A 47,062-nucleotide genomic window follows, 5' to 3' on the forward strand; every position below is an offset into this window, starting at 1 on the left:
CGGGGCAACAAGGATAAAGCCTATTAGCCTGCGGTCGCGCAGCAGCTGTATGAACTCTTTTTTCATCAGATGGAACAGCCTGTGGTCAAAGATCATTTCTTAATCCAGCCTTTTCTTGAACTGCCTGGAGGCCAGCATCATCATCAGGACCCCGAACCCTATCAAAAGAAGCGTGTCAAACCACAGGTATTCTATGCCTATGCCCTTCAAAAATATGCCTCTAAGAATGGTCAGGAAATACCTGGCCGGCACAAAATAGGTAGTCAGCTGTATTATTTTGGGCATGCTCTCTATCGGGAACACGAACCCCGATAAAAGGATGGAAGGCAGCATGGTGGTCATGGCCCCCATTATTATGGCGTTCTCCTGTTTTTTGGCAACGGTGGAAATGAACAGACCCAGGCCCAGAGATCCAAAGATGAAGATTATTGACTCCAGCAGCAGCAAAAACACGCTGCCCCTTATCGGCACTTTGAAGAACAGAACGCTGACAAGCACGCAGAGAAGAACATCGCAGAGCCCGATAAGAACATAAGGCATCATTTTGCCTGCCATTATCTCCATGGGCCTGATAGAGGTGGCTATGAGCTGCTCCATGGTGCCTCGGGTCTTTTCGCTCACGATAGAAAGCGAGGTGATGAGGGCTGACAGTATCATCAGGACCATCGCTATTATGCCGGGGACCAGAAAATTCATGCTTTTCAGCTCCGGGTTGTACCAGATCCTTGGATGGGCCTCTATCGGCAGGAGCTGACCTTTTGGCGTCATCTGGGACCTAGAATAGTATTTGAGCAGGATATCCTTAGAATAGTCCTGCAGAATGGTGTTGACATAGCTGACCGCCATGAGAGAAGTATTGGAATCGGAGCCGTCTACCACTATCTGAAGATCGGCCCCTCTTCCTGAATTGACCCTGCCGGCAAACCCCGGGCCAAAGTTGAGAGCCATCTTGATCTTTCCCGAGAGGAAAAACTTTTCCTCCTCCTTAAAATTGCTGACATAACCGACAAGATCAAAATAACCGGATGAAACGAATTTTCTGGTTATCTGTCTGGTCATGGGGGAATTGTCCAGGTCTCTAACCGCCATGGGGATGTTGCGTATGTCAAAGGTAAGAGCATAGGCGTAAAGCACCAGCATCACCACAGGCAGCGCAAATGTAAGCAGAAGGGTCCTGCGGTCCCTTATAATGTGCAGGAACTCCTTGCGTGCTATGGCCAGGGACCTGCTTCTATAGAGCTTTTGCAGCATCCGTCCTTCCTCCTACCAGAGAAACAAAGACATCCTCGAGGCTGCTTCTGCCGGCTGTCTTCTTCAGCTGCATCGGGCTTCCCCGAGCTATTATCCTTCCGTCGGATATCAGGGCAATATTGTTGCAGTGCTCCGCCTCGTCCATAAAATGGGTGGTAACAAGGACGGTCGTGCCCTTTTCCGAAAGGGTGTAGATCAGATGCCAGAAATTCCTCCTTGATATTGGGTCCACTCCCGAGGTCGGCTCATCCAGAAAAAGGATGTCGGGATCATGCACTGTGGCGCATCCAAGCGCGAGGCGCTGCTTCCATCCTCCCGACAGATTTGAAGCCAGCTCGTCCTGACGGCCTTTAAGCCCGGCCATCTTGATCAATTCTTTCTTTCTTGATGCCCGTACGGCTGCCGGAGTTTGATAAACACCGGCAAAAAAATCAAGGTTCTCCGATACCGTAAGATCTTCGTAGAGAGAGAATTTTTGGGACATATAACCTATTCTCTGGCTGATCTTTTCGCTGTCTTTTGTAATGTCAAACCCGGCAACAGAGCCAGTCCCCGATGTCGGGACAAGTATCCCGCAAAGCATCCGTATCGTGGTCGACTTTCCAGCGCCGTTGGGGCCCAGAAAGCCGAATATCTCTCCTTTTTTCACGGCAAAGCTAATGGCATCCACCGCCGTAAAAGAGCCGAATTTTTTGGTCAGCCTGTCTACCGTTATTGAATATTCCATGTTACTTTTTCAGCATCCACACGAACACATCCTCCAGGCTGGGAGCAATGGCCCGCAGCTGGTGTCCCGATCGTCCGGCAGCCGTCAGCAGGTCCGATATTCTGCTGATATCAGTCTCAGTCCGGCTCGAAGCTATATGCAGCCTGTCGCCAAACACTTCAAGATCGAACTTGCCATAAAGTTCTCTGGCGGTCTGCCTGATATCCGGAGAGACAATCTCTATCACGCTCCTGTTCATGCACTTCTTAATATTGGCAGGAGTATCGCAGACCATCAGCTTTCCCAGGTGCATCAGCGCGGCTCGGGAGCATTTTTCGGCCTCGTCCATGTAAGGAGTGGTCACAAAAACCGTCATTTCCGGCACCAGCGACTTTATGATCTGCCAGAATTCCCTTCTGGACACGGGGTCAACTCCGGTGGTGGGCTCGTCAAGAAAAAGTATCTTGGGCTTATGTATAAGCGTGCAGGCCAGGGCAAGCTTCTGCTTCATCCCGCCAGAGAGGTCCCCCGCCGCCCGGTCTTTGTACCTTTCAAGCCTGCTAAAAGAATAGAGTTCTTTTTTTTTGCTCTGTCTGTCCCGGCCGAATACTCCGTGGATGTCGGCAAAAAAATCCAGATTCTCTTCGACCGTCAGGTCCGGATACAGGCTGAACTTTTGCGACATATAACCAAGCAGGTCCTTTATCTTTTCTCCCTGCTTTTCAATATCAAGTCCAAAGACCTTAGCCCTTCCTTCATCCGGGCTCAGTAGTGCACACAACAGCCTTATAAGGGTGGTTTTGCCTGCGCCGTCAGGCCCCAGAAGGCCGAATATTTCTCCGCTATTTACCTCAAGGCTGAGAGAATCAAGCACAGTGTTCTTTGCGAACTTTTTTGTGAGGCCCTCGGCCTTAATTGCGTACATTATCTCTTGATGACGATCTCGGCATCGGCGGGCATACCGGGCTTAAGCTTGAGTTCGGGATTTGGTATCTTTATCTTCACGGAATAGACCTGATTAACCCTTTCTTCCTTTGTCTGGATGTTCTTTGGCGTAAACTCAGCTTTGTTCGAAATGCGGATCACAACACCTTCGAACTTTTGTCCGGGAAACGAATCCACATGTATCAGAGCCCTGTCTCCCAGATCTATCCTTCCCACCTGAGCTTCCGGAACATACACCTCAAGCTCAAGGACGGTAAGGTCGGCCATGGTTATTATGGTACCGCCCTGGCTTATCAGTTCCCCGGGTTCAACCGCCTTGGTGAGAACTGTTCCGGGTACCGTCGCCATGATCCTGGCGTTGTCCAGCATCACTTGGGACGAATCGAGCATCGCCTTTGCCTGTATGCGGGCCGAACTTGCGTCATCATACTGCTGTTTGCTGGCCATCGCTTCGGCAAAAAGCTTGGCGATCCTTTGGTAGCTGGATTCAGCAAGGTCCGCTCTGGCTTTTGCCGCATCATATTGGGCTTTGATCTCCGGAACATCTATGAGAGCTATAGGGTCCCCGGCTTTTACTAAGGAGCCTTCATCCACATATCTGGCAAGGACCCTGCCGGCTACTTTTGAACCAACCTGAACTTCTATCGCTTCTATGGTTCCGGAAGCTTCTATCTTTCCCCTTAAGCGCAGGTCAGCATACAAGTTCCATCCGTAATAGGACATGGCTGCCGCCGCTATAAGGACAACGGCCAGGATAAGCTTTTTCTTATTTCCATTCATAGCTTTCGACCTCCAGAGGAGTTCCCCACATTCTTATCGAAACGCTGTCCTTTACAGGATATCCCCATATTTTTACGCCGCGTCCCTCGGCCAGTTTTCGGGCTTCTTTGAGCATCTCGTCGGTCCTGCTCCCCGTCAGGTTATACTTTTTACCGGAAGAGTCGATAAAGCCTAAAAAGCCCCCTTCAAGGTCAACATATTTGACCTGACCCTCCAAAACGGAAAGTTTTAGCCCGGTCTCGATCCCTTTCAAGTCCAGGATCCCCGCCGCTTTCAACACCTGGGCTGAAGCCAGTTCCAGATCGAACCGGGCCTCAAGCAGCTCCAGTTCGGACCTGGTAAGGGATGCCTGCGCGTCAAGGATCTCAAGGTTAGTGGCAAGCCCGCTTTTGTAGCGCATGTCAGCCACCGAGTAATTCTCTTTTGCGCTTTCCGCTCCAGCCCTTGCCGTTGACAGCACTTCTTTGGCGGAAACAAAGTTGAGATAGGCCTGTTTTACATCCAGCTCAACCGACCTTCTGGCCAGTTCTTTATTTGCCTCGGCTGCAGCCATGTTGGCCATGGCTTCCTTTATCTTACCCTGCGTGTTAAAGCCGTCAAAAACGGTCCAGGAGGCCGCGCCCAGCACCTGCCAATTGGTCTGGTCATAATTTATGCCGGCATTGGAATAGACCGTGTTCTGCCAGCCGTAATTTGCCTGCGCAAAGACCGAAGGCAGCCAGCCGGCTGCGGCAAGGGTCACATTGTTCTTTGATATATCCACAGAAAGGCCCGTCTGCCTGAAGTCCGGCCTGTACCCGTAGGCTGTTTTTAACAGATCGGCAAAGACCGGCCTGAATTTTGCGGCTTCTTCGGAAAAGTCCGTGTCCGGTATGGAATACTCTGAACCTGAAGCCGCTCCGAGAGCATTGTTGAAAGTTGCGGTTGCAAGTTCAAGGGCGTTCCTGGCCTTGATAAGCCCCTGGGTGGAATTTGCCACAGAGACCCGCGTCCTTAAGATATCGGCTTTTGTGGACATGCCCGCCCTAAGAAGAGCATCCGCCTGGTCAAGGTGGGCATTCGACATTGCAAGCGATTCTTGTGCCAGATCGATCATCTTCCTGGCTTTTATCACCCCGTAATAGGACGATCTCACATTATAGATGACATCCTGCTTTGCCCTGCGCAGGTCCTCTTTTGCGGATTTTGAGGCATTGAGCGCCATTGCAAGCGCGCTTTCCAGTTTTCCAAAGGTAAAAATATTCTGGCTCAGGTTAGCCTGCCATCTTTTGGTGTCCCCCGCTTCGTCAAGACCGAAACTGATGGGGATTCCGCTGATGACCGTCTGCATGGGAGAAGAAAATGATCTGCCGTAGTTTGCCTGAAGCGATACGGACGGCAGATAGCCCGAAAAAGCCTGCGCCACCCTTGCCTGCGATGCTTCGACTTTTCTCTGTGCCACCGCTACGGCCTCGTTCTGTTTAAGCCCAAGGTCAATGCTCTGTTCAAGGGTCAGCGTAGTCTGGGGCAGGGCCGCATTTGCAAGCAGCAATAAAAAGGCAATAACGCTCAGAGATCGCTTCATGGGACCTCCTTCCGGCAAGATAAAAGAGCAGCGGTCTTTTCAGAAGTATTATATATCTGCAGGCATCATGAAGTCAATAAAGTCTTGGCCCGCTCAACGGCCGCCACAGCATCTTTTGCAAAATTCGCGGAAAAAGATCTTGCAAAGTTTTCGGTAACAGGAGCTCCGCCGACCAATACGGGTATATTAATGTTTTCTTTATCAAGGAGCTGTTTTACCGCTTTCATTTGGGGCATTGTTGTAGTCAGCAATGCTGACAGAAGAATAACATCGGCCCTGTTATCGCGCGCGGTCTTTACTATCAGTTCGGAAGAGACATCTTTCCCCAGATCAATGACCTTAAAACCGTGGTTCTCTAAAAGCATCGCAACTATGTTCTTGCCTATGTCATGGATGTCGCCAAGCACGGTCGCAATGACGGCAGTGCCGATGATCTTTACATCTTCCGGCCTTATTTCTTTTTTTACTCTTTCAAAAGCAGTTTTCATCGTCTCTGCTGATGCCATTACTTGCGGAATGAAATATCTTCCGTCATTGAACCTTTTGCCGACTTCTTCCATTGCCGGCAATAAGGCTTTATCGATCACAGCCTGGGGTCTTGTTGTTCCTATTTCTATTTCAACTAAGTCTACAATAACATCTTTATTGCCTTGGACGACCGCATCAAAGATCTTTTCTGTATTCTTCTTTTTGGAGGGAACTGCCTTTTCCGGACTACTGACCACCGTTCCCTGGCTGCTGTATTTCTTTATCCAACTCTTCGCCCCCTTATCTCTGTTCAAAAAGACCGCCTCCGCATCTCTTGCCGCGGAAAGGGGGACCTTGTAGTTCAGGTTTTCAGGATTATAAATTGCTGCATCCAATCCCTTCTTCCGGCACAGCTCAATAAAAGCAGAGTTCAGCGCTTTCCTGTTAGGAAGTCCGTGTGAAACATTGCTTACTCCCAGGCTTGTCATTACTTTCAATTTGGTTTTGCATTGTTCCACCGCGACAAGCGTATCTTTAACATCTTCCTGCTGCGCGCCGGCTGCAAGCACGAGGGTATCAATAAAGATATCTTCTTTTTTAACGCCCGCCTTTACGGCCCTGCTGATTATCTTTTTTGCTATCTTAATTCTTGCGGACGCTTTTGAGGGGATGCCTTTTTCAAGGGTCAGGCCTATCACGGCGGCCCCGTATTTTTTTGCTAAAGGAATTACTGCATCCAGACTTTCATCTTTGCCGTTCACAGAGTTTATCAGCGCTTTACCGCAATAATTTTTTAGCCCTTCCTCGATAACGGCGGGATCCGAGCTGTCAATGCAAACGGGCACCTCGACAGAGGCCTGAACGGCATGGACCGCTCTTTTTATCGCTGCTTTTTCGTCAATATCCGGAACGCCGACATTAACATCGAGAATGTCAGCCCCGGCAGCAACCTGCGAAACCGCGTTCTGCCTGATTATATTTGACTTTCCTTCTCTCAGTTCCTGCTGAAGGTCTTTCCTATTCGTCGGATTGATCCTCTCCCCTATTATCATCAGCCTGCCCGGTTTGAATTCAAACACCTGCGTCCTGCTCGTGAGCCTGGTTGGGGCAAACGGCCGTTTGCCCTTACTCTCTTCTATCCTGGAGTCTTTCAGCGCCTCCACTATCGCCTTTATATGTTCCGGACTTGTCCCGCAGCATCCTCCTATGAACTTCACACCTATTTTTGCAAAGTCCCTGGCGTATGGCGCAAACTTGTCAGGGGTCATCCTGTAGACGGTCTCGTCATTTATTACTTCGGGATTGCCGGCATTGGGCATAATGGAGACAGGAATATCAGTGCTTTTTACCAGCCTTTTGGCTATTTCAATAAGTCCCTGAGGGCCAGAAGAACAATTCGCTCCTATCGCATCTGCGCCGAGCGGACCAAGAACAGCGGCCGCAACCTCGGGAGGCGTTCCCGTATTAGTTTTCCCGTTCTCGGAATATGTCATGTGCACGATCACGGGAAGGCCCGTATTTTGTTTAACCGCTATCAGGGCGGCGCGCGCTTCCTGAAGGTCGCTCATTGTTTCTATGGAGATCAGGTCAGCGCCTGCTTCTTCAAACACTTTTGCCTGCGCCGTGAATTCTTCGTATGCTTCTTCGAACGAAAACCTGCCTGTCGGCTCAAGCAGCTCTCCGCACGGGCCCATCGATGCGGCAACAAGAACTTTTCCCCCGGCAGCCTTCTTGGCAAGCCTGACAGCATCAAAATTAATCTTATGGAACCTATCCTCAAGGCCGTGTGGTTTTAATTTTATCCTCGTTGCGCCGAATGTGTTCGTCTCGATTATATCCGCTCCCGCATCAACATAGTCCTTATGGATCGCCTGGATGATCTCGGGATGCGAAAGATTTAATTCTTCAAAGCACAAACCCGGGTCTTTTACGCGCTTCATTATCTGCGTACCCATGGCACCGTCAAGGATATAGTTCTTATTGTCTTTAAAAATTGTCATTTTGCATCACCAGAGCATCCTCGCTCGGATGCTGATAGTATTCCCTTCTTCTGTCTATTACCTTAAAGCCCAGCTTTTTATATATCTTTTGCGCCGCTATGTTGGACTGCCGCACCTCAAGGAAGAGTTTCTTGAGCCCTTTTTCAGCTGCATCCTTGATAAGCCTTTCTATCAGCTGTGTTCCGACACCCTTTTTTCGATCCCGCGGAGCCACAGCAAGCGTAGTAATATGCCCCTCATCCAAGACATAGCGGAAACCGCTGTAACCAAGTATCCTGCCGCCTTCTCTTGCCGCTACATAATGCCCGTTCTCGCTGGACAATTCGTCAACAAAAGTCTGTCTGTTCCAATGGGAATGGAAAGATCTTTTTTCTATTTTGAGCATCTCTTTAATGTCCTCAAGCTTAACGGTCTCAAAATTCATTTTCCGTACTCCCGGATATTGGGCATGTGCGAGTATGTGGGAACAAGACTCAAAGGATCGTCCTTTTTTCCTGCCTTGAACTGCGCTAGACCTATCAGGGCAGCGTTCCTTGCATAAGGGTATTCATCGCTGCCGCGGGGAATATGCAGTTTTCCCTTGATCTGCCCCAGCAGTTCTTTTACCCTTGCCTTGCGCACAGGCAGGTCCTGTGAAAGCCTTCTTATGCTTTCAGAATCGCTGGAAAAAAGCGCGAAGTTGCTTTCGTCCCTTACCGCATCGCAGACCACCGCTATTATTCCTTCAGCGTTCTTAAGATTGTAGGCCGTGGCTTCAAGAGCGGAGATCCCGCAAATAGGAATATCCAGCACCTGTGCTAGGCTTTTTGCCGCAGCCAGCCCGCCTCGCAGGCCGGAATACGAACCGGGGCCGTCCACAACGGCTATCACATCGATCTCTTTTATGTTTAGGCCGGAATCTTTGAAAAGCATTTCAATGATTGCTGCCACATCTTCGGACCTGGCATTGAGAGCGGAGTATTCGCAAAGCACAGCCGCCTCTCCCGGCCGTTTTTCCTCTATGACCGCAGCTCCGGTCAGTTTTCCTGCGGTGCTAATGCCGAGCACTTTCATCTGTAGTGATCCTTCTTTCATTCTCGGATATGAGTTCAAATCTGACCCTGCGGCAGTTTTCCGGCAGCAGGCCCAGGGCTTTTTCGGCCCACTCTATCAGCACGATCGATCCCTTACCGAACAGGTCAGAAATGCCAAGGTCTTCTATCTGTGAGAGGCTGTCGGTCCTGTATAAGTCGATGTGATAAAAAGGCAGTCCCGAAAGCGTCCTGTATTCGTTAATTATAACAAAGGAGGGGCTGGTAACAAAGCCCTGGATCCCGAGTCCTTCCGCCACGCCCTGGACAAAAGTAGTTTTTCCGCTTCCGAGGTCGCCGAAGAGGGCGACCGTGTCCCCCGCCTTAAGACCTTTTCCCAGTTTGATCCCGAGCTTTCTAGTTTCCTTGGGACTACCAGTGTTCGTAATCGTCTGCAGTTCCTCTCTTGATCTCTCTGAAGCCTGGGAGGGCATCGTCATAAGTGTCCGAAGTTTCGGCCCTTTTTTCATCAAAGAGCTCGGACACTGTCTTTTCAAGTACCGGATGGATAGCCACGGGTGCTATCTCCCTCAGAGGCTCAAGAACAAAGAGGCGCTCGTGCATCATAGGATGCGGAACCGTAAGTTTATCGTCGCTTAGCACGAGGTCCGAATACATAAGAATGTCTATATCCATTGTCCTGGGCCCCCATTCGGAGCCTCTTTCTCTGCCCAGAGTGTCCTCTATGCCCTGTGTTACGGAAAGGAGTTCATACGGGTCCAGTTTTGTGCTGACCGAGACCGCACTGTTTATGTAGGGTGCCTGAGGCACGCCTCCTGCAGCCTCTGTCTCATAGTTGGATGCCCTGCGGTTTACCTTGATACCGGGCGTCTCTTTTAAGATCGTAATAGCCTGTTCAATATATTCTTCTCTGTCGCCCACATTGGATCCCAAACCAAGGAAGACCGTTACCGGAGTTTTAGGTTTGAAGACCTGTTTTTCGGCAATAGGGGCTTTATGTTCGGCTTTCTTCTCCAGAGCCTTTACTTGGGTTTTTTTTGTTAAAGCCTTCTTATTTGCCGTCTTTTTTGCGACTTTCTTTTTGGCAGCTGTCTTTTTGGGCAGCTTCTTTCTTTTTGGCAGGGTCTTTTTTACCTTTACCGCCTTCCTTTTGATTTTTCGGCCTGAGGCGCCTTTAACAGGCTTTTTTTTCTTTTTCATACATCTCTCCTTTTATGCCGGATTTATCGCGGATTTACGGGTGACCGCATCAGCCACGGCCACCGCTTTTGCGGCCTGGTTCATATCGTGAATTCTTATTATATCAACTTTCTTTGAAATGGCAAGTACCGACGCCGCAAGGCTGCTTTCCAGTCTTTTTGAGGGCTCTTCCCCGGTGATCCTGCCTATAAAAGACTTTCTTGAAACACCTATACAGACTGGCCTTCCAAAGCACCTGAACTCGTGGAGTCTTCTCAGGATCTCGAGATTATGGTCAAATGTTTTACCGAACCCGATGCCGGGGTCCAGTATTATGAGGTCCTCTTTCACCCCTGCTTTAAGCGCCATTGCCATGCTCTCCTCGAAGAACAACAGGATCTCGCTTATCAGGTCTTCGTACCGCGGATCGTTCTGCATCACGGAGGGATCGCCTTTTGAATGCATGATTATGAGCGGTACTTTGTGTTTTGCCGCAACCTCTGCCATATCCTTGTCATATCTAAGACCGCTTACATCATTGATCATATTTGCCCCGGCCTTGATCGCCGCCTCGGCAACAGAAGCTTTGCGGGTGTCTATAGAGATTATCGATCTATTTTGGCCGCCTGCCCCTAGCAATTTGATAACCGGAACAACCCTATGGATTTCTTCATCCTCTTGAACCGCGGCCGCCCCCGGCCTTGTTGATTCGCCTCCTACATCTATTATGCGGGCGCCGTCATTTATCATTTGCTGCGCATGGGCAAGCGCGTCTTCTGTACTTACATACTTTCCTCCGTCCGAAAATGAATCGGGAGTAACATTCAATATCCCCATCAAATAGGTCTTCTTGCCGAACTCCAAGCCCAAGATAGAGTTAGGAAGGCTCTCATATATCCTTATAAGGTGCAGGATCTCTTCCCCTAACCGGGGAAGGCCGAATTGCTGGGCCTTTAGCCTTTCGGCGAGGCTTATGTATTGAAATACCGTCCCCAGGAGTATCACATCGGTTCTATCTTCTGAATGGTCTATGGTGCCTTTTGATGTAGCCGCATCTCCTCCGCGCGATAGCATGTCCTGCTTAAGGATATTGGCGGCAACAACTCCAAGGCCTTTGATCTTTATGGCCTTAAAAACCGCCTTGGGAGCCATGATCTCCAGGCCTTCCGCATGCACTCCCACGGAAAGGAGCTCTTTTCTGGCTTCCTGAAGACTTTCTATCGATATGACTCTTGCAAGATGTCCCATATATCGGAAGGTATTATAGCACGGATGCCGCAAAGGCTAGTCGATGCTCAGACGCAGTATCTTTTTCGTGTTCCTGCCGGTCTTTGCCCTTTCGTCCAATCTTAGGCCGGCTACCCAGAGGATCTTTTCCTCATCGCACACTATCGGCACCAGCGCTCTCATATGAACAGGCACTTTTTCGTCTATGAACAGGTCGTGGAGTTTTTTGTGCCCTTTCATCCCAAGGGGAATAAAGCTGTCCCCTTCTTTAAAATTCCTGACGGTCAGGACTCTTCCTTTTAGTTTTGATGCATCAATATATGCTTCGCTTTTTTTGATCCTTGAGAATGCTGGAACCTTATTAACAAAGCTTGCTTTCACCCCGCTGCTGCTCTTGCCGGGGATCTTTATGGTTTCACTGAATTTGCCGGGGACAATATCCTTTGGCATGTCATCAGAGACTGTAAGCCTGCCCCCCTTCACAACGGCAAATAATCCGCCCGGCAGATGTATCTGCCCTTCTTTCAGTTTTAAAATGTCCCGTATGTGCTTATAAGAGACCTCTTTTAGGTTGCCTTTGACTTTCTCGATATACGACCGGACTATCTGTGTTTTGAGCGCCGGATGAAGTTTGGCAAGTTTGGACATCAGTATCTGCCCCCCTCTCCCTTTGGGAGAGGGGCTGGGGGTGAAGGCCTTTTGGGAAATATAATCAAAGTCTTCGGAAAGAATATTAATTGTGTTAATTAAGACTTCTTTGATGTTAGGATTGTACTTCCAAAGAATGGGGATCAACTCGTTTCGGATCTTGTTGCGGAATTGCTTTGTCTCAAGATTGGTTTTATCGACATTATACTCAAGCTCATTATCTTGGCAGTATTCGATCACCTCTGATTTCCACGCATCTATCAAAGGCCTGATAATATTGCCGTTCACAGGCGGAATACCGCAAAAACCTTTTATGCCGGAGCCCCGAACCAGACGCATAAGGAAGGTCTCAATGTTATCGTCTGCCGTATGGGCCAAAGCGATCTTTTTGGCCTTCACTTTGGCAGCGGTCTTTTCAAAGAAATCATATCTTACGATCCTTCCCGCCTCCTCAAGAGATAATTTGTTTTTCTTTGCGTATACGGCAATATCCATCTCCACCATCGAACCTGGGATTTTTAACCTTGAGCAAGTCTTTTTTACCAAAAGCGCATCTCTTCCAGAATCCCCGCCCCTTAGTCTATGGTTGAGGTGACACACATGGAATTTGTTCTTTGGGTAGTTGGTCACAAGAAAATGCAATAAAGCAACAGAATCCGGTCCTCCGGATACTCCAACAATGACCTTCTCTCCGGGACCGATCATGTTTTTTGAAGAAACAGTGCTCAGCGCTTTTTGCGTCAGCATTTAAGCGACCCAGCCTGCAAGTCCAGAGACCAGAGGAATATTGACTTGCCTGCCCAGCAGCACAAGAAAAGCGCACCAGAGGGCGTAAAGCCAGATAAGCCACATTAAAAGCGGAAGGACGATCTCAAAAGGCCGTATATAAACGAGGGACATAATATGATCTGTCCCGGAGCGGACCAAAATTAGGAGCACAAATGAAAAGACCCAGTAAAATAGCGCCTGGGAAGAATGCAGCGCCAAATATTCTTTCTTTCTTTTTTCCGTAAGTATTATGTAGAGAGCCGGAAAGAAGAACGCGTATGAGAACGCTGCATTGATCCGGTCAAAAAATCTGATATCTTCATCCATTTTTTTTCTTGTCCTTGTTCTTGTCCTTGCCCTAACTTGCGGTAGAGATCAAGGACGAGGACAAGGAAAACTTGCTTCGCAAGTTTTGTCGGGGGCCGGAATCGAACCGGCGACCTAGGGCTTATGAGTCCCTCGCTCTAACCGTCTGAGCTACCCCGACACTACACTATCCTGCGCATCAAAAGGCCCGAAGCCAGTTTGGGATAAAAGAACGTAGATTTTTGAGGCATCTTGAGTCCCGCATCTGCGGCTTTGATTATCTGGTCCACTCCGGTGGGCCTCAGCAGGAAGGCCGCGTTATATCTTCCCTTTTTCGCCATGTTAAGCGCCTCAGCCTCATCATGGCTGTACACTATCACTTCGCTGGTTTCTTTATCCTTGTGTTTTGCAAGGATATCGTCAAGAAGAAGCGTGTGCAATATCGAAACATCCAGGTCTTTCTGGTCAAGCCTGCCTCTTTCCTGCATCAGCCTGTCCTTGGCAAAAGCATCCCTCAATTTAAACATGAAGAGCTTGTCCAATTTTTTGCTGTAAAATCCCATCACATGACCTACAGACCTTTCTATGCGTTCGTAGGAATCTATCTCCACGATGAGGAAGTATTTTTTTGCCGCATTCATGATCGAGTCTATGTCCTCATCTCCAAGTTTAAGGATGCGGTGTATGGGAAGCACCGCAAGGCCGCTGCCTGATGTGCCGGTAAAGTACATCATTATATAGTTATGAGGCGCATCGCTTGAGTGGGACGCCCCCATATCCTTTGCAAATGAAAGTGCTGTCTCAAACCTGTGATGCCCGTCAGCAATGTAAACATTCTTTTTCTTCATACCCGCGACCAGCGCGCTTACGGCCGCTTTATCGCTTACACGCTTTAAGCGGTGCAGAACGCCCTGGTCGTCCCTGGCCTCAAATACCAGTACGCTCTGTACCGGCCAGGGCAGCTCTCCGTCATAAAAGCCAAAGACCGGCTCAGTATTGGTCATGGTGGCGCGCAGCAGGGCAAGCCTGTCGTCCTTGGGCTTCTGGTAGGTGTTCTCATGCGGCTTTGCGGAGCGCTCTCTGTCGAATTTTAATAGAGCAAAGAACCCTCTGCGCTGGCGCTTTGTCCCCCGGCAGGTAAACTCCTGCTCCAGCATATAAAGACACGGTTCCTGGTCCTCTTTGAACAGGCCGTCGGCAAGCCCGCTCTTTATGAACTGGGCGGCCCTGGTATACCTGTTGTCCGAAGGATTGTCGCCTTCTTCGTCCCTGCCCAGTATGACCCTTATGATATTGTTCTCGTCCCTGGCATACAGCTTTTCCCTTTCGGCCTCGTCTATAACATCGTAGGGAGGAGCTATCAAAGCAGATATATCCTTGATCTTTTCCTTGTTGTACAGGACCCCTTTGAAAGGAGATATTGTTGCCATATTTCTTATTCCTGAAATTATTATAACAAATCGAGGTGGATATTGCAGATTCAGAATCAGCGGATAGCCTGATCGCCGATCTCTCGCTAATTAGGCATCCCCAATAACACGAACGGGATCTATCTCCAATGACATTAATGCTCAAAAATAGCGCGAATCCCGATTTGTGTCAGTAGGGATATTGGCTCGATTAGAGAGCCTCTTCTCATTTGGGTAATTCGCGATATGCCAATTGGGGATAAATTGGAGCTTTCTAGAAAGCAGAACCATCTTAACGATCATGATCCCATATTGCTTTCCCAACTATTTGCTGAGGTTATTACATACATTGCATTTAAAAATACCTTCTGGTAGAATTGTATATCATGAATGAAAGCAACAAGATAAAAGTGCTGGTGGTGGACGACGAACCGGGAGCCCTGGAATCTTTCAGGATGATCCTCGAGATCAAGGATTATGAGGTTTCCACTTTTTCCAGCGGGATAGAAGCCATAGCAAGCGCCGAAAAGACCGCCTACGACATAGCCTTTATAGACCTTAAGATGCCCATAATGGGCGGGCTTGATGTCCTCAAAAAGCTAAAAGAGGTCTCGCAGTCTACCGAAGCCATAATCGTTACGGCCTATGCCTCAGAGGAATCGCAGGCCAATGCCATAACTCTGGGCGCCATGGAATACCTGAGAAAGCCCTTCCTTATGGAGGAGATCTTTTCCCTCTGCGACAGGGCGCTGCGCAAAAAAAGGGAAAAGGCTGCGGCCTCGAAAAAAGAAGGCCAGTCAGGTCCCAACCTGGAAGGCATACACTAAAAGCCCGCTCCTCAAATAAATGGACATCTTTCAAAGCATCGTTCTCGGGGTGATAGAAGGATTTACCGAATTCCTTCCTGTTTCTTCCACCGCCCATCTTGTGCTTGCAACACATATCATGGGCCTGGAAAGCACCGAGTTCGTAAAAAGCTTTGTCATCACCATACAGTTCGGGGCCATTCTTTCCGTTCTCGTGCTTTACTGGAAAAGGTTCCTTCTGGACCCGGAAAGCTTGAAAAGGGTTTTGGCGGCTTTTGTTCCTACTGCTGCGCTTGGATTTATCCTCTACAAAGCTGTAAAGGGCTTTCTTATGGACAATCAGACCGTCATAGTGTGGTCGCTGCTACTTGGAGGGCTCTTTCTGATAGTCTTTGAGCTGCTGCACCGGGAAAAAGAAAGCGCGCACGAAGACATCTCTACCATCCCCTACCCCGTCTGTATCTCTATAGGTCTTTTCCAGGCACTGGCCATGGTCCCGGGAGTGTCCCGCTCTGCCGCCACCATAATAGGAGGACTGTTGCTGGGGTTAAAGAGGACCACTATAGTTGAGTTCTCCTTCCTTCTGGCGGTCCCTACCATGCTTGCCGCCTCGGTCCTTGATATGGCAAAAAGCGCCCCGTCCTTTGAAGCGGCCCAGTTCGGTGTTCTTGCAGCCGGATTTGCGGTCTCTTTTGTGACAGCGCTTTTAAGCATCAAATTCCTCATTTCCTACACGCAAAAACACACTTTTATACCATTTGGCGTCTATCGGATAGCGGCAGCCCTGCTGTTTTTGTCCTTTTTTATTTAAATGCGGAGGTCAGCCTCTGCAAAAAACCCTTTTTCTCCCCGGGACAAAGATATTCCCATCTCATGCAGCCGGAGCACTCCGGTGTTCTGCCCTTCAGCTTTTTATAGCCTTTGACCATGTCCGAGTTAAGAACGCTTGATACCCTGCCAAGCGTCGGCACATAGGCCTGTCTCAGCCTAAAACACGGAAGGACAAGGCTAAGGTCCGGAAGCACCGTAATGATATTGTCCAGAGCCCTGCAGACAGGGGATTCAATATCATTTCCTTTCTTTTTCAGGATATCCAGCATCTTTCTGCTCAAAACTACTCTTCTGTGCTTGAGATAGCGCCTTATGTACTCGATAGATTCCCTTTCAAAACCTTCTGTCCCGAAAAAATCATAAACGGGGTTTATCCTGATCTTTACCCCGAGCTTTTCCGCAAGCTCGACCATGTCGGGAAGATAGGCGATGCTGTCCCTGGTCATGGTAAAATTCATCACCGTTCTCTGGCCCTTTTTTGCTGCCGCGTCCAGGCTGTGGAGAGCCTCGGCAAAGCATTCCTGACCCCTTATCCGGTCATGTTCGCTCTGCAACGGAGCATCCAGCGAAACATAAAGTTCACCTATGAGGCCGGCCAATTCAGCCTGTCTTTGCGGATAAAGGATGCCGTTAGTAAAAAGTTTTGTTTTAAGCCCGCTGGACAGCGCCGACTTTAGGGCCTTAGGAAGATCGCTCCTCAAAAGCGGCTCGCCTCCGGTAAAGACGACAGTCCTTACCCCCAGCAGCTTAAGGTCAGAAAAAAAAACGTCAAGTTCTCCGGCAGGCGTTTCATTAAAAGAAAGCAGTGTCTCGTCGCGCCAGTTGCCGCAGAACTCGCAGGACGAGTTGCATCTTAAGGTAAAGTAGAACTCACAGATCATACCGTTCTGAATTTTGGCACGGCCACGGTCATAAGTCCGGAAAGCAGTATCATAAGCCCAAGAAGCAGAATGGCGCAAGAAAGCCCGAAAGAATCGGCGACAGCGCCAAAGATGACCACGGGTATCGTAAATGCAAAATTGATCATCATGTTCTGTATTCCGAACACTCTGCCCCTCAGCGATCTGGGCGTCTTATGCTGGAGGATGGTCTGGATGGTCGCGTTTATTATGATGTTGCCGAACCCAAGAACAAAGCAAAGCGCCAGGGCAAGCGGAAGGTTCCTGGTCTGGGAAAGCAGCGTCAGAGTCAGTCCCGAAACGATAAAGCCGGAAAACACTATGGTGCTTTTCCTGAAATAGTGCCCAAGCCTGCCAAGCGCCAGCATTCCCACAAGCATTCCTCCGCCTGCCAAAAGGACAAGATAGCCAAAGTTCCTGGCGCCTATCCCTATGTACTTTTCCGCAAATTCTATGGCAAGCATGCTGATGACCGCAAGGCCGCATGTTATTATCATCATCTTTATCAGCGAATACCTGATCACCGCGTTCCTTCTGATAAACTCAAATCCCATCAGCAGGTCCTGTTTGACGGATTTTATGGTCGAAGACCCCTTTCTGCCGTTGACCTTTAGACTTACCATGAACACCGACAGAGCAGAGATCAGGTAAAGCGCCGAGGCAAGGCCAAAGGTGCCTTTTTCCCCCATTAGAAGCACCAGGGGGGCTCCTGCGGCAAAACCTATGACGCTGCTCCACATCCAGGTGGTCATGAAAAAAGAATTCGCCACGATAAGGTTTTCCTTTTCCACTATCTCCGCAAGGCAGGAGGCTTCTGCCGGAGCAAAGAACTGGGAGATCGTGTAGATCATGAAACTTACAAGAAAAAGCCACAGGAGAGAGCCCTGCAGAAAAAAGATCACCAGAAGTATAAAGGCGCCCCTCAGGAGGTCAGATGCCACCATTGTGGTCTTTTTGTTCCACCGATCCACATAGACGCCGGCAAAAGAAGCGAACAGTACCGAGGGAATGCCGAAAGAAAGCATCGGGACCGATACGCCTAGGTTGGTACGGGTAAGATTGTAGGCCTCGATCACCAGGACATATATGAATATTCTGTCTGCAAGCTGGCTCAACAGCTGCCCCATCCACAGGAACATGAAGTTCCTATTCTTGATAACGGCGGAAAACCTCGCAGGTATCACTGGTTTTTCCAAATGCGTATGTCCTTTCCCAGATGATCGCACAAGCAAGGCATAAGAACTCTGTCAACCTCCCGTATGCTCATCTTTGAAACCACTGCCGCAGAGATCTTGCCTGTTATTGCGCCGTCAACAAAATCCCTGGCCTCGCCGATAAATTGATCAAAGGGCAAAAAACCTTCTATATCCGCGAACCTGATATCAAATATCCTGGTCACCAGCTGTGGCATCGCGCCGCTCTTGAGGCTCCTGAGGCTTTCAAGAAGAAGATGGAAAAGGTCCTGTTCTATCATTCCCTCATCAAGGTAACAGTCAATGAGCTTGGCCATGTAAAGGCCCGCCTTGAGAGGCTTTTCCTTTTCCCTTATGGAGTGAAATGACTCTATCGTCTGGGCCTGGCTTAATATGTCCAGATTTCTGCCCTTTGCCAAAAGGAGGCTGTTATAGGCCAGCGGCTCAAGCCTGCCGCCAAAGGTGCTTGCGGCCCTGCAGGCCGACCTTGCCACAGCCTTCAGCTTTCCTTTTGTCCGGGTAAAAATAGTCATGAGCTTATCGGCCTCGCCGAATTTTGTGGATTTCAGGTTTATGGCTTCGACTTTGTATAGAGGCATTATTGATAGATAAACTTTAACACAGCAGACTTGCCCTAGTCAAACTTACCTTGACTATGTGGCTTTTTGTATGTTATTTTTGCTTTATGAACAGCAGGATCAAGGTCCTTATGGCAGATGATGAGACAAACATAACAAGCATGGCAGGAGCGGTCCTGTCGGATGCCGGCTATGAGGTCATAACTGCAAAGAACGGGTTGGAGGCCTGCGAAAAAGCCCTTACTGAAAAGCCCGATCTCATAATACTGGACAGGAACATGCCTGTGATGGACGGGATCGAGGCATGTAAAAAGATCCGCGACACCAAGGGGATCTCGGGCATTCCCATAGTGTTCCTTACGGGAAGGGACGATGACAAAGAGATCCTTGAGGGGCTCAGGTCAGGCGCCGAGGATTACATCACAAAACCTTTTAACATCTCGGAATTCAAGAAAAGAGTCGAAGAAATACTTTCAAAATCCGGAAAAGCCGCTTAGGGGGCCGGAAATTATTCGACCTTTACCCACCCCTCGTATTCGAAATAACCGATAAAATTATAGGACAATTTTATCTTATACCATTTTTTGTCCTCGGTCCTGCCCGTGATCCTTATGTTGACAGGAAAATCATATACGGCCTTAGCCTCCTCGCTGGGCAGAGCCAGGAATCTTTTGACGGGAAGGTCCATTTTTGCATAGCCGGTCCCCTGCCCCCTGTCCTGGACTGCAGCAAATATCGCGGCTATAAAAACCGCCAGAATAATGACAACAGACGCAAAAGCTTTTTTTATCATACAGCATCGCCCATTATACTATCAGGAGAAGTCAATGACAAATCTCGAGCCTTTCCCGGGAGCGCTTGTCACATCTATCCTGCCTCCCGAGGCGCTTATAGCTTTTGCGGCGGTATAAAGGCCGATACCTGCCCCTGAGTTTTTTGTGGTAAAGAAAGGGTCAAAGATCCTGTCAAGCGTGTTCTGGTCCATCCCCTGGCCGGAATCTTCTATGATCAGCTGTGCTCCAGACACCGATATCTGCAGGCGCCCTCCGCAGGACATGGCTTCAACCGCGTTCATTATTATATTAGAAAAGGCTTCCGAGAGCTCCTTCCTGCTGCCTCTCAGCTTAAGGCCGAGGTCCTTTATGTTAATATCGGTTTCGATACGGCGCTTTCTGCAGTATTCATTGATCGGAATAATAACTTCGCGGATCAGGTCTGCAGCCTCAATCTCCATGGCGTCAGATACTCCGCCATTGGCATTTTGCTCATTGCCCCTGATGGACAAAAGCCGGTTGACCGCAGAGTTTATCCTGTCCAATTGTCTGATCGAGATCTCGTTGAAGGTCTTCAAGAAAACCGGGTCTTTTAGATTATCTGGAAGGACGGAGATCAACCCTTTTAATGAAGTAAGAGGGTTCTTGATCTCATGGGCAGCTGAAGCCGCAAGCGCTCCTATTGCGGCGAACTTTTCGTTTTCAAGCATTTTTTTAGACGCTTTGAGTTCCTTTTCATACAACATGTCCCTTTCTTCCGCGGCCCCTATAAGGGCGCAGATAGTTTCAAAGACCTCAAAGTCTTCCCTGTTCCACATGCCGCGGCCTGGCTTTTCTCCAAGGACCAGGAGGCCTGACACTTCTTCTCCTGTCTTGATAAAGAAGACCAGAGACGCCCCCGCACTAAGGAGGTCCTCTGGCAAAGAACCTGCCAGTTGTTCTTCCGCAGCAATAATGCTACCGGAAAAGGCTGGAGAAGAAAGACGAAAGCTGTTTTTAACGGCGCTAAAACCGCTCTTCAGTTCCACAGTGAACTCAAAACCGTTATCCCCCTTCTGTCCATCTGCAAAAAGAAGGTCCCTTATCTTCCAGGTGGAGGAGATCTCATTTAGAGCCATCTGTTTAAGGTCCCTGGCATTCATGGACAGGACCAGGCTTCTCGAAAACGCCTTGCCAACCTCCCCTGCCGCATAGGAATCCCTGAAAAACGCCCTGTCAACTGTTTTTTGTATGCTGCGCCTTAGAGGATCGAACAGCAGGACAAAAACGGCCACACTGAAAGAGGCTGACAAAAAATAATTGAATCCGGCCAGGTTTTCCAGAAGCCCCACCGACAGCAAAAGCATCAAAGCATAGATGGAGGAAAAGACCACCAGTATAGCTGAATATATCAGGCTTTTTCTTATCGCGACCTTGATATCGAACAGGCGCCTAAAAATGACCGCGTAGGCGGCAAGCAATGCGTAAAGAGGAAAAATGAACATTCCTGCCGGAAGGATATCAAGTCCGAACGCCGGAAAGAACTGTGTAGAGCCCGAGACAAAACCGACCGCAGAAGCCGTCAGTATGTAGGCAGCCTGGTTCCTCCTTGTCCCCGAACTGCCCCTGTAAAAACCGACGAGTTTTGCAAATCCCGCCGCGACAAACACGACAAAGTAGGCCGCGAACAGATAGTAGACCGGACCGGCCTTGGGGCAGTGCTTAAAAAAAGTGGTCGCGCTCAAACCGCTCACAAAAAACCCGTCCCAAAGAGACGCCAGAAGAAAAAGAACCCACGCCAAGGCAAGAAGGGCCTGGCGTCTTCTGATCTCATTATCTTTTGTAAAGGCCCTGACAAAGGCGTAGAACAGTAAAGGGATAAGGATCGCAGAAGCAAGATTGGCCTTTGTCCAGAACAGGACCTGGGCATAGGATCGGGAGAGCTCTCCCATAAGCTGGAAAAGGCACCATATCCCCACCACCAGATTAAAGACCGAAAGCAGCACAGCCGCTCTGGTGCGCGGAGCAAAGGCAAAGGTAAAGGCAGCCACACAAAAAACAACGAAACAGGAAAAGGCCAGTGAAGCAGTATACAGGATCATTCTGATTTTGGAGAGGCTTTTATATCTATCATTTCTATACCGGGAGTGTACTCCCTTGTCACGGGCTCGGTTATATGCGCAAGATTCCGAAGCAGGTCCCTTATCCTTCTTGCCTCCCTTTCAACTGTTCCGAGCTTTTCTTTAACGAACTCGGCGTCCGGCGGGGTATTAGAAGACAGCTTTAACTGCAGCGCCTGGGTCTGGGCAAGAACACTTGTAAGGGGATTGTTAATTTCGTGCTGAAGGCTCACGGTCAGCTTTGCCATGGTGGAAAGCCTCTCTGCCTTTACCAGTTCCTCTCTGGTCTCCATCAGCTCTTTATTCGTCTTTTCAAGCACTGCCGCATATCTTTCCTTTACCTGGGCCTCCGCTATCTTTTTAGCGCTCTCTTTCTCCCTTTCCAGAAGGTTGGAATTCTCAACATAGATCGCGCTCTGGTTGGCTAGGGTGGTCAAAAAGTTTATATCCTCTTCGCTAAAGTCCTCTCCCGAAAGCTTGGCCCCCATGGACAAAAACCCCACCAGTTTGTTCTTAAGCATGCTCGGGATAAAAAGGACCGAATCAAGACTGTCAAAATCTTTGAGGATCTCCTTGTATTTATTCCTCTCCTGCTCCGTCAAAAAAACATCCTTTGATCTCTTCTCTATCAGGCCTCTGACCAATACGTCCTTTGACTCTTCTAGAGCTTCGATAACGGGATAGTTAGATGTCATGGTGACACCCGAGAGGTCCTTTACCAGGCCTTCAGCACCTCTAACCGCATACCTGTCCTTTTTTTCATCGTACAGGAACAAAGCGGCAGATGTAAGCTTCATCCTTCTTGCAACCAGGCGTGCCGTAAGCTTTATAAGCCGGTCGGTATCGGTAAGAAGAGACATCGCCTCGCTGGTATCCTTTAAGGTTTTTTCGTAATTGAACCTCGTCTTAAAAAAGATCTGATCGACCCATTTCTGGAGCCTGTCGCGCAGAGGCTCGAACACTACGGCAAAGAAGATAAAGAACAGGAAGCCTATGGCCAGCGAATAGTTGCCGCTAACTCCCTGAAAAAACCTGGCGACGAACAGCAAAAAGCCAAAGTAGAGCCCGGAGATCAATCCGGCAAGGATCGTATAGACGATGCTGCGCCCCAGGAAAGCCTTGAGGCTCCTTTTCTTTTTCTGGGTGTACAAAAAGGCCCCCAGGATCACGCTGGAAAGCACAAGAAGTATCAGTACAAGTATCTCGTTGTTCATATTAGTTTTTTCAGTTTTGAAACCAGGGTAGACCTGTCTATCTGCAGCATCCTTGCAGCGCTGGACTGGTTTCCCTTTGCCTCTTCAAGAGCTCTTTCTATATACTCCTTTTCAAACTTATCGCAGGCCTGGCGCAGAGGCAAGCCTATTATACCATCGGTATGCTGATAATCAGGAAAAAAATCGCCTTCCTCTATGACAGAGCCTCTGCACAAAAGGACAAGCCTTGCCGCCGCGTTCTCCAGCTCTCTCACATTGCCGGGCCACCTGTAGGCCTTCAATTTCTTGAGGGCTTCCGCGCTGAAACCCGTTATTTTTTTGCCGAATTTCCTGTTGTATTTTGCAAGAAAATGCTCCAGGAACAGATCCAGGTCCCCTACCCTTTCTCTAAGACAGGGCAGCGTTATGGGAACCACATTTAGGCGGAAAAAGAGGTCCTGCCGGAACTGCCCTTTCCCGACCGCCTCCTTAAGGTCTATATTAGAGGCGCAAATGATCCGGACATCCACCTGGACCTGGGAGGAAGAACCCAGGCGCTGGACTTCGCCCTCCTGGAGCACCCTCAGGAGTTTTGCCTGCATCGAAAGAGGCAGACAGGTTATCTCGTCAAGAAAAAGAGTGCTTTTGTCCGCGGCTTCAAATTTACCCGCATGGCGCTCAAAAGCCCCGGTGAACGCACCTTTTTCGTAGCCGAAGAATTCGCTCTCAAAAAGGTTTTCCGGGACAGCGGCGCAGTTCACCGCAAAGAACGGCATTTTTGACCTGCGGCTTCTGGTGTGTATCTCCCTTGCCAAAAGCTCTTTGCCGGTGCCTGTTTCTCCCGTTATGACAACACTGGCATCGCTTGATGCTATGTCGCTGACTTTGCGGAGCACTTCAAGCATCCGGGGGGAAGAAGCTATGAAGTTCTCAAAACCCTCTTTCTGCATGCTTTTGAGCGCTTTGTTCTCGGCCAGAAGGCTTTTCCGCTCGAGGGCCTTTTCTATGGCTGCTTTTAGCTCTTCCACTTCAAAAGGTTTGCACAGATAATCATAGGCCCCGGCCTTAACGGCCTGGACCGCTGTCCTGGGGTCCCCTACTGCGGTAAGCATTATGACCTCCGCTTCGGCGCCCTGCGGGCTTTCCTTGATCTTTTTTAGCAGAGTAATGCCGTCGCATCCGTCCATCTTAATGTCAAGAACAACAATATCAACGCTGTTGTTCTTAAGTTTTAAGACGGCATCCTTGGGATCGGAACACAAAATAAGGTTGTAGAAAGGCTTAAGGACAGCTTTCAGCGTCTCAAGAATGTCCTTTTCGTCATCAACGGCCAGGACGGTATGCTTTGGTTTTGGCATTGTCAGATCTTGACAAGTCTTGCCTCTGTTATGCCGCTGAGCTTTTCCATCTTTTTCAGCAGCTCATCCGGTACTGTATTGTCTATATTCAGGACCATTACGGCCTTTCCGCCGACCGACTGCCTGCCGACATCCATCGAAGCTATATTGACCTTGTTGTCGCCGAGCAGCGTCCCCATGGAGCCTATTATGCCGGGCTTATCGGTATGCGAGGTGATTATCATATAGCCCGAGGGGACAACATCGGTCCGAAAGTCGTCTATGCGAACCAGTCTTTCTCCGAACGAACCCTGGACACAGCCGGCGACCAGACGGGACTTATCCTTCGAAGAGGCTTTTACCATTATAAGATTGGAAAAATCCTCGGCTTCCAGGCTCTTTATCTCTTTTATCTTAATTCCTCTCTCCTTTGCAATAACTCCCGCATTGACCAGGTTAACAGCTTCGGCAAGCGCGCTTTCAAGAAGCCCTTTTAAAACCGAAACAGTAAGAGGAGAAACATTGAGCTCCGAAAGCTCTCCTAAATAGGAGATCTCAACCTCTTCTATCGCTCCGTCCAGTATCTGGGCCGCGAACTTCCCAAGCTTTTCTGCCAGCCTTAAATACGGCTTGACCGGGGCCAGCACATCGGGCCTCATTGAAGGGATATTAACGGCCGCCCTTGCGCTTTCGCCCTTGAACACATCAATTATCTGGTCCACCACATCGACCGCCACATTTACCTGGGCCTCAAGCGTTGAGGCCCCCAGGTGCGGGGTAGCGATCACATTTTCGAGCTCTACAAGCGGATTACCCGTTGCCGGTTCCTTTTCAAAAACATCTATTGCAGCCGCTTTGACTTTTCCTGACTTAAGCGCCTCCGCCAGGTCTGCTTCGTCAATAATCCCTCCTCTGGCACAGTTGATTATCCTGACCCCGTCCTTCATTATGGAGAACTTGTCCTTGTTTATCAGTTTAAGGGTCTCTTTGGTCTTTGGTATATGGAAAGTGATATAGTCCGACAAGCTAAGGACGCTGTCAAGGTCTTTCACATCCACTCCCAGTTTTTTTGCATAATCCTCGTTCACAAAGGGATCATAGGCCACGACCCGCATGCCAAGAGCCTGGGCATAGGAGGCAACGCGGCTTCCTATCTTGCCAAGCCCTACGACCCCCAGCACCTTGTTATAGAGCTCGCTGCCCATGAACTTGCCTCTTTCCCATTTACCGCCCTTTAAGGACGCTACGGCCTGTGGGATATTTCTTGCCATTGACATCATCATCGCAAAAGAAAGCTCCGCCGCCGCTATGGTATTTCCTTCCGGCGAATTCACCACCACTATCCCCTTTTTGGTGGCGGCCTCCAGGTTGACATTGTCCACTCCGACCCCCGCTCTTGCAATGATCTTAAGATTTGCGGCAGCATTGATTATAGCCGGGGTGACCTTGGTCTCGCTCCTGACTATCATCGCATCATAAGCGGCAATAATCCCGACAAGCTGCTCTTCGGTCTGGCCGGTTATTACATCAACGGAAAGGCCCGCGCCTTTTAGCTTTTCTACGCCTTCTTTGGCAAGTTTGTCGGCTACCAGGACTTTCATTTTAGTATCTCCTCCATGGCCGCCACTCCGGCTCCCTGTTCTATTTTTGAGCCGAGCTCAACAAGCTCTATCTCAAGAGCCGCCATAGCGGCAAGGAGTTCCATCTTGTCTATATAGCCCAGATGACCTATCCTGAAGACCTTTCCTTTTAAGTCCTCCTGCCCGCCGGCCAGGACAACACCGTATTTTTCCCTGATCTTTTTGCGCAGGGCATCGGCATCCATTCCTTCGGGAGGGAACACTGCGGTCACGGCTTTAGAAGCAACGCTGTCGCCTGCAAGAAGTTTTAAACCGAGGGCTTTTACGCCTGCGCGCACTGCCTTTGACATTTTTTCGTGGCGGGCAAAGATGTTTTCAAGACCTTCCTCTCTAAGCATTCTTATAGCTTCCTGCATTCCGTAGATGACCGATACGGCCGGAGTCCACGGGGTCTCGCCTATTTCCGCGAATTTCATTGCAGCCTTAAAATCAAAATAGAACCTGGGCATCTTTGCGTTCTCGTGCGCGGCCCAGGCCTTTTTGCTGACAGCCACAAAAGCAAGTCCCGGAGGCACCATGAACGCTTTTTGCGAACCGGACACAACTACGTCCAATTCCCATTCATCAGTTTTTAGAGGAGCCGTCAGCAGCCCTGATACCGCATCAACAATGATAAGAGCGCCGTGTTTTTTGACAACCTTTGCGATCGATCCAATATCGTTAAGAACTCCGGTCGAGGTCTCATTCTGCTGAACAAGCACCGCCTTGATCTTCTTGTCCTTGTCCTGCGCCAGCTTTTCTTCTACCGTCTTAAGGTCAACGGCTTTGCCTCTTTCGAACTTGACCTCATCAACATCCGCGCCGTAGGCCCTGGCTATCTTGGCAAATCTGTTGCCAAAGGCGCCTATATTTAAGGATAGGACCTTATCCCCGGGTGACAAGAAATTGACGATGGCGCTTTCCATCCCTCCCGTGCCCGAGGTTGTGAGCGTGATGACATCATTTTTGGTCTGATAAGCCCACTTGACGCCTTCCACTATTTCTTTGATTATCGAAGAAAATGAAGGACCCCGGTGGTTTATCATCTGTTTTCCCATAGCGGCCAGCACTCTGTTCGGGACCGGGGTGGGACCTGGGATCAAAAGGTACTCTTTGAACGCCATCTGTTCTCTCCTTTTTCAGTTTAGATTTGTAGTATATATTGTACCAGTTTTGAGAAACAAATAAAATAAGCCCCCGCTCGGAGGGGGGCTTATAGAAGTCGGGGCTAAAATGTCTACTCTATCGGATGTGTCGGCGCTTCTCCTCTTATAATAGGCAGGATATTCTGCTCGATCGCCAGGGTCTGCATTCTTAGCCTTACCGCAGGGCCTTCTATCCCATCCCTGCTTCCGGCGGCGCTGCCAGTATGCCCTGTTATCCTGGCGTTCGCAAGTTCAGCAAGGCCCCTGTGCGTATCGTTTGCTTCATCAACCAGGACATCCGCCATATATCTTGCCAAAGGCCTTGAATTAAGATGTGCCATAACGGCTCCCTCGTCAACTACAGGCCCTCTGGAAGTGTTGATTATAGCCGCGTATGACTTAAGCATTGCCAGCTCCTTTTCCCCCAGCCAACCTCTTGTCTCGTCAGTAAGCTTTGGTATCATTACCAGAAAATCCGCCTGCCTAAGAAGGCTTTCTTTGTCATCAACAAATGTTACCCCGGCATATCCTGCCCTGGCTTCCTGCGGCAGATAAGGATCATAAGCAACGATGTTCATGCCAAGAGCCTGTGCTCTGACAGCCACTGCCGAGCCGATCCTTCCGAATCCGACAAGTGATAGTGTCAGTCCTGTAAGGGAGGGTCCGGAAAAGACATTTTGTTCAAATCCATGCCTAATAGTGACGGTGTTAGGATCCAAAACATTCGGCGCGTTATTAATGCGCCTTGCAAAAGGAAGCCTTATTATGTAGTCATGCTCCTGTCCGATATTGGAAGAAATTTCCAGATCCTTTAGGCCAAAAGGGTTAGCATCTCTTGGCGCAAGAATGCCCCTGAACATAGAAGATATCCCTCTTGCTTCTTCAGGGACAAGCACACCTACTGTTCTTTCTATCCCCGCCTCTTTGTCCATGGCAAGCTGGTCATGGAAAATAGTTCTTTCACTGCCCACTCCGCAGCCTACAAACCTGCCGCTTCGCACGAACTCATACATATCCTGAAGTCTCAGAACTCTGCTCAAGAAAAGTCCGAACAGGAATTGAGCGAATGTTTGCTGTGAAGATATGTCCGTCGGGTAACTTGCAATGTATTCAAGAGGTATGCCGGTCTCCCCTTCCTGTGCAATAGAATCTGTTATCCTGAAATGCGAGTCAAGGATAAGGCCTGTGGTCAGCTCGGCCATGGCATTTGTGAGCGGGCCGGGAGCATAAGTATACGCCAGCCCTCTGTTCTTTATATAGGCGCCGTCAGAATTATCGTACCCTGTTGACCAGTGGCACACCGCCTGAAGAGCAGGCATCATACCAAGCACAGGCTCTTTGAACTGGTATTTTACAAAGGGCATGACCACGGATATACCGGGATCTGCTTTTGCCACCGCCTGCAGCTGCGCAACAGGGTCTGTTAAGGGCTCAGAGTCCGGACAGAGCACGGTAAAAGCTGCTCCGGCTTTGGCAAGCAGGGCAAGCGCCCTAGTATCTACGGGGTCAGGTATCAGAATATTTGCAGGTACTCCGCTCCTGTGGTTTAGCTGCTCTGAAGGAACAAATCTTGCCCAGTTGGCCCCGTTGGGTCTTAAAATTGAAGACTGCCCTCCCAAGTATCTTCCGCCTGCGTTAGCTGCCTCATAAAAGTTAACCGCCATTATCATTACCTCCTGTTATAATATCCATACAAGGTTTCATCGGATCAATTTTGAGCGGATTTCAAAGAATATGATGGGGGCCAAAAATCGAAGAGCCGGCTTTCGCCGGCTCTTTTTTATCTCTTGGTGTACTGGAAGCGTTTCCTGGCGCGTTTGCGGCCGTATTTTTTTCTCTCCTTGGCTCTGGGGTCCCTGGCAAGACATCCTGCTTTTGACAGTTGAGGCTTTAGTGCGGCATCTATGCGGCACAGAGCCCTTGCAATGCCGAGCTTGACCGCATCGGCCTGCGAAGCCACTCCTCCTCCCCTGCACAGGACCTCGGCATCGTAAGAGGACAGTTGATTTACTATGACAAGCGGCTCCAGGATAGAAGAAATCAAAAGCTGGCGGCTAGAAACATACTGTCTGTAGTCCCTTTTATTAATGAATATGGCGCCGCTGCCGGGATAAAGGAACACTCTTGCAACTGAGGTCTTTCTTCTCCCCACCGCAACAGCAAGCGGCTTTTTACGAAGATCTTTTTTGCTCTCTTTTTTGAAATGAGTTGTCTTTTCGGATGCTCCGGTCTCACCCGCTGCCGCGGCTATTTTTTTCCTTGCCGGCTTTTTCGCTGTCTTCTTTGTCTCCTGGCTTTCGGTCATTTTTTTACTCCTTTTAAACCTCTAGTTGCTGAGGCTTTTGCGCGGTCTGCTTGTATTCTGCACCCTTATAAACCTTCAATTTTGTGATCAGCCTATCCCCCAGCCTTCCTTTAGGAAGCATCCCCCTTACAGCCGAAGTGATCACCCTTTCCGGGAACCTGGAAAGCTGGTCCTTTAACGCGGTCATCTTGTGGCCTCCAGGATAACCGGAATGCCTGAAATAGATCTTCTGCTCCATCTTTTTGCCGGTTACCTTGATCTTTGACGCATTTATTACCACGACAAAGTCGCCTGTATCAATATGGGGAGTGTACTCCGCCTTTTCTTTGCCCCTTATGACATTGGCCACTTTGCTGGCAAGCCGGCCCAGGACCTTGTCACTGGCGTCAACTATGAACCAGTTCCTGCTCACTTCCCCTGTTTTTGCCGAATATGTACTGTTCCTTTTCATTGTTCCATCCTTCCGCGTGCCTTTTTCAGTTTACCAGCTCCAGCAGGACCATTTTTGCATTGTCACCTCTGCGCGAACCTGTCTTTGTTATCCTGGTCACACCGCCTTTGTTATCCTTGAACCTCTCCGGAGCCGTTGCAAAGAGCTCTTTGACAAGGTCTTTATCCCGGATCATCGAGAACGCTTTCCTTTTTGAGAAAAGGTCCCCTTTTTTAGAAAGAGCCACCAGTTTTTCTGCAAAGAACCTCACTTCAAGCGCCCTTGCCTTAGAAGTTGATACCTTCCCGTTCTTTAAAAGCCCCGCCGTTATGCTTTTAAGCATGGCCAGCCTCTGGTCCGTGGGTTTGCCCAGTTTCCTATATGCTTTTTTGTGCCTCATGTTACTTTTCTTCCCCTTTTTGAGCTCCCTTGAGGTTCAGATTGTACCTGGAAAGGCTTTCCTTGATCTCCTCGCTTGATTTGGACCCCAGATTTTTTATCTTGTCCAGATCGTCCTCGGTAAGCTGTACCAGGTCCCTGATCTTGTTGATGTCCGACTTCTTAAGGCAGTTAAGAGACCTTGCGGAAAGCTCTAGTTCGTCCACGCTCATTTCAAGGACCGCGTTGTCCAGGTCGTCGGAGCCTTTTATCTCGATCTGGAGTTCATCCGCCCGTTCCCCCATGTTTATGAACATGTCTATATGGCGCTCGAGTATCTTGGCGCTTGCTTTTACAGCCTCGTCCGGCTTTATCGAGCCGTTGGTCCACACATCAAGCACCAACCTGTCATAATTTATCTCCTGCCCTACTCTGACCTCTTCTATTGTGAGGTTCACTTTTCTGACGGGAGTAAAGATAGAATCAACCGGGATAGTGCCCAGGGGCTGATTGGCTTTCTTGTTCCTCTCCCCGACCACAAAGCCTTTTCCTTTTTCCACCACCATTTCTATATTGAGCTTGCCGCCGGCTTCAAGGGTGGCGATCGGCTGGTCCGGGTTCACTATTTCGATCTCCGCATCATGCTTTATGTCCTTGGCGGTAACAAGCCCTTTGCCGTGCGCTTCCAGCTTGATTATTTTAGGGACATCCGAGTGGGACCGGATCACAAGCTGTTTTATGTTTAGGATAAGCTGCAGCACATCCTCAACCACATTCGGTATAGTGGAAAATTCGTGCGCGACATTCTCTATCCTGATCGAGGTCACCGCCGCCCCCACCAGGGACGAAAGGAGCACTCTTCTCAAGGTGTTGCCCAGGGTCGAGCCGTATCCCCTCTCAAGAGGCTCTGCAATGAACCTTCCGTAATAATCGTCATGCGGCTCGTACTTGACCCAGGGCTTTTCTCCTAAAATCACCATCTGTTTTTCTCCTCCTATCTAGAATAGAACTCGACTATCAGGTTCTCGGATATCAGGGTGTCCATCTCTTCCCTTCTGGGATAGGACATCACTTGCCCCTGCATTTTTTCGCTGTCGTAGGAGAGCCACGAGGGGGCCTGGCGCTCCGAAAGTTTTTCCAGTCTCACCTTCATTTTGCCCGCCGAAAGTTCCTTTACGCCTATCACATCGTTAACCTTGACGCAAAAGGACGGAATGTTGACCTTTTTGCCGTTAACCATTATATGGCCGTTTCGCACCAGCTGCCTGGCCTCTTCTCTTGAAGAAGCCATAGCCAGCCTGAAAACAACATTGTCAAGTCGCCTTTCCACCAGTTCCAACAGCTTTTCGCCGGTAGAGGTCTTGCTTTTTGAAGCAAGTTCAAAATAATTCCTGAACTGGACCTCGGAGAGGCCAAAGATCCTTTTTGCTTTCTGTTTTTCACGGAGTCTAAGAGAGAACTCGGACATCCTTTTCTGCGCCTGTCCGTGCTGTCCGGGCCGATAGCCCCTTCTTGCAAATGCGCATTTGGCGCCATAGCATCTGTCCCCCTTAAGGAAGAGCTTTGCCCCTTCGCTCCTGCACAGTTTGCATTTTGGTCCCGTGTGTCTTCCCATTTAAACTCTCCTTCTCTTTCTGGGCCTGCACCCGTTGTGAGGGATCGGCGTCACATCTTTAATACAGTTGATATCGAGTCCGGCCGCCTGAAGCGCCCTGATAGCCGTTTCTCTGCCGGAACCCGGGCCTTTGACAAAAACGCTCACTTCTTTCATCCCGAGTTCAAGGGCCTTTCTCGCGGCGATCTCGGCCGCGGACTGGGCCGCAAAAGGGGTCCCCTTTTTGGTGCCCTTGAATCCCGCGTTCCCCGAGGATGCCCAGGCTACCACGGCGCCTTTTGAATCCGTGATGGATATTATCGTGTTGTTAAAAGTAGCCTTAATATAGGCAGTTCCCTGCAGAGGGGCCCTCTTGTCCTTTTTTTTCTTCTTAACTACTTCTTTTTCTTCAGCCATTAATTAGACCTCCCTTTATTCCGACTTTTTATTTTCTTCTTTTCTCTTGCCGACCCCGACCGTCTTTCTCTTGCCTCTCTTGGTCCTTGCATTTGTCTTGGTCCTCTGGCCTCTGACGGGAAGCCCTCTCCTGTGCCTTACGCCTCTGTAGGTCCCGATATCCATAAGCCTCTTTATATTGAGAGAAACATCCTTGCGCAGATCGCCTTCCACCTTGTAATTCTTTATGATGTCCCTTATCCTGACTATCTCTTCCTCCGTCAAATCCTTTATCTTGGTATCAACAGGGACAGAGGCTTCTTTAAGTATCTTGCGGCTTACCGTCTGCCCTATTCCGTAGATATAGGTGAGGCCTATCTCGGCCCTTTTATTCTTAGGAAGATCTACCCCGGAAATTCGCGCCATTTTATTCTCCTTTTACTCCTTCAGCCCTGTCTCTGCTTATGCTTTGGATTTTTGCAGATAACATAAAGTTTGCCCTGCCTTTTGACCATTTTGCAGTCCACGCAGATCTTTTTTACCGACGATCTTACTTTCATCTTATTTCCCCCTGTAGGTAATTCTTCCTCTGGTAAGATCATAGGGGGAAAGCTCCACCCTGACCTTGTCCCCGGGAAGGATCCTGATAAAATGCTTTCTTATCTTGCCGGACACATGCGCCAGCATTACCTGCCCAGTCTCAAGTTTTACCTTGAACAAAGCGCTTGGAAGAGCTTCGAGCACTTCCCCTTCAAACTCTATGACATCCTTGTCTTTTACCATTTCAGATCCTTGTCAGGACTTCGACGCTGTCGCTGCTCACCAGCACCGTGTGCTCAAAATGCGCCGACAGACCGCCGTCGGAAGTGACCACGGTCCAGCCGTCGTCCAGGGTCTCTATCGAACTCTGTCCTGTGTTCAGCATCGGCTCGATCGCAAAGGTCATGCCCGTCTCTATCTTTGGCCCCTGACCGGGCTTTCCAAAATTAGGTATAAGAGGGTCCTCGTGCAGCTGCCTGCCGACACCGTGTCCGAAAAGGTCCCTGACAACGCTGTAGCCCTTTTTTGAAGCGTGAGACTCAATGGCATGGGAAATATCGCCTATTCTTTTGCCGCTTTTTACTGCTTCAATGCCTTTCTCGAGGCATTCTTCCGCTGCCCGGATCAGGTTCTTTGCGCTTTTTGTGACCTTGCCGACCGGAAAGGTTTTTGCGGTATCTCCGTAACAGCCGTTATAGATGGCTCCGACATCAATGCCGACAATATCGCCTTCGCACAGCTCCCTGTCGCCCGGGATGCCGTGGACCACCTCATTGTTAACCGAAAGGCAGCTCGCATGGCGGTAGCCCCTGTAGCCCTTGAAAGCCGGCTTAGCGCCGCTTTTTACGAGCTCATTCTCAATAAAAGTATCCAGTTCTATTGTCTTCATCCCGGCTCTTACCTCTTTCCCCGCTTTTAACAGGACGCTTGCCGCTATCCGGCACGCCTCTTTAATGTTCTTTATCTCTTCCTCATTCTTCTTTATTATCATACCGCCGCAAGGATCCTGGCTTTTACCCGGGCCGGAGCACCTGAACCGTCAACCTTTGCCAGCAGGCCCTTTTTCTCATAATGGGACTTTAAAGGGGCCGTTTCCTTTTCGAAAACCTCGAGCCTTTTCACGATCGTCTCCTCTTTGTCGTCATTCCTTACATAAAGAGGGGATGCGCAGAAATCGCATTTGCCTTCCTCTTTTGGAGGATTGGAGGATACATGGTATACCCTTCCGCAGTTCCTGCAGGACAGCCTGCCTGAAAGCCTCTTAACTATCTCCTCATTTGGCACATCTATATAGACAGCCCTGCTTATGTCCGTTATTCCTTCAAGAAATTTTGCCTGATATACGGTCCTGGGATACCCGTCAAGGATAAATCCGCTTTTTGCCTTGGCAAGCGCATCCCTGGCAATTTCATTGACAAGGTCATCCGGCACAAGAGTGCCCGCCTTAAGGTGCTCCTGAGCTTTAATTCCCGAAGGCGTCCCATCCTTTATCGCCTGCCTCAAAATATCCCCCATCGAAATATGCGCGAGCCCGGCCTCCAAGGCTATTTCTTTTGCCTGAGTTCCCTTGCCGGAGCCCGGAGGGCCCAAAAATATGAGCTTCTTTTCCATTTAAGTAAGAAGCCCTTCATACTGTCTGCTGATAAGATGGGACTGTATCTGACGCACCAGATCAAGGGCCACTCCCACTACTATTAGCAGCGCAGTGGCTCCCAGCCCCTGGAAAGTCATAATATGCGTAAGACCTTCTACAATGCTGGGGATAACGGCTATAACAGCAAGAAAGACAGCCCCCATCAAGGTCAGTCTTGTTATCACATATTCAAAAAAGTCAGCTGTGGGCTTGCCGGGCCTTATCCCGGTTATGAACCCTCCGTACTTTTTGATGTTTTCCGCAAGCTCTTTCGGGTTAAAGGTAATAGCTGTATAGAAGTAACAGAAAAAGAAGATCAGCAGAAAATAAAAGAGCATATAAAAAGAGCCGCTCGGTGACACCGCAGAAACAAGCCCCCTTACAAGATCATTGGGTATGAACTGCGCAATAGTTGCCGGAAACAGCAGCACGGAGGACGCAAAAATGATAGGGATAACGCCTCCCTGGTTAAGCCTTAAAGGTATGTAAGTGGTCTGACCGCCGTAAACCCTGCGGCCGACTATTTTCTTCGCATACTGTACCTGCACCCTGCGCTGCGCCTCCTGCACTATCACTATCGCAACTATCATTACAAGAAAGACCGAAAGAAGGACCGCGACACCTGCCACGCTGGCCCCTCCTTTTACGATCATAAAGGTCTGCCCAAAATAGGACGGGATCCTGGATACAATGCCGGCAAAGATTATCAGAGAAGCCCCGTTGCCTATCCCGTTAGCCGAGATAAGCTCCGAGATCCACATTATGAACGCTGTTCCGGCGGTAAGAGAAATGACGGTACTTATAAGAAAGAACGGGAAGCTGTATCCCGGCACAAGCACTCCCCTCAGCCAGAAGGACATGCCCACCGACTGAAAGACCGCCAGAGCGATCGTAAGGTATCTCGTATACTGTGCTATCTGCTTTCTTCCGGAGTCGCCTTCTTTGGAAAGTTCTTCGAGCTGAGGTATGACAGCCGTCAAAAGCTGCATTATGATCGAGGCGTTGATGTACGGGACAATGCCCATTGCAAAGATCGAGAATTTGACCAAGGCTCCTCCTGTAAAGAGGTCCAGGAACCCGAGAAGGTTGCCCTGGTTAAAAAGGGCCTGAAGCCTAAGGGTGTCTATTCCCGGGACCGAGATGTGCGCCCCAAGCCTGAAGACCGCTATCATCCCCAGAGTAAAGAGGACCCTCTTTCTCAGGTCTGCTATATTGAACAATCCGGCAAGACTTGTGATCACTTAATTACGATAGCCTTTCCTTTTGCGGCCTCGATCTTTTTGGCCGCCTCTTCGCTGAACTTATGAGCTTCTACAGATAGTTTTTTCTTAAGTTCTCCGCCTCCAAGCAGTTTGACAGGAAGAAGGGACGCTTTTTTTGTGGAAGAAAAGAACTTGTCTATCAGGTCCTGCAGTTTTACCACAGCCCCTTCCTCAAAAACCTCCAGCTGCGCTATATTGAGTATGTTGTACGCCTGTTTGAAAGGATAGTTCTTGAAGGTGCCCATCTTGGGAAGTCTTCTGTAGAGCGGTGTCTGACCTCCTTCGAACCTTATGCCTTTGCCTCCCCCGGAGCGGCTTTTCTGTCCTTTATGCCCCCTGCAGGCGGTTTTACCGTGCCCGCTCCCGTGCCCTCTGGCAACTTTTTTCGGTTTTTTCCTTGAGCCCTTTGCGGGAGATATGTGCCCGAGTTTTATCATGACGCCTGTACCTCTGTTCTTTTTAGCTGAAGCAGTCCGTCTATGGTCGCCCTTGCCACATTGATGGCATTTGCAGATCCGATGGATTTTGCAACTATGTTCTTAATGCCTGCCAGCTCCAGCACCGTCCTTACAGAACCTCCGGCTATAACGCCTGTCCCTGAAGGTGCCGGCTTTATGACCGTGCTGCTTGCGGAAAACCTTCCGGTGCAGTCGTGCGCTATGGTGCCGTCCTTTATATCAACCGTTATCAGGTTCTTCTTGCCGTCCTCAACGGCTTTTCTTATGGCAGATGCGACTTCGTTGGCCTTGCCAAGCCCCAGCCCCACCTTGCCTTTGCCGTTGCCTACAATAACAAGAGCGCGAAAGCTCATTTTTTTTCCGCCTTTGACCACCTTGGTAACGCGCCTTATCTGGACCACTTTCTCGTTATATTCTTTTACTTCTTCGTTCCTTCTGTATTGAGCCACATTTCCCTCCTGTTAAAATTTCAGGCCGGCCGTCCTTACGCTCTGCGCAAGCGCCTCGACCCTTCCGTGATACTTTTTTTCTCCCCTGTCAAAAACAACTGAGTTGATGCCTTTTTCCAGCGCCCTTTTTGCCAGCACTTCTCCCACTTTTTTTGCGGAAGCGATATTAACCGCCGTCTTTTTGTCCTTTTTCACTTCTTTTTCGACCGTCGAGGCGCTTACAAGCGTCCTGGCGTTCTCGTCATCGATTATCTGTGCATAAATATTCTTAAGGCTTATAAAGACCGACAGTCTCGGCCTGACCGACCTTCCGAATATTTTTTTCTTAATGTCTTTCATTTCGTTCTCCCAAAAAATTATGCGGCTTTTGCCGCGGTCTTACCGGCTTTTCTTCTTACATACTGTCCGCTGTAACGGATCCCCTTGCCTTTATAAGGCTCCACTGGCCGGACATGCTTGATATCGGTGGCTATCTGCCCTATTACAACAGGATCGCATCCGGATATCTTTATCTTTGTCTGGCCTTCAACGGAAAACTCCACCCCTGCCGGAGGAACAATGACAACGGGATGCGAATATCCCATGGAAAGGTTAAGGTTTTTTCCTTCCTTTGCCGCCTTATAGCCCACGCCTACTATTTCAAGCACTTTTTCAAAGCCGGTATGGGCTCCCTTTACCATATTGGCTATCATAGACCTGTAGAGGCCGTGCATGGACCTGACCTTCTTTTCTTCGCTGGTCCTCTTAACAAGCAGCGTGGTCCCCTCGAGCTCTACTTTTATCGAGGGATCAACAGCAAGCAAAGTCTGGCCTTTGGGGCCTTTTACAGATATCTTATTGCCGTCTATCTTGACCTCAACGCCTGATGGGACCTCTATCGGAGCTTTTCCTATTCTTGACATATTACTCCTACCATATCTGGCAGATGACTTCGCCGCCGACATTTTTCTGCCGCGCCATAGAGTCTGTCATCAGCCCCTGTGAAGTTGAGATTATCGCCAATCCGTACCCGCTTTGCACAAAAGGTATGTTCTTCGCTCCCGAGTACAAATGCCTCGAAGGCTTGCTCACCCTCTTGATGCCGCTGATGGCGCATTTCTTGTCGGGTCCGTACTTGAGGTCGATCTTTAGGACCTTGCGGGGACCTTTGGCAAGGATTTCAAAACCGTGTATATATCCCTCGTTCTTGAGCAATTCGGCTATTTTTGCCTTCATTGTCGAGCCCGGCATCTCCAGCCTGTCATCTCTTTTCAATATCGCGTTCTTGATCCTCAAGAACATATCGCCTATCGGGTCTTGTATAGTCATTTGTACTCCTTTACCAGCTCGATTTGGTCACCCCGGGAAGCAGCCCGTTATGGGCCGCGCTCCTGAAGCAGATCCTGCAGAGTCCGAATTTTTTTATCACCGCCCTGGGCCTTCCGCACTTTCTGCAGCGGGACTTCCTTCTTGTCGGGAACTTTACTTTCTTCTTCAGTTTTGCCAGCCAGGATGTCTTGCCCATTATTCTTGTTCCTCCGTTATGCTGTCCTAAACGGCATGCCCATGAGGGTCAGAAGAGCCCTGGCCTCTTTATCGGTCTTTGCCGTGGTGCAGATAGTTATGTCCATGCCCCTTACCTTGTCGACCTTGTCGTAATCTATCTCTGGAAATATCAGTTGTTCGGTCACTCCCATGGTGTAGTTGCCGTGCCCGTCAAAGGACTTAGGAGAGATCCCTTTAAAGTCCCTGATACGCGGCAGGCAGATGTTGATCAGTTTGTCAAGAAAGTGGTACATCCTTGTCCCCCTCAGCGTAACCTTGCAGCCTATGGGCTGTTTGGCCCTTAGCTTGAAAGCGGCGATGGATTTTTTCGCTTTTGTGACCGCGGGCTTCTGTCCGGTGATAGCCGCAAGCTCGGCAAGAGAGATATCCATGGCCTTGGGATTGGAAACGGATTCCCCAAGCCCTCTGTTGATGACTACCTTCTTTAGGCACGGGACTTGCATCCTGTTGGTGTAGGAAAATTCCTTTGTGAGCTCTTTTACTATTACCTTGTCGTACTTTTGCTTTAGGGTTGTCACTTTATTTCACCTTGTCTATGATCTCTTTACACTTGGCGCAGGCCCTGTAAGAGTCCTTTTTGATAAGTCGGGACGGCTTTGAGCAATGCGGGCACACGGCCATAAGCTTGGACAGCCGGATTGGCAGCAGTTTCTCTATTATGCCTCCCTGAAAGTTCCTGTTGGCCTTTAAATGTCTTTTAACCGTGTTGATCTTTTCAACAATGGCGCAGCCCTTGTCCGGCAGGACCTTAAGGACCTTTCCTTTTTTACCTTTGTCTTTTCCCGAAATGACCAGGGCAGTGTCGCCCTTTTTTATTCTTGGCTGCATTTTATACCACCTCTACCGCTAATGAGATTATTTTCATATAGTTCTTGTCGCGCAGCTCTCTTGCCACCGGTCCGAACACCCTGGTGCCGATCGGGTTGCCCTGGTCGTTGATGAGGACCGCCGCGTTGTCGTCAAAGCTTACATAAGAGGCGTCATCCCTGCGCAGAGCTTTTTTTACCCTGACAACCACTGCTTTGACCACCGCGCTTTTTTTGACCGTCATATTGGGAGTGGCGTCCTTTACAACGCCTATTATCACATCCCCCACGCTGGCATACCTTCTGAAAGAGGTGCCCAGTATCCTGACGCAAAGGATCTGTTTTGCTCCTGAATTATCCGCCACATTCAGCCTTGTTTGAACCTGTATCATTTTACGCCTGGTCCCTTTCCGCCCCAAGAATTTTGGCCACCCGCCATCTTTTGTCCTTTGAGATCGGCTTGGTCTCGATTATTTCCACCCTGTCGCCCGTCTTGCAGCTGTTTTTCTCATCGTGGGCCTTGAACCGGGACAGCCTCTTGATGGTCTTTTTGTACAGCGGGTGCTTGAACAGCCTCTCAACTGCAACAACCACGGTCTTCTCCATTTTGTCGCTTACGACAAAACCTGTCCTTGATCTCTTTTTGTTTTCCCTGTTATTTTCCTGCATTCTTCTTCTCCCTTGCAGCGGTCAAAAGCCTGGCTATGTCTTTTCGAAGGGACCTTTTTTTGAGCGGGTTCTTGACCTGCGTTACCGCGGACTCGAACCTGAACTTAAGAAGCTCTTTACGCAGTTCGGCCTCTTTTGCTTTTATCTCCTGCCTGCTCATTTCTTTTATTTTTGAGTACTTCATCACTTGCCTTCCTATGCTTTTTCCACGAACCTTGTCATTACGGGCATTTTGTGCCCCGCCAGCCTCATTGCTTCTTTGGCATCTTTCTGGCTGACACCGGCCAGTTCAAACAAAATGGTCCCGGGTTTAACAGGAGCCACAAAATATTCTGGAGCGCCTTTGCCTCCGCCCATCCTAGTTTCTGCCGGCCTTGAGGAATAAGGCTTGTCGGCCAGGACCCTTATCCAAACCTTGCCGCCTCTTTTCACAAAATGCGTAAGGGCCTTTCTTGCGGACTCTATCTGGGAAACCTTGAGCCATGCGGTTTCAAGGGACTGCAGGCCGAACTGCCCGAAGGCGAGAGTGTTGCCTCGGCAGGCCCTTCCTTTCATCATTCCTCTCTGCTGTTTCCTGAATTTTGTGCGTCCCGGCTGCAATACCATTTTTTTTACCTCACATCGTCATCTGAGTAACGACCTGTTCCTGGGCCGTAGTCTGAGCCTTTCTTTCTTTTTCGGGCAGGACATCGCCTTTATAGATCCAGACCTTGACGCCTATCTTTCCGTATAGCGTCATAGCCTCGGTAAAGCCGTAATCTATCCTGGCCCTGAGCGTATGCAGAGGCACCTGTCCTCTTCTGTACCACTCTGTCCTGGCTATTTCCGCCCCGCCGAGCCTTCCCGCGATCATAACCTTGATCCCTTTGGCACCCTGGCGCAAAGCTTTGAGCACGGTCTGCCTCATCACTCTCCTGAAAGCTATCCTTTTTTCCAGCTGGCTGGCTATGTTCTCCGCAACCAGTATCGAACAGGTCTCCGAATTGCTTTCCTCCTGAATATCAAGCTGGACCTGTTTTTTTGACCAGTTCGTCCCTGACAAGAGCAACATCTCTTCCGCCTTTTCCTATGATGAGTCCCGGCTTGGCCGTGTATATTGCTATCTCTATCTGATTGGCCCTGCGGTGGATCTTTATCTTTGAGATGCCGGCCCGGAACAGTTTCTTCTTCAAAAAGTCCCTGATGCTCCGGTCTTCCTCAAGATTGTCCGCGTAGCTGTCGCCCTGGGCAAACCATGTGCTGTCCCAGTCCTCGATTATCCCCAGTCTGAACCCCTTAGGGTGGATCTTCTGGCCCATTATTTTGCCTCCGCTTTTTGTTCCTGCAGACTTTCGACGAACATTGTGATATGAGAGAACCTCCTGATCCTCGAAAAAGCCCTTCCCCTTGCCCTGGGCCTTATCCTCTTAAGCGGCGTAGCCCTGCCCACATAGCACTCGGAAAGGACAAGAGACGCTTCATCCATCTTATAGTTGTTCTTGGCATTTGCCACAGCCGACTTCAAAGCATTCTCTGCAAGCTTTGCTGCCGAATGCGGCAGGAACTTAAGTATTGCAAGAGCTTCTTTAGCCATCTTGCCCCGCACAAGGTCAAGAACCCTTTTTACTTTTCTTTCCGAAACTCTTTGATATTTTGCCTGCGCCTTAACCTTCATTTCCAGGGATCCTTCCTTTCATCACGTAAGGGACGCCGATTTATCGGTAGGAGCGCTGTGCCCTCTAAAATTCCTCGTAGGAGAAAATTCCCCGAGTTTGTGCCCTACCATGTTCTCTGTTATGTAGACGGGTATGTGCTTCAAGCCGTTATGCACGGCAAAGGTAAGACCTATCATCTCAGGGATTATGGTGGACCTTCTTGACCAGGTCTTTATGATCTTTTTGTCCCCGGTCTTTGAAGCCTTCTCTATCTTTTCCATCAGATGATAGTCAACAAAAGGTCCTTTTTTAAGCGATCTTGCCATCCTTATTTCCTCCTGACAAGGATATACTTGCTACTTGCCTTTCTCTTGCCTCTGGTCTTAAAGCCCAGCGTCGGCTTTCCTGTCGGGCTCACGGGTCCGGGACGACCCACCGGCGATCTGCCTTCTCCGCCTCCGTGCGGATGGTCGCATGGGTTCATTGCAATGCCTCTTACGCTGGGCCGGATCCCTCTATGCCTGCTCCTGCCCGCCTTGCCTAAAGAAACGTTCTTTACATCAAGATTGCCGACCTGGCCGATGGTAGCCCTGCACTCTATGCTGATAAGCCTCTCCTCGCCGGAAGGAAGCTTGAGAGTGGCGAACCGGCCTTCTTTTGAAGAGATCACCGCAAAGGACCCCGCGGACCTGGCCAGCTGTCCGCCTTTTTGAGGGACCATTTCTACATTGTGCACCGTGGTGCCCTCCGGGATATTCCTGATGGGAAGGCAGTTGCCAAGCGTTATATCAGCATCGGGACCGGATTCTATCTTGTCCCCTACGGTCAGTCCCAGCGGGGTAAGTATGTAGCGGAGCTCTTTGTCGTCATATTCCACAAGGCTTATCCTGCAATTCCTGTTTGGATCATACTCTATGGTCTTGACCGTGGCCGTCATGTTGTCCTTGTCCCTTTTGAAATCTATCAGGCGGTATTTTCTCTTATTGCCCCCGCCCTGATGCCTTACCCTTATCCTGCCGGTAAAATCCCTGCCGGCATGCTTGTGCAGGACCCGGGTAAGGGATCTCTCGGGTGTAGTGCAGGTAATATCGTCATAGGACAGATCTATCCTCTCTCTGGTGCCGGGCGTGATCGGCCTTCTTGTTTTAATTGCCATTTTTACAGCATCCCTTCAAGCATCTCGATCTTTTGACCGCTCTTAAGTTTGACATACGCCTTTTTTGTCCTTGCGCTCCTGCCGACGCTGCGGCCGACCTGTCTTCTTCTGCCGTCGGAGTTTATGGTGTTGACGCTTAGCACCTTCACATTAAAAAGCTTCTCGACAGCGTTCTTGATGTCCACCTTTGTGGCATCGGGCAGAACGGAAAAAGCATAGATATCTGACGAAGCTTTAAGGCCGGCTGATTTTTCCGTTATTACAGGCTTGATTATTATCTGATCAAAGTTCCTCATTTTCCGGCATACCTCTTTTCCAGGCTTTTGACCGCGGCCTTGTCCAGCAGCAGCCAGTCGTGGCTTACCACATCAAGCACATTTATGTCCTTTGAAGGCACCAGTTTTGAACCTTTCAGGTTCTTTGCAGATCTGATCGTCTTTTCTTCCGCTCCATCAAATACCATAAGGCTGTTTAGAGCCCCGAGCTTTTCAAGGAAAGAGGCCATATCTTTTGTTTTTCCCGAAGCGGGCAGTTCCTGGTCTACCACCTTCAATTTGTCAGAGATGGCTTTATCGCTTATCACCATCGCTATCGCGGCTTCCCTTGTTTTCTTGTTAAGGGAGTGCGAAAAGTCCCTGGGCTTTGGACCAAAGTTGACGCCGCCGCCTCTCCACAGAGGAGACCTTATGGAACCGGACCTTGCTCTTCCTGTGCCCTTCTGGCTCCAGGGTTTTTTGCCGCCGCCTCTTACTTCTGTCCTGGTTTTGGAAGAAGCTGTCCCCTGCCTTTTTGAGGCCATAAGCCAGGTAAGGGCCAGATGGACCACGCTTTCTTTTGGGGTCCTTGAAAAGACCTTGTCGCTTGCTTCAAGGGTCCCCGAATTTTTCCCGTTAATATCCACCAGTTTCAGGCTTGTCATTTCTTCTTTTCCGCCTTTTTAGCAGCCGTTCTCTTTATCGTTACAAAAGCGCCCCTGGGCCCCGGCACCGCGCCTTTGATGAGCACTATGTTCTTTTCTGGGTCCGCTTCAAACACCATAAGGTTCTTCACTGTCACTTTTTCTCCGCCCATCCTGCCTGCCATCCTTTTGCCTTTATAGACCCTTCCAGGAGTTGTGCCCGCCCCGATAGAACCCGGGATCCTGTGGGACTTGGAACCGTGGGTCATATGGCTTCTCATGAAATGATGTCTTTTTACCGTTCCGGCAAATCCTTTGCCGATGGACACTCCTATCACGGACACTTTTTCTCCGGCTTCAAAGATATCCGTCTTTATCTGCTGCCCCAAAGATACCTTTGAAGTGTCTTCTGCGCCAAACTCCTCAAATTTATTAAGGTTCTCTTTAACACCTGACTGAGCATAAGAACCCAAGATCGGCTTGGTAGACCTTTTTGAGACGCTTGTACCTATCTGGACCGCTTTCTTTTCCTCAAGTATCCTGGTAACAAAGCACGGCAGGGCCTCTATTACCGTTACCGGAACAGCAGCTCCCGCCTTGTCGTATACCTGGGTCATACCTAATTTTTTACCGAATATTCCAAGAACCATTTTATTTCCCTTAAGATAGTTTTATTTCTATATCGACGCCGGCCGGAAGATCTATCTGCATCAGAGCATCCACTGTCTGGGGAGCCGGATCCAGGATGTCTATCAGCCTCTTGTGCGTCCTTATCTCAAAATGCTCTCTCGACTTTTTATCGACATGCGGCGACCTCAGCACACAGTAAACCTCTTTATCGGTCGGAAGAGGTATCGGGCCCGAAACCGCGGCCCCCGCCCTCTTTGCGGTCTCTATGATCTTCTGCGAGGACTGGTCCAGCATCCTGTGGTCATATCCCTTGAGCCTGATCCTTATCTTTTGTCTTGACACTTTATTCCTGCGCCTTTCCCGACGATTTAAGGATTATACCTTCCGCTATGTTCTTTGGCACTTCTTCATAGGACGAGAACTCCATTGTATAGGAAGCCCTTCCCTGGGAAGAAGACCGCAAAGTTGTGGAATAACCGAACATTTCGGAAAGAGGCACTTTTGATTTTATGGTCTGCATTTCCTTATAGGACTCCATGCCTTCTATGCGGGCCCTTCTGCTGTTGAGGTCTCCCATAACATCGCCCAGGTACTGCTCCGGGGTAACGACCTCCACCTTCATTATGGGCTCCAGCAGCACGGGCTTTGCCTTCATCACCGCGTCTTTGAAAGCCATAGAACCTGCTATCTTGAACGCGATCTCGGAAGAATCGACTTCGTGGAAAGAACCGTCATACAGAGTGACTTTTACGTTCAAGACCGGATAACCGGCAAGCACGCCACCGGTCATTGCCTCTTTGATACCCGCTTCGACAGCAGGAATGTATTCCCTCGGAATTGCGCCTCCGACGATCTTGTTCTCAAATTCAAAGGTCTTTTCCTTTGAAGGCTCGATCTTAATATAAACATGGCCGTACTGTCCTCGGCCTCCCGTCTGTCTGATGAACTTTCCTTCGGCCTGAGCGCCTCCCTTGATGGTCTCTCTGTAGGCCACCTGAGGTTTGCCCACATTGGAATCGACTTTGAACTCGCGCAGCAGCCTGTCCACGATTATCTCGAGATGAAGTTCTCCCATGCCTCCGATGATCGTCTGCCCGGTCTCGGGATCCGTCCTGACCGTAAAGGTCGGGTCTTCTTCGGCAAGCTTTTGCAGAGAGGCTCCCAGTTTTTCCTGGTCTGCCTTGGTCTTGGGCTCTATAGCAACGGAAATTACCGTTTCCGGAAATACCATGGACTCAAGTATGACCGGCGCTTTCTCGTCACACAAAGTGTTCCCGGTGGTGGTATTCTTAAGGCCTACCGCCGCGGCAATATCTCCCGCGTTGACCTCTTCGATCTCTTCTCTCTTATTGGCATGCATCTGCAGCAATCTTCCGATCCTTTCTCTTGTACCCTTTGTCGAATTCAATATGTATGATCCGCTTTTCATTGTTCCTGAATACACCCTAAAAAAAGTCAGTTTTCCCACGAACGGGTCCGTCATTATCTTGAACGCCAGGCCTGCAAAGGGCGCGCTGTCAGAGGCCCTTCGCACCGCCTCTTCCCCGCTGTCGGGGTCTATCCCTTTTACCGCAGGTATGTCAACCGGTGAAGGAAGATATTCTATGACCGCGTCCAGCAGGGGCTGAACGCCTTTGTTCTTGAAAGCGGTTCCGCAGGTGACCAGAACGATTTTCCCGCCGATCGAACCTTTTCTAAGCCCGGTCTTAATCTCTTCTACCGTTAACTTGTGTCCCTCTAGATATTTTAGCATTAATTCATCGTCCGCGTCAGCAGCCGCTTCAAGAACTTTTTCATGGTACCTTGCGGCCTTGCTTTTTAACTCCTGCGGTATCGGCTCCACTTTGAACTTTTCACCTTCGGCATCTTCATAAACGATGGCCTTCATCTCCACCAGGTCTATCACGCCCTTAAAAGAGTCTTCCGCTCCGATGGGAAGCTGTATGGCGACCGGATGGGTATGGAGCCTTTCGTGCATCATCTTCATTACCCTCTTAAAATCCGCCCCCACCCTGTCCATTTTGTTGACAAAAGCAAGCCTTGGAACATGGTTCCTTACAGCCTGCCGCCAGACAGTTTCGCTCTGAGGCTGGACGCCTCCGACCGCGCAGAACACCGCCACAACCCCGTCAAGGACGCGCAGGGACCTCTCCACTTCTACTGTAAAATCAACGTGACCCGGCGTGTCTATTATATTTATCCTGTGCTCTTTCCAGGAACAGGTCGTGCAAGCGGAGGTGATAGTTATCCCTCTCTCTTTTTCCTGCTCCATCCAGTCCATGGTTGCTGTGCCTTCATGCACTTCGCCGATCTTATACAGCTTGCCCGTATAATAAAGGATCCTCTCGGTAAGCGTGGTCTTGCCCGCATCGATGTGGGCCATGATACCGATGTTCCTGGTCTTCTCAATCGTGAATTGTCTTGCCATCTTCTTCCTTTCCCTCTACCACCTGAAATGCGCAAAAGCCTTGTTGGCCTCTGCGGTCTTGTGCAGGTCCTCTCTCTTTTTTGCCGCTCCGCCTGTCCCGTTAGAAGCATCCATTATCTCGGAGGCCAGCTTTTCTGCCATGGAACGTCCCTGCCTCTCCTGTGCCGACATCCTTAGCCACTTCATGGCTATAGAAGTCCCCCTGTCCTTGGTTACTTCGATCGGGATCTGATAGGTCGAGCCGCCGACCCTTCTGGATTTGACCTCCATAAAGGGCGTGATGTTTTTCAGCGCTTTTTCAAATACGGCCATCGGGTCCTGCGAGCTCTTTTTTGCGACCTGGTCCATGGCCCCGTAAAAGATCTTTTCGGCCGTTGCCTTCTTGCCTTTGATCATAAGTTTGTTAACGAACTTCTGCACCATCAGGCTCCCGAACTTGGGATCGGCAGATCCCTTTCTCTTGCTTATCCTTCCTCTTCTCGGCATGTTATTTAGCCTCCGCTTTCCCCTGGCCCTTTGGCCTCTTGGCTCCGTATTTTGATCTTGACTTTAACCTGTTCTCCACTCCGGCCGTGTCAAAAGTCCCTCTTACTATGTGATATCTGACACCGGGAAGGTCTTTGACCCTTCCGCCTCTGATCAGGACGACCGAGTGTTCCTGAAGGTTGTGCCCGACTCCCGGAATGTAAGCAGTTACTTCCATTCCATTGACAAGGCGGACCCTCGCCACTTTTCTCAATGCGGAGTTCGGCTTTTTTGGAGTGGTGGTGTACACCCTGATACAGACGCCCCTTTTAAGCGGAGAGCCCTCCAGAGCGGGAGCCTTGCTTTTCTGTTTGCTTTGCTTTCTTCCCTTTCTTACCAGCTGCATTATGGTCGGCATTTGATCTTTCTCCTTCTTATATCTTCGGCGTCAGTTCAAGGTACCTGTATCCGGCAAATCCCGTGCCCGCGGGAATAAGTTTGCCGATTATCACGTTCTCTTTAAGCCCGTACATCTCATCCATCTTTCCTTCTATCGCGGCCTCGGTCAGTATCCTGGCCGTTTCCTGGAAGGAAGCGGCAGAAATAAAGCTGTTGGTGATAAGAGACGCCT

At 49.6% G+C, this 47,062-nt stretch carries 62 protein-coding genes, 1 tRNA gene and 1 pseudogene; 3 read left to right on the top strand and 61 right to left on the bottom strand.

The window, feature by feature from the left end; genetic code table 11:
• Positions 1 to 99: 99 nt before the first annotated feature.
• The 15 genes from WC490_05125 to WC490_05195 all read right to left on the bottom strand — a co-directional run bounded on the left by WC490_05125 (position 100) and on the right by WC490_05195 (position 14,303).
• Entirely contained in the window at positions 100 to 1,251 is a 1,152-nt protein-coding gene (locus tag WC490_05125) for an ABC transporter permease (protein ID MFA5097992.1), read from the bottom strand.
• On the bottom strand, positions 1,232 to 1,978 hold the full coding sequence (locus WC490_05130; GenBank protein MFA5097993.1) for an ABC transporter ATP-binding protein: 747 nt from the start codon (positions 1,976 to 1,978) through the stop codon (positions 1,232 to 1,234). Before WC490_05130 ends, WC490_05125 begins: the two co-directional genes overlap by 20 nt.
• 1 nt (position 1,979) lies before the next feature.
• On the bottom strand, positions 1,980 to 2,882 hold the full coding sequence (locus WC490_05135) for an ABC transporter ATP-binding protein (GenBank protein MFA5097994.1): 903 nt from the start codon (positions 2,880 to 2,882) through the stop codon (positions 1,980 to 1,982).
• Entirely contained in the window at positions 2,882 to 3,682 is an 801-nt protein-coding gene (locus tag WC490_05140; protein ID MFA5097995.1) for an efflux RND transporter periplasmic adaptor subunit, read from the bottom strand. Before WC490_05140 ends, WC490_05135 begins: the two co-directional genes overlap by 1 nt.
• Positions 3,669 to 5,246 carry a TolC family protein gene (locus tag WC490_05145; protein MFA5097996.1) on the bottom strand — a complete coding sequence of 526 codons (1,578 nt, stop codon included), beginning with the start codon at positions 5,244 to 5,246 and terminating at the stop codon, positions 3,669 to 3,671. Before WC490_05145 ends, WC490_05140 begins: the two co-directional genes overlap by 14 nt.
• A 65-nt stretch (positions 5,247 to 5,311) precedes the next feature.
• On the bottom strand, positions 5,312 to 7,714 hold the full coding sequence (locus WC490_05150) for a homocysteine S-methyltransferase family protein (GenBank protein MFA5097997.1): 2,403 nt from the start codon (positions 7,712 to 7,714) through the stop codon (positions 5,312 to 5,314).
• Positions 7,701 to 8,138 carry a ribosomal protein S18-alanine N-acetyltransferase gene (gene rimI / locus WC490_05155; protein MFA5097998.1) on the bottom strand — a complete coding sequence of 146 codons (438 nt, stop codon included), beginning with the start codon at positions 8,136 to 8,138 and terminating at the stop codon, positions 7,701 to 7,703. Before rimI ends, WC490_05150 begins: the two co-directional genes overlap by 14 nt.
• Entirely contained in the window at positions 8,135 to 8,788 is a 654-nt protein-coding gene (gene tsaB / locus WC490_05160; GenBank protein ID MFA5097999.1) for a tRNA (adenosine(37)-N6)-threonylcarbamoyltransferase complex dimerization subunit type 1 TsaB, read from the bottom strand. The genes rimI and tsaB overlap by 4 nt, the downstream gene beginning before the upstream one ends.
• Positions 8,748 to 9,218, bottom strand: a complete 471-nt coding sequence (gene tsaE, locus WC490_05165; GenBank protein ID MFA5098000.1) for a tRNA (adenosine(37)-N6)-threonylcarbamoyltransferase complex ATPase subunit type 1 TsaE — start codon at positions 9,216 to 9,218, stop codon at positions 8,748 to 8,750. The genes tsaB and tsaE overlap by 41 nt, the downstream gene beginning before the upstream one ends.
• On the bottom strand, positions 9,157 to 9,945 hold the full coding sequence (gene folK / locus WC490_05170) for a 2-amino-4-hydroxy-6-hydroxymethyldihydropteridine diphosphokinase (protein ID MFA5098001.1): 789 nt from the start codon (positions 9,943 to 9,945) through the stop codon (positions 9,157 to 9,159). Before folK ends, tsaE begins: the two co-directional genes overlap by 62 nt.
• A gap of 12 nt (positions 9,946 to 9,957) precedes the next feature.
• Positions 9,958 to 11,172, bottom strand: coding sequence for a dihydropteroate synthase (gene folP / locus WC490_05175; protein ID MFA5098002.1), 1,215 nt, complete (start codon positions 11,170 to 11,172; stop codon positions 9,958 to 9,960).
• A 36-nt stretch (positions 11,173 to 11,208) separates the two neighbouring features.
• Positions 11,209 to 12,546 (bottom strand): tRNA lysidine(34) synthetase TilS, encoded by a 1,338-nt coding sequence (gene tilS, locus WC490_05180; protein MFA5098003.1) that lies wholly within the window; start codon positions 12,544 to 12,546, stop codon positions 11,209 to 11,211.
• On the bottom strand, positions 12,547 to 12,894 hold the full coding sequence (locus WC490_05185; GenBank protein ID MFA5098004.1) for a hypothetical protein: 348 nt from the start codon (positions 12,892 to 12,894) through the stop codon (positions 12,547 to 12,549). It lies immediately after the preceding gene.
• Positions 12,895 to 12,980: 86 nt separating this feature from the next.
• A tRNA-Met gene (locus tag WC490_05190) sits at positions 12,981 to 13,054 on the bottom strand.
• Between the two features lies 1 nt (position 13,055).
• On the bottom strand, positions 13,056 to 14,303 hold the full coding sequence (locus WC490_05195) for a DUF1015 domain-containing protein (protein MFA5098005.1): 1,248 nt from the start codon (positions 14,301 to 14,303) through the stop codon (positions 13,056 to 13,058).
• Positions 14,304 to 14,668: 365 nt separating this feature from the next.
• Between WC490_05195 and WC490_05200 the strand changes: the two genes are divergently transcribed.
• Together WC490_05200 and WC490_05205 are read left to right on the top strand one after the other, a co-directional pair.
• Complete coding sequence (locus WC490_05200) at positions 14,669 to 15,109, top strand: response regulator (protein MFA5098006.1); 441 nt, start codon at positions 14,669 to 14,671, stop codon at positions 15,107 to 15,109.
• 19 nt (positions 15,110 to 15,128) lie between these two features.
• Complete coding sequence (locus WC490_05205) at positions 15,129 to 15,899, top strand: undecaprenyl-diphosphate phosphatase (GenBank protein ID MFA5098007.1); 771 nt, start codon at positions 15,129 to 15,131, stop codon at positions 15,897 to 15,899.
• On the opposite strand, the gene WC490_05210 is transcribed toward WC490_05205, so the two are convergent.
• Genes WC490_05210 through recO form a run of 3 tightly spaced genes read right to left on the bottom strand, consistent with a single transcriptional unit; the run spans position 15,892 to position 18,610 of the window.
• Positions 15,892 to 16,800, bottom strand: a complete 909-nt coding sequence (locus tag WC490_05210) for a radical SAM protein (GenBank protein MFA5098008.1) — start codon at positions 16,798 to 16,800, stop codon at positions 15,892 to 15,894. The two genes, WC490_05205 and WC490_05210, sit on opposite strands and share 8 nt — an antisense overlap.
• Positions 16,797 to 18,014 carry an MFS transporter gene (locus tag WC490_05215; GenBank protein MFA5098009.1) on the bottom strand — a complete coding sequence of 406 codons (1,218 nt, stop codon included), beginning with the start codon at positions 18,012 to 18,014 and terminating at the stop codon, positions 16,797 to 16,799. Before WC490_05215 ends, WC490_05210 begins: the two co-directional genes overlap by 4 nt.
• Positions 17,999 to 18,610, bottom strand: a complete 612-nt coding sequence (gene recO / locus WC490_05220) for a DNA repair protein RecO (GenBank protein ID MFA5098010.1) — start codon at positions 18,608 to 18,610, stop codon at positions 17,999 to 18,001. Before recO ends, WC490_05215 begins: the two co-directional genes overlap by 16 nt.
• Positions 18,611 to 18,696: 86 nt before the next feature.
• Here recO and WC490_05225 point away from each other — a divergent pair, with 86 nt between their 5' ends.
• Complete coding sequence (locus WC490_05225) at positions 18,697 to 19,086, top strand: response regulator (GenBank protein ID MFA5098011.1); 390 nt, start codon at positions 18,697 to 18,699, stop codon at positions 19,084 to 19,086.
• Between the two features lie 11 nt (positions 19,087 to 19,097).
• Here WC490_05225 and WC490_05230 read toward each other — a convergent pair whose 3' ends face one another.
• From WC490_05230 to WC490_05440, 43 genes and pseudogenes are all read right to left on the bottom strand, one after another.
• Positions 19,098 to 19,382, bottom strand: coding sequence for a hypothetical protein (locus tag WC490_05230; GenBank protein MFA5098012.1), 285 nt, complete (start codon positions 19,380 to 19,382; stop codon positions 19,098 to 19,100).
• A 21-nt stretch (positions 19,383 to 19,403) separates the two neighbouring features.
• The gene (locus tag WC490_05235) at positions 19,404 to 21,443 is read right to left on the bottom strand and encodes an ATP-binding protein (GenBank protein MFA5098013.1); all 2,040 of its coding nucleotides are present in this window, start codon (positions 21,441 to 21,443) and stop codon (positions 19,404 to 19,406) included.
• Positions 21,440 to 22,675, bottom strand: coding sequence for a histidine kinase dimerization/phospho-acceptor domain-containing protein (locus tag WC490_05240; protein ID MFA5098014.1), 1,236 nt, complete (start codon positions 22,673 to 22,675; stop codon positions 21,440 to 21,442). The genes WC490_05235 and WC490_05240 overlap by 4 nt, the downstream gene beginning before the upstream one ends.
• Positions 22,672 to 24,012 (bottom strand): sigma-54 dependent transcriptional regulator, encoded by a 1,341-nt coding sequence (locus WC490_05245; GenBank protein ID MFA5098015.1) that lies wholly within the window; start codon positions 24,010 to 24,012, stop codon positions 22,672 to 22,674. The genes WC490_05240 and WC490_05245 overlap by 4 nt, the downstream gene beginning before the upstream one ends.
• A gap of 2 nt (positions 24,013 to 24,014) precedes the next feature.
• Entirely contained in the window at positions 24,015 to 25,592 is a 1,578-nt protein-coding gene (serA, locus tag WC490_05250) for a phosphoglycerate dehydrogenase (protein ID MFA5098016.1), read from the bottom strand.
• Positions 25,589 to 26,734: an alanine--glyoxylate aminotransferase family protein gene (locus tag WC490_05255; protein ID MFA5098017.1), complete on the bottom strand. Its 1,146-nt coding sequence runs from the start codon at positions 26,732 to 26,734 to the stop codon at positions 25,589 to 25,591. Before WC490_05255 ends, serA begins: the two co-directional genes overlap by 4 nt.
• 113 nt (positions 26,735 to 26,847) lie before the next feature.
• Complete coding sequence (locus WC490_05260; GenBank protein MFA5098018.1) at positions 26,848 to 28,419, bottom strand: NAD(P)-dependent oxidoreductase; 1,572 nt, start codon at positions 28,417 to 28,419, stop codon at positions 26,848 to 26,850.
• A 116-nt stretch (positions 28,420 to 28,535) separates the two neighbouring features.
• Complete coding sequence (gene rpsI, locus WC490_05265) at positions 28,536 to 29,060, bottom strand: 30S ribosomal protein S9 (GenBank protein MFA5098019.1); 525 nt, start codon at positions 29,058 to 29,060, stop codon at positions 28,536 to 28,538.
• A 13-nt stretch (positions 29,061 to 29,073) separates the two neighbouring features.
• Positions 29,074 to 29,511 (bottom strand): 50S ribosomal protein L13, encoded by a 438-nt coding sequence (rplM, locus tag WC490_05270; GenBank protein MFA5098020.1) that lies wholly within the window; start codon positions 29,509 to 29,511, stop codon positions 29,074 to 29,076.
• 25 nt (positions 29,512 to 29,536) lie between these two features.
• Positions 29,537 to 29,890, bottom strand: a complete 354-nt coding sequence (gene rplQ / locus WC490_05275; GenBank protein ID MFA5098021.1) for a 50S ribosomal protein L17 — start codon at positions 29,888 to 29,890, stop codon at positions 29,537 to 29,539.
• Position 29,891: 1 nt separating this feature from the next.
• A complete protein-coding gene (locus WC490_05280) occupies positions 29,892 to 30,848 on the bottom strand; it encodes a DNA-directed RNA polymerase subunit alpha (protein ID MFA5098022.1) in 957 nt (318 codons plus the stop codon).
• A 14-nt stretch (positions 30,849 to 30,862) separates the two neighbouring features.
• Entirely contained in the window at positions 30,863 to 31,483 is a 621-nt protein-coding gene (gene rpsD, locus WC490_05285; GenBank protein ID MFA5098023.1) for a 30S ribosomal protein S4, read from the bottom strand.
• Positions 31,484 to 31,879, bottom strand: a complete 396-nt coding sequence (gene rpsK / locus WC490_05290) for a 30S ribosomal protein S11 (protein ID MFA5098024.1) — start codon at positions 31,877 to 31,879, stop codon at positions 31,484 to 31,486.
• Between the two features lie 15 nt (positions 31,880 to 31,894).
• Positions 31,895 to 32,284 (bottom strand): 30S ribosomal protein S13, encoded by a 390-nt coding sequence (rpsM, locus tag WC490_05295; protein ID MFA5098025.1) that lies wholly within the window; start codon positions 32,282 to 32,284, stop codon positions 31,895 to 31,897.
• Positions 32,285 to 32,304: 20 nt separating this feature from the next.
• Complete coding sequence (rpmJ, locus tag WC490_05300; protein MFA5098026.1) at positions 32,305 to 32,418, bottom strand: 50S ribosomal protein L36; 114 nt, start codon at positions 32,416 to 32,418, stop codon at positions 32,305 to 32,307.
• A gap of 1 nt (position 32,419) precedes the next feature.
• Positions 32,420 to 32,641: a translation initiation factor IF-1 gene (gene infA / locus WC490_05305; protein ID MFA5098027.1), complete on the bottom strand. Its 222-nt coding sequence runs from the start codon at positions 32,639 to 32,641 to the stop codon at positions 32,420 to 32,422.
• Between the two features lies 1 nt (position 32,642).
• The gene (map, locus tag WC490_05310; protein ID MFA5098028.1) at positions 32,643 to 33,389 is read right to left on the bottom strand and encodes a type I methionyl aminopeptidase; all 747 of its coding nucleotides are present in this window, start codon (positions 33,387 to 33,389) and stop codon (positions 32,643 to 32,645) included.
• Complete coding sequence (locus tag WC490_05315; protein MFA5098029.1) at positions 33,386 to 34,009, bottom strand: nucleoside monophosphate kinase; 624 nt, start codon at positions 34,007 to 34,009, stop codon at positions 33,386 to 33,388. Before WC490_05315 ends, map begins: the two co-directional genes overlap by 4 nt.
• The gene (gene secY, locus WC490_05320; GenBank protein ID MFA5098030.1) at positions 34,010 to 35,272 is read right to left on the bottom strand and encodes a preprotein translocase subunit SecY; all 1,263 of its coding nucleotides are present in this window, start codon (positions 35,270 to 35,272) and stop codon (positions 34,010 to 34,012) included.
• A complete protein-coding gene (rplO, locus tag WC490_05325) occupies positions 35,269 to 35,727 on the bottom strand; it encodes a 50S ribosomal protein L15 (protein ID MFA5098031.1) in 459 nt (152 codons plus the stop codon). Before rplO ends, secY begins: the two co-directional genes overlap by 4 nt.
• A complete protein-coding gene (gene rpsE, locus WC490_05330) occupies positions 35,727 to 36,200 on the bottom strand; it encodes a 30S ribosomal protein S5 (GenBank protein ID MFA5098032.1) in 474 nt (157 codons plus the stop codon). Before rpsE ends, rplO begins: the two co-directional genes overlap by 1 nt.
• A 12-nt stretch (positions 36,201 to 36,212) precedes the next feature.
• A complete protein-coding gene (rplR, locus tag WC490_05335; GenBank protein ID MFA5098033.1) occupies positions 36,213 to 36,539 on the bottom strand; it encodes a 50S ribosomal protein L18 in 327 nt (108 codons plus the stop codon).
• Positions 36,540 to 36,556: 17 nt separating this feature from the next.
• Positions 36,557 to 37,102 carry a 50S ribosomal protein L6 gene (gene rplF, locus WC490_05340; GenBank protein ID MFA5098034.1) on the bottom strand — a complete coding sequence of 182 codons (546 nt, stop codon included), beginning with the start codon at positions 37,100 to 37,102 and terminating at the stop codon, positions 36,557 to 36,559.
• A gap of 7 nt (positions 37,103 to 37,109) precedes the next feature.
• Complete coding sequence (rpsH, locus tag WC490_05345; protein ID MFA5098035.1) at positions 37,110 to 37,508, bottom strand: 30S ribosomal protein S8; 399 nt, start codon at positions 37,506 to 37,508, stop codon at positions 37,110 to 37,112.
• 10 nt (positions 37,509 to 37,518) lie between these two features.
• Complete coding sequence (locus tag WC490_05350) at positions 37,519 to 37,704, bottom strand: type Z 30S ribosomal protein S14 (protein ID MFA5098036.1); 186 nt, start codon at positions 37,702 to 37,704, stop codon at positions 37,519 to 37,521.
• A 16-nt stretch (positions 37,705 to 37,720) separates the two neighbouring features.
• A complete protein-coding gene (gene rplE / locus WC490_05355; GenBank protein ID MFA5098037.1) occupies positions 37,721 to 38,263 on the bottom strand; it encodes a 50S ribosomal protein L5 in 543 nt (180 codons plus the stop codon).
• Between the two features lies 1 nt (position 38,264).
• Positions 38,265 to 38,573 carry a 50S ribosomal protein L24 gene (rplX, locus tag WC490_05360; protein ID MFA5098038.1) on the bottom strand — a complete coding sequence of 103 codons (309 nt, stop codon included), beginning with the start codon at positions 38,571 to 38,573 and terminating at the stop codon, positions 38,265 to 38,267.
• Between the two features lies 1 nt (position 38,574).
• Positions 38,575 to 38,943, bottom strand: coding sequence for a 50S ribosomal protein L14 (gene rplN, locus WC490_05365; GenBank protein MFA5098039.1), 369 nt, complete (start codon positions 38,941 to 38,943; stop codon positions 38,575 to 38,577).
• 1 nt (position 38,944) lies between these two features.
• Complete coding sequence (gene rpsQ / locus WC490_05370; GenBank protein MFA5098040.1) at positions 38,945 to 39,220, bottom strand: 30S ribosomal protein S17; 276 nt, start codon at positions 39,218 to 39,220, stop codon at positions 38,945 to 38,947.
• Positions 39,207 to 39,404, bottom strand: a complete 198-nt coding sequence (rpmC, locus tag WC490_05375) for a 50S ribosomal protein L29 (GenBank protein MFA5098041.1) — start codon at positions 39,402 to 39,404, stop codon at positions 39,207 to 39,209. Before rpmC ends, rpsQ begins: the two co-directional genes overlap by 14 nt.
• 11 nt (positions 39,405 to 39,415) lie before the next feature.
• The gene (rplP, locus tag WC490_05380; GenBank protein MFA5098042.1) at positions 39,416 to 39,826 is read right to left on the bottom strand and encodes a 50S ribosomal protein L16; all 411 of its coding nucleotides are present in this window, start codon (positions 39,824 to 39,826) and stop codon (positions 39,416 to 39,418) included.
• Between the two features lie 10 nt (positions 39,827 to 39,836).
• Positions 39,837 to 40,518 (bottom strand): annotated as a pseudogene (gene rpsC, locus WC490_05385) (30S ribosomal protein S3).
• Entirely contained in the window at positions 40,518 to 40,874 is a 357-nt protein-coding gene (rplV, locus tag WC490_05390) for a 50S ribosomal protein L22 (GenBank protein MFA5098043.1), read from the bottom strand. The pseudogene rpsC and the gene rplV overlap by 1 nt, the downstream one beginning before the upstream one ends.
• 21 nt (positions 40,875 to 40,895) lie before the next feature.
• Positions 40,896 to 41,180, bottom strand: a complete 285-nt coding sequence (rpsS, locus tag WC490_05395; protein ID MFA5098044.1) for a 30S ribosomal protein S19 — start codon at positions 41,178 to 41,180, stop codon at positions 40,896 to 40,898.
• Between the two features lie 2 nt (positions 41,181 to 41,182).
• Positions 41,183 to 42,010: a 50S ribosomal protein L2 gene (gene rplB, locus WC490_05400; protein ID MFA5098045.1), complete on the bottom strand. Its 828-nt coding sequence runs from the start codon at positions 42,008 to 42,010 to the stop codon at positions 41,183 to 41,185.
• A gap of 2 nt (positions 42,011 to 42,012) precedes the next feature.
• Entirely contained in the window at positions 42,013 to 42,306 is a 294-nt protein-coding gene (locus tag WC490_05405) for a 50S ribosomal protein L23 (GenBank protein ID MFA5098046.1), read from the bottom strand.
• Positions 42,303 to 42,929, bottom strand: coding sequence for a 50S ribosomal protein L4 (gene rplD / locus WC490_05410; protein ID MFA5098047.1), 627 nt, complete (start codon positions 42,927 to 42,929; stop codon positions 42,303 to 42,305). The genes WC490_05405 and rplD overlap by 4 nt, the downstream gene beginning before the upstream one ends.
• A complete protein-coding gene (rplC, locus tag WC490_05415; GenBank protein ID MFA5098048.1) occupies positions 42,926 to 43,558 on the bottom strand; it encodes a 50S ribosomal protein L3 in 633 nt (210 codons plus the stop codon). Before rplC ends, rplD begins: the two co-directional genes overlap by 4 nt.
• Before the next feature lie 10 nt (positions 43,559 to 43,568).
• Positions 43,569 to 43,880 (bottom strand): 30S ribosomal protein S10, encoded by a 312-nt coding sequence (gene rpsJ, locus WC490_05420; protein MFA5098049.1) that lies wholly within the window; start codon positions 43,878 to 43,880, stop codon positions 43,569 to 43,571.
• Position 43,881: 1 nt separating this feature from the next.
• Positions 43,882 to 45,966: an elongation factor G gene (fusA, locus tag WC490_05425; protein ID MFA5098050.1), complete on the bottom strand. Its 2,085-nt coding sequence runs from the start codon at positions 45,964 to 45,966 to the stop codon at positions 43,882 to 43,884.
• Positions 45,967 to 45,981: 15 nt separating this feature from the next.
• A complete protein-coding gene (rpsG, locus tag WC490_05430) occupies positions 45,982 to 46,452 on the bottom strand; it encodes a 30S ribosomal protein S7 (GenBank protein MFA5098051.1) in 471 nt (156 codons plus the stop codon).
• Between the two features lies 1 nt (position 46,453).
• Positions 46,454 to 46,849 carry a 30S ribosomal protein S12 gene (gene rpsL / locus WC490_05435; GenBank protein ID MFA5098052.1) on the bottom strand — a complete coding sequence of 132 codons (396 nt, stop codon included), beginning with the start codon at positions 46,847 to 46,849 and terminating at the stop codon, positions 46,454 to 46,456.
• Positions 46,850 to 46,865: 16 nt separating this feature from the next.
• The coding region (locus WC490_05440) for a hypothetical protein (protein MFA5098053.1) at positions 46,866 to 47,062 on the bottom strand (197 nt) is incomplete at its 5' end.

It is taken from the genome of Candidatus Margulisiibacteriota bacterium (assembly GCA_041650635.1).
Taxonomy (GTDB): Bacteria; Margulisbacteria; WOR-1; order JAKLHX01; family JBAZKV01; genus JBAZKV01.

Excerpts from the sequence above, each read along its gene's own strand:
- WC490_05230 (MFA5098012.1), bottom strand. The coding sequence starts at position 19,382 with ATGATAAAAAAAGCTTTTGCGTCTGTTGTCATTATTCTGGCGGTTTTT.
- rpsH (MFA5098035.1), bottom strand. The coding sequence starts at position 37,508 with ATGACTATACAAGACCCGATAGGCGATATGTTCTTGAGGATCAAGAAC.
- WC490_05280 (MFA5098022.1), bottom strand. The coding sequence starts at position 30,848 with ATGGTGATTTTAGGAGAAAAGCCCTGGGTCAAGTACGAGCCGCATGAC.
- WC490_05240 (MFA5098014.1), bottom strand. The coding sequence starts at position 22,675 with ATGAACAACGAGATACTTGTACTGATACTTCTTGTGCTTTCCAGCGTG.
- map (MFA5098028.1), bottom strand. The coding sequence starts at position 33,389 with ATGATAATAAAGAAGAATGAGGAAGAGATAAAGAACATTAAAGAGGCG.
- recO (MFA5098010.1), bottom strand. The coding sequence starts at position 18,610 with ATGCCTCTATACAAAGTCGAAGCCATAAACCTGAAATCCACAAAATTC.
- rpmC (MFA5098041.1), bottom strand. The coding sequence starts at position 39,404 with ATGAAGTACTCAAAAATAAAAGAAATGAGCAGGCAGGAGATAAAAGCA.
- rpsI (MFA5098019.1), bottom strand. The coding sequence starts at position 29,060 with ATGACCGAAAGCCAGGAGACAAAGAAGACAGCGAAAAAGCCGGCAAGG.
- tsaE (MFA5098000.1), bottom strand. The coding sequence starts at position 9,218 with ATGCCCTCCCAGGCTTCAGAGAGATCAAGAGAGGAACTGCAGACGATT.
- WC490_05210 (MFA5098008.1), bottom strand. The coding sequence starts at position 16,800 with ATGATCTGTGAGTTCTACTTTACCTTAAGATGCAACTCGTCCTGCGAG.
- WC490_05140 (MFA5097995.1), bottom strand. The coding sequence starts at position 3,682 with ATGAATGGAAATAAGAAAAAGCTTATCCTGGCCGTTGTCCTTATAGCG.
- rpsG (MFA5098051.1), bottom strand. The coding sequence starts at position 46,452 with ATGCCGAGAAGAGGAAGGATAAGCAAGAGAAAGGGATCTGCCGATCCC.
- WC490_05260 (MFA5098018.1), bottom strand. The coding sequence starts at position 28,419 with ATGGCGGTTAACTTTTATGAGGCAGCTAACGCAGGCGGAAGATACTTG.
- tilS (MFA5098003.1), bottom strand. The coding sequence starts at position 12,546 with ATGCTGACGCAAAAAGCGCTGAGCACTGTTTCTTCAAAAAACATGATC.
- rplM (MFA5098020.1), bottom strand. The coding sequence starts at position 29,511 with ATGAAAAGGAACAGTACATATTCGGCAAAAACAGGGGAAGTGAGCAGG.
- rplQ (MFA5098021.1), bottom strand. The coding sequence starts at position 29,890 with ATGAGGCACAAAAAAGCATATAGGAAACTGGGCAAACCCACGGACCAG.
- WC490_05235 (MFA5098013.1), bottom strand. The coding sequence starts at position 21,443 with ATGATCCTGTATACTGCTTCACTGGCCTTTTCCTGTTTCGTTGTTTTT.
- rpsM (MFA5098025.1), bottom strand. The coding sequence starts at position 32,284 with ATGGCGCGAATTTCCGGGGTAGATCTTCCTAAGAATAAAAGGGCCGAG.
- WC490_05125 (MFA5097992.1), bottom strand. The coding sequence starts at position 1,251 with ATGCTGCAAAAGCTCTATAGAAGCAGGTCCCTGGCCATAGCACGCAAG.
- rpsD (MFA5098023.1), bottom strand. The coding sequence starts at position 31,483 with ATGGGAAGACACACGGGACCAAAATGCAAACTGTGCAGGAGCGAAGGG.
- folP (MFA5098002.1), bottom strand. The coding sequence starts at position 11,172 with ATGGGACATCTTGCAAGAGTCATATCGATAGAAAGTCTTCAGGAAGCC.
- rplF (MFA5098034.1), bottom strand. The coding sequence starts at position 37,102 with ATGTCAAGAATAGGAAAAGCTCCGATAGAGGTCCCATCAGGCGTTGAG.
- tsaB (MFA5097999.1), bottom strand. The coding sequence starts at position 8,788 with ATGAAAGAAGGATCACTACAGATGAAAGTGCTCGGCATTAGCACCGCA.
- WC490_05145 (MFA5097996.1), bottom strand. The coding sequence starts at position 5,246 with ATGAAGCGATCTCTGAGCGTTATTGCCTTTTTATTGCTGCTTGCAAAT.
- rimI (MFA5097998.1), bottom strand. The coding sequence starts at position 8,138 with ATGAATTTTGAGACCGTTAAGCTTGAGGACATTAAAGAGATGCTCAAA.
- rplB (MFA5098045.1), bottom strand. The coding sequence starts at position 42,010 with ATGGCAATTAAAACAAGAAGGCCGATCACGCCCGGCACCAGAGAGAGG.
- rplD (MFA5098047.1), bottom strand. The coding sequence starts at position 42,929 with ATGACAAGCCTGAAACTGGTGGATATTAACGGGAAAAATTCGGGGACC.
- WC490_05195 (MFA5098005.1), bottom strand. The coding sequence starts at position 14,303 with ATGGCAACAATATCTCCTTTCAAAGGGGTCCTGTACAACAAGGAAAAG.
- rplN (MFA5098039.1), bottom strand. The coding sequence starts at position 38,943 with ATGATACAGGTTCAAACAAGGCTGAATGTGGCGGATAATTCAGGAGCA.
- WC490_05245 (MFA5098015.1), bottom strand. The coding sequence starts at position 24,012 with ATGCCAAAACCAAAGCATACCGTCCTGGCCGTTGATGACGAAAAGGAC.
- WC490_05130 (MFA5097993.1), bottom strand. The coding sequence starts at position 1,978 with ATGGAATATTCAATAACGGTAGACAGGCTGACCAAAAAATTCGGCTCT.
- serA (MFA5098016.1), bottom strand. The coding sequence starts at position 25,592 with ATGAAAGTCCTGGTAGCCGACAAACTTGCCAAAGAAGGCGTAGAAAAG.
- rplX (MFA5098038.1), bottom strand. The coding sequence starts at position 38,573 with ATGCAGCCAAGAATAAAAAAGGGCGACACTGCCCTGGTCATTTCGGGA.
- rplP (MFA5098042.1), bottom strand. The coding sequence starts at position 39,826 with ATGGTATTGCAGCCGGGACGCACAAAATTCAGGAAACAGCAGAGAGGA.
- folK (MFA5098001.1), bottom strand. The coding sequence starts at position 9,945 with ATGAAAAAGAAAAAAAAGCCTGTTAAAGGCGCCTCAGGCCGAAAAATC.
- WC490_05150 (MFA5097997.1), bottom strand. The coding sequence starts at position 7,714 with ATGACAATTTTTAAAGACAATAAGAACTATATCCTTGACGGTGCCATG.
- infA (MFA5098027.1), bottom strand. The coding sequence starts at position 32,641 with ATGGTAAAAGACAAGGATGTCATAGAGTTTGAAGGGGAAGTGCTCGAA.
- WC490_05350 (MFA5098036.1), bottom strand. The coding sequence starts at position 37,704 with ATGGGCAAGACATCCTGGCTGGCAAAACTGAAGAAGAAAGTAAAGTTC.
- WC490_05225 (MFA5098011.1), top strand. The coding sequence starts at position 18,697 with ATGAACAGCAGGATCAAGGTCCTTATGGCAGATGATGAGACAAACATA.
- rpsQ (MFA5098040.1), bottom strand. The coding sequence starts at position 39,220 with ATGCAGGAAAATAACAGGGAAAACAAAAAGAGATCAAGGACAGGTTTT.
- WC490_05255 (MFA5098017.1), bottom strand. The coding sequence starts at position 26,734 with ATGGCGTTCAAAGAGTACCTTTTGATCCCAGGTCCCACCCCGGTCCCG.
- rpsK (MFA5098024.1), bottom strand. The coding sequence starts at position 31,879 with ATGGCTGAAGAAAAAGAAGTAGTTAAGAAGAAAAAAAAGGACAAGAGG.
- WC490_05205 (MFA5098007.1), top strand. The coding sequence starts at position 15,129 with ATGGACATCTTTCAAAGCATCGTTCTCGGGGTGATAGAAGGATTTACC.
- rpmJ (MFA5098026.1), bottom strand. The coding sequence starts at position 32,418 with ATGAAAGTAAGATCGTCGGTAAAAAAGATCTGCGTGGACTGCAAAATG.
- rplV (MFA5098043.1), bottom strand. The coding sequence starts at position 40,874 with ATGAAGGTTAAGGCGCAGGCAAAATATCAAAGAGTTTCGGAAAGAAAA.
- fusA (MFA5098050.1), bottom strand. The coding sequence starts at position 45,966 with ATGGCAAGACAATTCACGATTGAGAAGACCAGGAACATCGGTATCATG.
- WC490_05185 (MFA5098004.1), bottom strand. The coding sequence starts at position 12,894 with ATGGATGAAGATATCAGATTTTTTGACCGGATCAATGCAGCGTTCTCA.
- rplC (MFA5098048.1), bottom strand. The coding sequence starts at position 43,558 with ATGGTTCTTGGAATATTCGGTAAAAAATTAGGTATGACCCAGGTATAC.
- WC490_05405 (MFA5098046.1), bottom strand. The coding sequence starts at position 42,306 with ATGAGGAACTTTGATCAGATAATAATCAAGCCTGTAATAACGGAAAAA.
- rplR (MFA5098033.1), bottom strand. The coding sequence starts at position 36,539 with ATGAAAGACATTAAGAAAAAAATATTCGGAAGGTCGGTCAGGCCGAGA.
- WC490_05315 (MFA5098029.1), bottom strand. The coding sequence starts at position 34,009 with ATGGAAAAGAAGCTCATATTTTTGGGCCCTCCGGGCTCCGGCAAGGGA.
- rpsS (MFA5098044.1), bottom strand. The coding sequence starts at position 41,180 with ATGGCAAGATCGCTTAAAAAAGGACCTTTTGTTGACTATCATCTGATG.
- rpsL (MFA5098052.1), bottom strand. The coding sequence starts at position 46,849 with ATGCCGACCATAATGCAGCTGGTAAGAAAGGGAAGAAAGCAAAGCAAA.
- WC490_05200 (MFA5098006.1), top strand. The coding sequence starts at position 14,669 with ATGAATGAAAGCAACAAGATAAAAGTGCTGGTGGTGGACGACGAACCG.
- WC490_05135 (MFA5097994.1), bottom strand. The coding sequence starts at position 2,882 with ATGTACGCAATTAAGGCCGAGGGCCTCACAAAAAAGTTCGCAAAGAAC.